This is a genomic window from Paenibacillus sp. Y301, assembly GCF_059445505.1.
Window position 1 is genome coordinate 115,343 of sequence record NZ_JCAIUL010000011.1, and the last position, 49,714, is coordinate 165,056.

Here is a 49,714-nt window from a genome sequence, read left to right on the forward strand (position 1 = left end):
GATACACTACTTGTTGACTTGAATATCCTCAGTTCGGCGTATTACACAGCCATTGGGCCTGAGGCAACAAGTGCTCTTTTTCTAGCTGATGGACTACATGCGACACGTGCGGGAGCGAAGGAACTTGCTAGACTTGTCGTAGAGGACTTAAGAAATCAAGGGGTAGATGGTTTTTAGATAATAATGGTTAGTTGCTAGGATACACATAAATAGACATATTCCAGAAATTTGGAATATGTCTATTTCGTTATTTTAAATGGAATGATTGTAAGGTGATAAGGTTGGTTATTCAAGTCAATGATACTCAGCTAGTTCATCTCCTAAGTAAATGCAGTTGATTCCTTAAACCTAAATGAAAGCGAATACTCTCCATGGTTTCCATATCGTTGGACTCTATCACGCTAGCAATACTATTTTTTTTCTCCTGATCTGGACTACGAAGAAAACATGTCATCCACATCGATCCTTGTAATTCATTCATCATGATGTATTCCTCCTCTACTCATGTAATAAGTTCATACTAGAATATAATAAAAATGTTAATAGAATATGACTCTTTCATTAAATTTTGATAAAAAAGAGTGGAAATATATTCTACTAACGGAATGTTTAAAGGTTAGTTTAAAAAAGTAGAATAATTCACTACAAATTATGCAAAAATTAACCTTTTAATTTACAAATATATTAACTTCTAGAAATAAATTCATGATAGACTGAAATTGAAATACTAGTCTTTTAACACATGGGAGGAATAAAATGAGAAAGTTTACTAGTTTTCAAGCTAAGCTAGCGAAGTCGGCAATTGTGTTGTCTATGGCACTATCGTTTCATGTGGGTTTAAGTGGTGGTATGACAACTGTATTGGCGGAGGGTCCAGCAGATCCGGCACCGTTCATCCAAGCTAAAGTTGTTAATGACAATGCAGGGAAGAAGGTACTCTTCGATAATTCTCATGCGCAGACAGCCGGTGCAGCAGACTGGGTTATCGATGGAGCTTTCTCAGATTTCGGAAATGCACTCGCAAATGATGGTTATTATGTGAAAGAACTTCGCAAGTCAACTCCTATTACCTATGCTGATTTGAAAGACTATGATGTATTCGTTATTGCTGAAGCAAATGTTCCCTTCAAACAAAGTGAGCAAGTAGCTATGGAACAATATGTACGAGAAGGTAACAGTATCTTCTTTATCGGAGATCATTATAATGCAGATCGTAACAAGAATCGTTGGGATGGATCTGAGGCGATGAATGGCTATCGTCGCGGAGCCTGGAACGATCCTGCTTCAGGAATGAGTACAGAAGAACGTAACTCTGCGGCTATGCAGGATGTCGTGAGTTCTGACTGGTTAGGATCGAAGTTCGGTATTCGATTCCGATATAATGCCTTAGGGGATATCACTGCGAATCAAATCGTAGCACCAGACCAAGCTTTCGGTATTACTTCGGGTGTATCCACAGTTGCAATGCACGCAGGATCCACACTCGCGATTATTGATCCAACGAAATCAAAAGGTATTGTATATCTTCCTACTACTAACCTATCTTGGGGTAACGCTGTAGATCAAGGGGTATATAAGGGTGGTGGAGTAGCTGAAGGTCCATATGTAGCTGTATCCAAATTGGGTGCAGGAAAGGCAGGCTTTATTGGTGATTCATCGCCAGTTGAAGATGCAACTCCTAAGTATTTACGTGAAGAAACAGGTGCGAAGAAAACAACCTATGATGGATTTAAAGAACAAGATGACGGCACATTGCTAGTTAACATGGTTAACTGGTTGTCTGAAAAAGAAGATTATACAAGTCTAAGTGAAGTAAGCAACTTACAACTTGATCAGCCAACACCGTTATTAGCAATGGAGACTCCTGAGACTTCAACAGAACCTCAAGCGGAACCATGGGCTGCTCCTTCAGCTGGGTACAAATGGTTCGACAGTGCGACATATAAAGCAGGTTCATATGGAGGTCCTACAGCTAGTGCAGCTGCAACATATAGTTTCGTACATCAAGCACAGCTTCCTAATGCTCAAGACTTCCAAATACGTGTCGTCGTTGATAACTTACCAGCAAACACAACCGTATCAGGATTTAGTACGGGGATTTATTTAACGGGTGGAACACAGGTTGCTAAGATTCAGAACGAAGATGGAACTTGGCCTGCCTCTTACGCTTATAGCTCGACATATAGCTTAACATCGAATAGTAGTGGACGAGCCTATAAAGATCTCACGGTACGTATTAAGCCAAGTACGTTGGGAGCGGCAAGTCTTAGATTGAGACAGAATGGTACCAATCTCATCACTTCCGCAGTTCAAATAGCGGATGTACCTGCAGAAGAGCTTCCTGAAGAAGGCAATCCAATTCCAAGCCAAATTACCGTATCCGAAGCACGCGGTAAAGCGCAGGGAACGGTTGTAACTCTAGAAGGGGTTGTAACAACGGAGCCAGGATCGTTTGGAGGCCAAGCATTTTATCTTCAAGATGATACTGCGGGCATATATGTATTTCAGACATTAAGTGGATTTCATAAAGGCGATATAGTCAAAATAACAGCACCCCTTACATTGTATAACACAGAGATTGAGCTTACGGATCCCGTTGCTATTGTAAAAACTGGAACAGCTTCACTCCCCGTTCCTGTAGTATCCGTAAGTGTGAATGATGTCAATCAAGGCCAAGTGATTCAACTCCAAGATGTGACGATTAGAAACATAATATCTGCAACACCTGCGGGTTCTTTTGAATTCGATGCGGTCAATGGTTCTACAAGTAACCATGTAAGAGTAGATGTACGTACGGGTTTAACATTAGCAGATTTCCCTTATCAAGAAGGAGATGTTGTTGATGTAACAGGAATTTCAGCAATCTTCAAGGGTGTATTTCAATTGAAACCTAGAGGGATTAGTGATTTCACTAGTGTGATTGTACCGACTTTACCCGTCACCACTGCTTCGTTCTCTTCATCACCTAATGAGAATGGATGGTTTAATCACGATGTGATCCTATTGTTAGCAGCAACGGGAAACACGACGGATGTGATTACAACGAAATATAGCATAGATGGCGAGCCAGAAGTCGTATATGCAGGACCTGTAACGATTCAAACGGAAGGAATTCATACCATCCAATATTATTCGTTAACAAGTTCTGGTCAAGTAGAATCTACTCAATCGGTGGAAGTAAAAGTTGATAGAACCGCACCTTCCGTCGTGCTAACACAATCAGGTCAATCGATAGCGGATGTGAAATTAGAGGACGTTCTGAAATTTGAACTTACGAGTACAGATTCACTGTCAGGCGTATCCACACAAAAGCTATTGGTAGATGGACAAGAGATTAGTAGTGGCGCTTCAGTGAATGCGTCAGATCTTGGCTTAGGTGTTCATACGATTCAATACACTGTAATCGATCTAGCTGGTAATCAAGCTGAGAACAGCATTCTTTTTACCGTTCGCAATCCATTAGCTATTGGAGCGCCAGGAAAGCCTGTATTATCCGATAATAGTGGACATTTGAATGGGCTTAAGGGTGGTAGTTATACCCTATCTATGAATATGTGGTGGGGAAATAATGGTACGATTCTAAAATTATACGAGAACGGGATTCTGCTCGATACACAGATCTTAAGTGATGCTTCTCCTACAGCACAGAATACAAAGACAAGTATATCTGGTAAAGCTAATGGCACTTATACGTATACAGCTGAGCTGATTAATGTATTTGGAACGACCACAAGTGATCCGTTGATCGTTACGGTATCTGCAGCATCACCGGCTAAATCTGTGTTATCACATGATAACTGGGATGGCGATGGAACATACAAAGTGAGCATGAATATGTGGTGGGGAACGAATGGCTCGGAATATCGATTGTATGAGAATGACGTATTAATTGATACTCAGAGTCTCGTAGAGAACACATCAAGTGCCCAAAGTGCTACGACAGACATTACGAATAAAGCACCAGGTAAATATGAATACCGTAGTGAATTGATGAACGCTGCGGGAGTAACTTCAAGTGAAACGATCACGATTAATGTTGTGAAATAAAGTTATATTATAATAGTCATCTCTTAAAAAGGAACCCGTCAACACACGTGAGTAACGTGATGGACAGGTTCCTTTATTTAATCTAGATGTAACTTTAGGAAAAATCCCAAAGTTACATCCAAGGATATCTTCATGTGATAAGGCTGTTGCTCATTATTAATTCTTACATGTCCATAAAGATGAAAGATGCCTGAGGTCGTTAAATTAGGTGTTGAATAACCTAGATCGTCACATGTAATTGATAGAAGTTCGAACGCAACATGATCAAAAATAGTATGAAGGCAAGCGGTGAGTTGATCCACTTTGTTCTCTATAGGTAATTTTGTATTATTATGAACCAATACTTTCAAAACCATTGACCCCCCTGCTACCTGTCTAGTAGGTGTGCATTTCTTGCTTACCTAATTTCTTTTAGAAGACTTATATTCGCTTTCTACAGTGTACTGTCCTGCACATCAGTATGTAGACAATTTAACATTAGAAACTTATTTAGCTACAATAGAAATAGTGTTAGAACTACAGGACACTATGAAGGGAGCCATAATGTAATGAATTGGATCGCCCAACAATCGTATTATAAAATCCACAGGCAAGTTACCCACACTAAACAAACAACGATCGTGGATGATCGTTCGATGTATTTATATGAACATAAAGTCATGACGCAGTATCGTGAGTTTCCGATAAAGGATGTATTAGATATGTCTTTTCGAAAAATGGGAGTTGAAGGAGGATTTCTCTATCTTCATACCTTGCAAGGCGTGTATTCTTATACAGTTAGAACGGACCCCAGTGAATTTATTGATAATTTTAAAGAGTTGAAATAAGCACTCTTTTCCATGTCTATATAAAACCTTAGGATCTATGTATAATTAATGAATACATAGTGAGACAAATAAAATAAGTGAGTTGGATAACGATGGACATTGAGAAGCAACGTTTGAGTATAGAAGCGGCGAGACTTTATTATCAATCAGATTATAGTCAGCAACAGATTGCTACCTTATTGGGGGTATCCCGACCGACGGTTTCTAGATTACTACAGCATGCTAAAGATGAAGGGTATGTTAGAATCGATATTATTGACCCCCGAGAAGACATCGATATCTTAGCGAGTGAACTAAAGAAGCGATATCATTTAGACACTGTGCAGTTATGTTATTCACCACTCAATGATTATGAAGAAATCAAGAAACATATTAGCAAAAAGGCGGCTGATTTTCTTCATGAGTCTGTACAAGATGGGGATATCATCGGCGTTACGTGGGGGACAACCATGCATGCTGTAGCTCTAAATCTACAATCGAAACCACTAAAGGGCGTAGAAGTAGTCCAATTAAAAGGTGGCGTAAGTCATTCACAAGTGAATACTTATGCAGCTGAAATTGTGAATCTATTCGCAGAGGCATTCCAGACTATGGCTCGCTATTTACCCTTACCTGTTATTTTCGATAGTGTTGAAGTAAAACAAATGGTAGAAGAAGATCGACATATCGGGCGGATTATTGAATTAGGTAGACAAGCGAATATTGCTGCTTTTACAGTGGGTACGGTACAAGAAGATGCGCTTCTATTCCGTCTAGGTTATTTTAATGAAGAAGAGAAGGAATTACTTGCTCTTCATGGGGCAGGGGATATCTGTTCTCGATTCTTTGATAAAGACGGGGAAATATGTAGTGAAGGAATCAATAATCGTACGGTAGGTATTGATCTTTCCGAACTTAGAAAAAAAGAAAAGTCTATTCTTATTGCAGGTGGACAACGTAAAATCAAAGCGATTCAAGCTGCGCTTGCAGGTAAGTATGCGAATATATTAATTACGGATCAATTTACAGCCCAAGCGTTGTTAAAATAAATAAAATAGAGCAAATAGATTGCATATTTTGCTATAAAATAGAAAGTTGAAATAAGCCTTTAATACCAATATTTATATTGGATTTGAAGGTTTTTTAGTTATTTTGGGTAATATATTCTATAACTTATGCAGGGTGGAAAACAAGAAAAAAATCCCATGAACATAATTTCATGATAGTGTTTACATTTGTTCATATAGGTGATATTCTAAACATGTAATTATGGATCCGTATAAAAGAAGGGTGATGTCAAAATGGATAATTTATCAAAAATGATCGATCATACGCTTTTACGTGCAGACGCAACAAAAAATGAGATTACTAAATTAACTGAAGAAGCGAAAAAATATGAATTTGCATCCGTTTGTGTAAATCCAACATGGGTAGCTTATGCTGCTGAACAGTTGGCAAATACGAACGTGAAAGTATGTACAGTAATTGGATTCCCTCTTGGGGCTAATACTAGTGCAACGAAAGCTTTTGAAGCAAAGAATGCGATCGAGAATGGCGCGACTGAAGTGGATATGGTCATTAACATTGGCGCTTTGAAAGATGGCGACCATCAGCTTGTTGAACAAGATATTAAAGCAGTTGTTGATGCAGCAGCTGGGAAAGCACTTGTAAAAGTAATCATCGAAACTTGTATCCTAACAGATGAAGAAAAGAAGGTTGCTTGTGAACTGGCTGTTAAAGCGGGTACTGATTTCGTTAAAACTTCAACAGGATTCTCTACCGGAGGAGCAACAGCTGAGGATGTAGCACTTATGCGTAAAACAGTTGGTGCAAATATCGGCGTGAAAGCATCTGGAGCTATTCGCAGTCTTGAAGATATGCAAAAAATGATCGCGGCAGGTGCAACTAGAATCGGTGCAAGTTCTGGTGTGAAAATAATGGAAGGCGAGCAATCAACTTCGTCTTACTAATATTCTTGCTAATATTATGGTGTAAATTCCGTGCTGCTCATCATAGAGCAGCACTAACGGGGGAATAATAATGAAAGAACAGTTGATTCAAGAGGCAATAGAAGCTCGAAAGTATGCTCATATTCCTTATTCACACTTTGCAGTTGGCGCTGCATTATTAACAGGAAATAAAAAGATTTACACTGGAAGTAATATTGAGAATGCTTCTTTTGGACTTACCAATTGTGCAGAACGCACAGCTATATTTAAAGCGGTGTCAGAAGGAGAACGTGTTATTGAAGCGATTGCAGTCGTAGCGGATACCGAAGGGCCTGTCTCACCTTGTGGTGCTTGTCGTCAAGTGTTAGCTGAATTTTGTGATGAGAATACCAAAATATATTTAACTAATCTTCACGGGAACACAGAAGAATGGACCATGTCACAGCTTTTACCTGGAGCGTTTCAATCTTCTGATATGAAATAAAAGTAACCTGACAAGTAACCCACTTTTTATGAATGAGATGTAAGCGTTTCATACTGAATCGATCAACTTAGAATCCAAATGACTATTAGGAGAACGATCATGAGATATTTAATTACTATACTGGGCATACTAATTGTTTTTGGGCTCACATACATCGCAAGCAATGACAAAAGAAAGATCCGCTACCGGCCTTTGATCACCATGGTCATCCTACAGATCATTCTAGCCGCAATATTATTAAATACAGTTGTCGGAAATGTTGTCATTAAAGCTATTTCAAGTGTATTTGAAAAATTAATGGAATATGCATCTGAAGGTGTTAACTTTGTCTTTGGTGGTGTACTAAACGAAGGACAATTCACATTCTTTCTATCCGTATTATTACCGATCGTATTTATTTCTGCGCTAATTGGTATCTTGCAGTACATTAAGGTCTTACCATTCGTTATTAAATACATTGGTCTTATTCTAAGTAAAGTGAATGGCATGGGTAAATTGGAATCGTACAATGCGGTTGCATCTGCTGTTCTAGGACAATCCGAAGTATTTATATCTGTCAAAAAACAGATCAATTTATTACCAAAACACCGTCTCTATACATTATGTGGGTCGGCTATGTCGACCGTATCTATGTCAATTGTCGGATCATATATGTTAGTTCTAGAACCTAGATATGTCGTGACGGCGCTTGTTCTTAACTTGTTTGGTGGATTCATCATTACTTCCATAATAAACCCTTATGAAGTTACCAAAGAAGAAGATATTCTAGAAGTACAAGAAGAAGTGAAACAGTCATTCTTCGAGATGCTTGGGGAATATATCATGGATGGCTTTAAAGTTGCCGTTGTCGTAGCTGCGATGTTAATTGGTTTCGTGGCAATCATTGCAATGATTAACGGACTCTTTAGTGGTATATTTGGAGTGTCATTCCAACAAATACTCGGTTACGTATTTGCACCTTTTGCTTTTATTATGGGTGTTCCATGGAAAGAAGCAGTGGATGCAGGAAGTATTATGGCTACGAAAATGGTATCCAACGAATTCGTTGCCATGACTGAACTTAGTAAGTACACTGATCTTTCTTCACGGACAGTTGGTATTATCTCAATATTCCTTGTCTCATTTGCTAATTTCTCGTCGATCGGTATTATTGCTGGTGCAGTTAAAGGTTTAAGCGAAAAGCAAGGGAACGTTGTAGCACGTTTTGGCCTGAAACTGCTATATGGTGCAACCTTAGTTAGTATTCTTTCTGCAATTGTGGCTGGTATATTTATTTAAATACAATAAAAAATACGCACTATAGGAAAGGTAGGAATTAATGATGAAATCATTCAAACGAATTCACGTGATTGTCATGGACTCCGTTGGAATTGGCGAAGCGCCTGATGCAGCTCAATTCGATGATTATGATGTGAATACTTTAGGTCATATTGCCCGTGAATGCGGAGGTCTGGATATGCCATTTATGGCTAAGCTGGGGTTATCCAATATTGAGGAGATCAAGGGCGTTCCAGTAGCTGAGAAACCGCTGGCTTATTATACAAAGATGCAAGAAGCATCGAGCGGTAAAGATACAATGACAGGTCATTGGGAAATGATGGGCCTACGTATTGATACACCTTTCCGAGTATTTGAGGATGGTTTCCCTGATGAATTAATTTCACGAATTGAAGAGAAAACGGGTCGCAAAGTCATTGGAAACAAACCAGCTAGTGGAACAGAGATCATTGAAGAGCTTGGCGAAGAACATGTGAAAACAGGAGCATTAATTGTATATACTTCTGCTGATTCCGTACTCCAAATCGCTGCACATGAAGATGTTGTACCTTTGAAGGAATTATATGAGATTTGTGAATTTTGTAGAGAAATCACACTAGAAGACCCCTATATGCTAGGTAGAATTATCGCAAGACCCTTTATTGGAGAAATTGGTGAGTTCAAACGAACTTCCAACCGTCATGACTATGCATTGAAACCATTCAATCCTACAGTCATGAATACATTAAAAGATGCCGGTTTGGATGTCATTGCGATTGGGAAGATTTCAGATATTTTCGATGGTGAAGGGGTCACAAAGGCCATTCGTACAGTCTCTAATTCCGATGGTATGGATAAATTCATTGCAAATTTTGATGAATCATTTAAAGGATTCAGTTTCTTGAACTTAGTCGACTTTGATGCGTTGTATGGACATCGCAGAGATCCCAAAGGATATGGAGAAGCATTAGAGGATTACGATACCCGCTTGCCAGAGGTATTCTCCAAGATGACTGATGATGACCTACTCATCATCACCGCAGACCATGGGAATGATCCAACCTATCGTGGAACGGACCATACTCGTGAATATGTACCACTCTTAGTCTATTCTCCGCGGTTTAAAGAACCCGGAAATGAGCTGCCAATACGAGAGACGTTTGCGGATATTGGGGCAACGATTGCCGATAACTTCGAAGTCACCATGCCAGAGCACGGAAAGAGCTTTTTATCCGATTTGAAATAAGTCTTACACTACTACATTAAATACGAACGATGAGGAGAAATGACAATGAGAATGGTTGACCTAATTGCTAAAAAACGTGACGGTAAAGAACTGACTACAGAGGAAATCAATTTTATTATTGAAGGATATACGAATGATGAGATTCCAGATTATCAAGTAAGTGCATTGGCTATGGCTATTTATTTCAAAGATATGACTGTTCGGGAACGCGCTGATTTAACTATGGCTATGGTGAATTCAGGAGATACGATTGACCTGTCAGCTATTGAAGGAATAAAGGTTGATAAGCACTCCACAGGTGGAGTTGGCGATACAACAACTCTTGTGTTAGCACCACTTGTTGCTGCATTGGATATTCCTGTTGCGAAGATGTCGGGCCGTGGATTGGGTCACACCGGAGGTACGATCGATAAATTGGAGGCCATTGCTGGTTTCCATGTGGAGATCGATAAAGAAGAATTCGTGAATCTAGTAAACAAGGACAAAATTGCGGTTATTGGCCAATCAGGAAATCTTACACCGGCGGATAAGAAGTTGTATGCACTACGTGATGTTACAGCAACGGTTGATTCTATTCCACTGATTGCTAGTTCGATTATGAGCAAGAAAATTGCAGCTGGATCAGATGCAATTGTACTCGATGTGAAGACGGGTGCAGGTGCATTTATGAAGACTGTTGACGATGCTAAAGAACTGGCTCATGCAATGGTGAGTATTGGTAATAATGTGGGACGTAAGACGATGGCTGTTATTTCTGATATGAGTCAACCTCTTGGTCTGGCTATAGGGAATGCACTCGAAGTGAAAGAAGCGATTGATACACTTCAAGGAAAAGGTCCAAAAGATTTAGAAGAACTTTGCCTTGCTCTAGGTCGTCAAATGGTATTCCTAGCGGATAAAGCAAGTTCACTTGAAGAAGCTGAAGAAATGCTGAAAGAAGTTATACGTAATGGTAAAGCCTTAAATAAATTCAAAGAATTTATTACGAACCAAGGTGGAGATGCGTCCGTCGTTGACCATCCAGAGAAATTACCACAGGCGAAATACTTAATTGAAGTTCCTGCTAAAGTGGATGGCGTTGTTGCTGAGATCGTAGCCGATGAAATTGGTATTGCTGCTATGTTGTTAGGTGCCGGCCGTGCAACGAAAGAATCAGAAATTGATCTAGCAGTAGGGCTTATGCTTAATAAAAAAGTTGGGGATGCTGTGAAAGCAGGAGAATCACTGGTAACCATTCATGCGAATCGTGAAAATGTGGATGATGTGATGACTAAAATTTACGATAATATTCGTATTGGCGACCATGCAGAGCCACTTGTACTTATCTATGATATTGTAACGGAGTAATTCCGCTACGGTGACGGATTGTCCTTCCGATCGCTGTTACGCTCTGATTTCTTGATTGTATACCGCCTGCAGCGGTAGAAATCAGAGCGTAAAGGCGAACGCTATCGCTTCTTCAGGACAATTCCGTCACCTTCGCTACTTCATGCATTCTCAATCGTTTTCTGCGCAAGTACGATTATGATTTAAAACCTAAGAATATACAAAGCAGGATATCATACGACCAAGTGAATTCAATTCACTTGGTCGTATCTTGTTGTAAGAACGTCATTCTATAGAAGTCTCTGAGTTTGAAGAACGGAATGAAATAGGTATGAACAGCATTCTAGTGTTATAATCACGCATGAGTAGATAAAGAGCTCACTTGGATCGTAGTAATACTATTTTTGATATAGATAGAACTAGAGGGGTGTTAGACTTGAGCGTTATTCGGTTGGAGAATGTAACGAAGAAATATGAAGACACAATGATTTTTAGAGATATTTATTTTCGTGTAAGTAAAGGCGAACGTATAGGTTTAATTGGACGAAATGGTGCTGGAAAGTCAACTGTATTTAAACTCATTATGGGTAAAGAAGAGCCTACTGCCGGTAAGGTGGAATTGGATCCTCAGGTTAAGATTAGTTATTTCTCTCAATTCTCTGAACTATCTGGGCATTTATCTGTTCAACAAGAGTTAGAAGGTTGCTTCGAACAGGTTGCTCTCATAGAGAAGGAGCTAAAGGATATCGGGGAAAAGCTAGGCTATGTATCTGATGATGTTGAGATGAATGGACTATTAGAGCGCCAAGCGGAACTTTTTGAACAAATGGAGCATTTAGATGGATGGAATGTATCTGTCGAGATTGACACTGTTCTTAATAAGTTGGGATTCGATGATAGATCGCGGAATCAGCCTGTGGATGAGTTATCTGGTGGATGGAGAAACCGAGCTGCGCTAGCTAAAATGCTAATTGAGATGCCTGATGTCGTGTTGCTAGATGAGCCTACTAACTTTTTGGATATGGAAGGTATTGTATGGTTAGAGCAATGGCTACACCGCTTTAAGGGTGCGATGATATTAGTATCACATGATCGGCAATTTATCGACAGAGTCGTAACACGGACAATTGAAATCGAGAACTATCATTTTCAAGAATATGAAGGGAACTATACCGATTACATACGGAAGAAGAAGATGCGTAAGAAAGTGTTGGATCGTCAGTTCGAATGGGAAGAGGAACTTCTCGTTATGGAATCCGAAGTCATCGATAGTCGCTCGCAGAAGAAAACGTCAAAAGATCGACTCTCACGTAAGTTAGCTGATATAAAGAAACGGGTTGATCCACATCCGGTGAACGTACTGATCACCGATATTTATGAAAATTTGCGGTTCCCAGACAAGTTATGTGAAGTGAAGGCAATCGGGCAGACGTATGACGGTCGAACCATATTTGAGAACATCCATTTTGATATTCAGAAAGAAGATCGTCTGGTTATTGTGGGACCCAATGGTAGCGGGAAATCTACTCTCATTAAAGTGCTCACTGGACAGGAACAACCGAAAACGGGCGAGGTCATCTGGGAGAGAGGCGTTAGTTACGCTTATTTTAACCGGATGTGGGATGAACTAGATCTTAAGGATACGGTTAGTCATGCGGTAAACATCTCTGGGCTTGGCTTAAATGCGACTCGGAAAAAAGTGAATAAATTTCTATCTATGCTCCAATTCTCGGAGAATGATCTCAGTAAAGTGATAGGGAATCTTTCAGGTGGGCAGCAGGCTAGAGTGGCGTTAGCGAAATGCTTACTCTCAGGAGCAGCAGTCATTATATTGGACGAGCCTACGAATCACCTTGATCTAACAAGTATTCAGGTCATGGAACAGGCACTGATTCACTTTCCAGGTGCCGTAGTTACCGTGAGTCACGATCGATTCTTTATTGATAAAATAGGGACAAAGATGCTTACGTTCGATCCTATTTTGGGAATAAGTGAGCAGAACTTATAAAAGAGGCTTTTGGAGGAGGATTACCCCAATGAAACCCTTCGGATGGGGATTAAAGATCGCTGTAGGTGCTATGGTAATTGGTTTATTCCTATCTTCAGCTAACCTAGAGCAGACGATAAGCGCTGAGTCCCAGACCCAGGCAGTTACGCAGGAAAAGGTCACTAAGAAAAATAGCCTACCTAAAGGGTTTGTATATCTAGATGAGATGATTCCTTCTGCGCACTATGATATCAGATATTATGGGGATTATAATTTTGTAGGAAAACGAATTGATGGCTATAAGGCTCCGCTTGCGATTATGTCGCTAAAAGGGGCTACGGCATTAAAAAAAGTAAGCGATGAGTTGAACAAAAAGGGATATCTCCTCATCATATACGATGCATATCGACCTCAAAAAGGGGTAGATCACTTTATCAGATGGTCAAAAGATGTAAAGGATATCAAGATGAAGAAGGAATTCTATCCGTTGCTGGATAAGCGTAACTTATTCAAGCTTGGGTTCATATCGACTAAATCAGGACATACAAGAGGCAGTACCGTTGATCTGTCTCTTGTCCACAAATCTACGGGGGAAGTTGTAGACATGGGCAGTGACTTTGATTTCTTTGGAGAAGTTTCTAATCATGGAACGAAGCTTATAACCAAACAGCAGACAGGGAATCGAAATCTGCTTAAGAATACGATGGTGAAGTATGGATTTAAACCTTATAGCAAGGAATGGTGGCATTACAGCCTAGTTAATGAACCATATCCGAAACAATATTTCAATTTCAATGTGGAGTAAAGTAGGGGTGTGAAACATGAGAAAGCTATTGGTTGCAGATGATGACCCGAATATTCGTATGTTATTGAAACATGTATTAACAAGAAAAGGGTATCTAGTGATTGAAGCGAATGATGGGGAAGATGCCATTCATAAATTAAAGGATGTTACCGTTGATTTGGCGATTGTGGATGTCATGATGCCGAATATGGATGGTCTAGATTTATGCCAATATATTCGTGAAACCTATGATATACCTATCATATTACTGACAGCACGTCAGCAGCTCAGTGATAAGGAACAAGGATATTTAAGAGGCACCGATGATTATGTCACGAAACCTTTTGAGCCAGAAGAATTATTATTTCGTATTCATGCCTTATTCCGGCGTTATTCCATTGCTTCTGATGAGAAGATACGATTAAACCGTCTAATCATAGACCGTAAGAATTATGAAGTCACGGATGGGCAACAAACACTACTATTGCCTGTAAAAGAATTCGAGTTACTGGCACAGTTAGCTCAATATCCTGGACGGTTGTTCTCTCGTAGTGAATTGATCGAACTGGTATGGGGAATCGACTATGAAGGAGACGAACGGACAGTGGACGTGCACATTAAGCGGCTCCGTGAGAGGTTCTCAGATTATCAAGATGATTTCTTGATTCGAACCGTTAGAGGAATAGGGTATAAGGTGGAGGTAATGACCTAATGAAATCACTATATATACGCATATGCCTTATTTTTTGTTCTGTCATTATCGTAAGTAGTGTATTAGGCTTTCTAATGTCTAATATGTACTATCATATCAAGCTGAAGCCTGTTAATGATTCGAAACTGACTGAAATGGCGCTTCAACTCCAACAATTTAACGAACTACATCCGGAATCGGTAGATGACTATTTACAAAGCGTAGCTACTCTGGGTTATAAGATTTATTTAAGTAACGGTGAAGGGGACGGGCGATTTTTTGGACATCCATTTCGTGAATTGGATCTAGAAAAGGGACAATTACAAAAGGTATTGGACGGGGAAGTGTATCATGGTGTCGCTAATTTCCCCAATAAAGCGTTCGTGACAGGTTTCTTTGATAATCAATTACGAAATAGTATAGGTGTTCCACTTCAAATAAAAGATCAATCTTACGCGTTATTCTTGCGTCCAGATGCTGAAGTGCAATTTGGCGAACTGCGTGTTTTTTTCGCGATGATTATCGGGTTAATTCTTCTGTTCTGCCTAGGTTTTGTGATGATTACTGCACTACATATCGTCAGACCGATAACAAGACTGACGGACGCCACCAAGAAGATTGTTAAAGGAAGATATGATATTAAGCTGAACACGTGGCGCCGTGACGAAATTGGGCAACTGGCTTCTAATTTCATGACTATGAGTAAAGAATTGGAACGGACGAACCGATCTAGACAGGAATTCGTTGCCAATGTATCCCATGAGATTGAATCGCCGCTGACCTCCATTCAAGGATTTGCAAATTCACTTAAAGAGCCATCATTAACGGAACATCAGCGGGATCATTACCTATCCATAATTGAAGAAGAATGTCGCCGCCTATCCTTACTAAGTAAGCAATTGCTTACGTTATCTTCGCTTGATTATGATGACAATGCTTTAATAGTGAAACCGTTCGATCTGCGCACTCAATTACGCCAAGTGATTCAAATCATGGAGTGGAAATTGACGGAGAAACAAATAGCACTCCGTCTAAACCTACCGGATATCACGATTCATGGGGATGTAAACTTGCTACATCAGGTATGGATGAATCTGATCTCGAATGCCATTAAATATACTTCTGAAGGCGGGACGGTTAATATATCTGCAAATATTGAGGGTGGATTCTGTATGATTACTGTATCTGATACGGGCCAAGGTATTTTAGAGGATGAATTGCCCATGATATTTGATAGATTCTATAAGGTTGATCGAGCACGTACTCGCGAGACGCTTAGTAACGGCCTTGGGTTGTCGATTGCTCAGAAGATTGTTCATTCACATAAAGGCTCCATAGAAGTCACAAGTAAACTAGGTGAAGGAACGACATTCACGATTCTGTTACCTTATTTGTAATTTGTTATTCATACTCCGTTCACACTCACCTTCTAAACTGAGTCTATACAGATTAGAAGGGGTGATTATATGTACTTATCATTAAGAGAGCTTCGCCATTCAAAAGCCCGATATGCATTGATTATGGTTATTATGTTATTGGTGTCTTTCCTTGTCTTGTTTGTAACTGGCTTAGCGAAAGGGTTGGCCTATGCTAACACATCTGCAATTGAGAATATGTCAGCTAATCATTATGTTGTTCAAGGGGATGCTGATCATAAATTTAGACGCTCTCAGTTGACCGAATCGAATCTACAAGATGTTCGTTCGATTGTAGGGAAGGATCATGCTACGCCATTAAGTATTCAGATGAGCACAGTTACAGCGATCGACCACGATGCAAAGGTTGATGCCACATTTTTTGCTGTCGATATGACGAGTCAACTTGCTCCATCCGTCGTTGAAGGGACTGCCATTACCAATGAAACCCAAGGTAGTGTGATCGTCGATCGAAAACTTGAAGAATCGGGGATTAAGATCGGAAGTACCATCTCCGATCAGCAGACAGGCATGACTTGGACCGTTGCAGGTTATGTTGAGGATAACTCCTATAGTCACACACCCGTAATATATATGAACAATCAGGAATGGATGGAAATGAACCATCAGGTAGGATCAGCAGTTGAGAACACAGTATTTAACGTGATTGCACTTCATGTCTCTGAAGATCAAGCAACGCTATTACAGAGTAAGCTTGATAATATGGATGTAATTACACAAAAAGAAGCCATCTCTAGTATTCCTGGTTATGCGGAGGAACAGGGATCATTACTCATGATGACGGTGTTCCTATTCTTAATTTCTGGGGTTGTTCTTGCTGTTTTCTTCTATGTCATCACGATTCAAAAGACAAGTCAATTTGGGATTCTGAAAGCGATGGGTACGAAAACATCGTACCTTGCACGTAGTGTTGTTGGGCAAGTATTGATTCTATCTGTGGGAAGTCTAGTTATAAGTCTTGTACTCACCGTTGGTATGTCCATGGTCCTTCCAGAGTCTATGCCGTTCCGTTTAAACACATCTACAATGACCTTAACGAGTTGCTTATTTGTAGGGATGTCTGTGATCGGATCACTTATTTCCGTAATCAAGGTAGCAAAAGTTGATGCGTTAGAAGCGATTGGGAGGGTTGGAGCATGACAGCTAAATTGATCATGACAAATGTAACGAAGTCCTACGGTGATGGTGATTCAACGCTATCCGTTCTGAACAGATTGAATTTACAGGTGAACGAAGGGGAATTCTTAGCTATTCTTGGTCCATCCGGTTCTGGTAAAAGCACATTCCTATCAACCGCTGGAGCACTTCTAACACCGACGAGTGGAGAAGTCATCATTAATGGAGAATCACTTGCTGATAAAGATACAGCACAACTGGCTGATTTCCGCTTGCATAATATCGGGTTCATGTTTCAGAATGCGCAGTTAATTCCTTATATTAAAGTGGAAGAACAATTACTATATGTGGCTAAAATTGCGAAATTAAGTTCAAGTGAAGCTAAGCAACGCTCATCCTATTTACTGAAGCGACTAGGCATCTGGGAACGACGTAATCATTACCCAGAGAAGTTATCGGGCGGTGAGAAGCAACGTGTAGCCATTGCGAGAGCTTGGATGAATAATCCTGCTATATTATTTGCAGACGAGCCCACAGCTAGCCTAGACTTCAAACGCGGCAAGGAAGTCGTTCAAATGTTAGCTGAAGAAGTGAAGAACGAAGGTAAAGCGGCAGTTATGGTTACACATGATGAGCGGATGCTAGAGTGGTGTGATCGTGTACTTTATTTGCAGGATGGTATTCTAGTAAAGAAATAAAGAATAGTATATTGGAGTACAACCATATAGAATAATTATAAGAAGATTATATATATGGAGGTATTTCTTATGAAAAATACTGTATTATTAGTAGTTGATGTTCAAACGGCACTTGTAGAGGAACATCCGTATAATGAAAACACCGTGGTTGCTAACATAAAAAATATAATCTCTACTTGCAGAGTACAAGGTATCGAAGTGGTTTATGTTCGTCATGATGGCGGTGTGGGTGATGAATTGGAACGAAACACGGTAGGGTGGAGTATTTATGAAGATATTTCACCTATGGATAACGAAAAAGTGTTTGATAAGCAATATAATAGTGCGTTTAGAAATACCGGATTAAAAGAATATCTAGAACGTAAAGATATTCAAAACATCATCCTTGTAGGCATGCAGACGGAGTATTGTATTGATGCTACTTGCAAGGTTGCTTTTGAATACGGCTACCATGTTATTATCCCGGAAGATACTACGACTACCTATGATAATCCAGTATTATCTGGTAAAGCATTGTCTGATTACTATACACAACAAATTTGGAATCATCGTTATGCAAAAGTGGTATCCATCGAGCAATTAAATGAAGATTTATTGGTGTGATTACATTTAAGGATAGAGGAGATGACTAATTGATTACCCTAACGATTGAACAGCGTATAGCTCAGATGGAGAAGGAAGAACAAGAACTCCAATTCACGTCATTTACTAATGAAACGGCATTACAACTAGGACTCGTAATCGTGGAGGAAGCAAGACAAACTGCGAAACGTATAACCGTAGACATTACGCGGGATGGGCAACGATTATTTCTGCATGCTATGGAAGGAACCGTTGCTGAGAATGAAGATTGGATACGGAGAAAGAATAATGTAGTGAACCACTTTGGTTCCAGTTCATGGCATGTGGCGCTCCGATTACAAAACGAAGGAACGACGTTAGAAGAACATTATGGTTTGCCTTTTGTAGATTATGTGGGCGCTGGTGGAGGGTTCCCTCTTGTTATTCAGGATGAAGGTCGGATAGGTACGATTACGGTCTCAGGACTACCTGATCAAGAAGATCACGATCTATTGATCTCCGCATTACGTCGATATTTATCTCTTTAGATGAGTATGGATTACTTGGTTAAGGATTATTATGATCGAAATATGGACCTCTTGCCGATGAATGGCTACCATGTTACGATGGATAAGTATGGTTAATCATAAATTATAAGAAGCAGAGGTGACTTGTTCAATGAATGATGGATTAGCGAAAGCTCTTAATACACAGATGAATTTTGAATTTTATTCAGCACATGTCTATCTCGCAATGGCAGCATATTGCTCAGGTGAAAGTCTAGATGGATTTGCGAATTTCTTCACGGTACAAGCAGAGGAAGAACGATTCCATGCGATGAAAATTTATAAGTTCCTTAACGATCGTAGACAACGTGCAACTCTTGAAGCATTACCAGAACCAAAGAATGAGTATACTTCCATGCTTGACGTGTTTGAACACGGTTATGCACACGAACAACAGAACACGAAGAAATTCTATGCCCTTGCTGATTTAGCTACAGATGAGCGCGAGCATGCTACAATCTACTTCCTGAAATGGTTCATTGATGAACAGGTCGAAGAAGAGTCCTTATTCGATAGCATCATTCAGAAGTTGAAACGTATTGAAAAAGATAGCAACGCATTCTATATGTTAGATGCAGAATTTGCATCCCGTTCATTTACTCCGCCTGCGGAATAGTGGATCGGCTGGGATATTCCCATTAACCAATCAGATGAGTAGATAGAGGGGAAATGCCTCCTTTTTCTTACTCATCTTTTTTACGTGTAACAGGTAGTAAAGGATGTTTGAAATTCTAAAATCACATAAATTTAGCAATATCCAAGAAAAATCCTTGTTTGAAAGCCGATCTTCGTATAAAATTCTGATAGTGTGTCTACAGATATGAATATGACGTGGAATATATCTAGGATAAAAGGGGAATATCATTGTGACAGAGGAACTGGCGCAGAATGCGGTTGTTACCATAACTGGGATTCCAGCAAACTTGCTGGTGGTGGATCCTCAGAGTTATGAGGACTGTTATGTTTTGAAATCGAATCTATCAGGAAAAATATACCACGTTGAATCCGTTGAAAAAGTGAATGGATATACACCAGAAGAATTGAACGATATGAAGGTCATTGGAGAGCACAATGGGCTTTGTGTATATGAAATGATCCCGTGGTGGAATGAGCTTGTATAATATGAGATATAGAGATGGAGTGTTTGTATGAGTAAAGGAACGGTATGGAATAAAGGGAAACACAATGGCGGACCAGACCGAATTAAAAAAAATGCTACGGATAAAAATCAAAAATCTGTCGAAGCTGTCACACCTGAAAAGATAGACTTCAATAATCCGATTAACCATGTGAAACCGATGAAACGTGATAATAATGCGGTCGTTAGACCAGCACGCGTTGTTCATAAAGATCCAAAGAGTAATAAATAGGGATAACAAACAAGAATAGGACATGGAGTGATGTGTGGAGAATTCCACGGATTGCTCCATGTTCTTTTTCATATTCTGTTACTTACTACATTAGTTAGTTCTAGAACTCTTGAGGATACTCACACCCCATTCCTTTTCTAGGTTGGATTAGATTGACTAATCGCAGAAATGGTTACATATAAATTATGTGCAGCTTGTGTTATAGAGCCTGTTTTGGCGATTTCTACTAAATACTCAGAGATTTGATACTCTTTTTGTCAAGACGGATGTAATGAATGAGATCGATATTATGCATAAGGTTGATGAAACCGTTCAGCAGTATGGTAAACTCGACATCCTTTTTGCTAACGCTGGAATCGCCAATGATGGACCGGCGGATCAGTTGTTATCTGAACATTGGAAAAGAACAATTGATATTAACTTAACCGGTGTGTTCCTTAGTGACAAATATGCCATTAAGCAAATGATGGCTCAAGGTACTGGGGGAGCTAATGTGAACTGTGGTTCCATCCATAGTCATGTGGGAAAAGCGGGCGTTACAGCATATGCTTCAGCAAAAGGCGGCCTTAAATTGTTAACCCAATCCCTAAGCACAAAACCAATGACAAGTTTATCTAATCATGGTTTTTTTCTAAATTAAGCGTCTGACTGGTTTTGTCTGCAAGTATAGTTTTTATCTGAAAGGTAAATCCTATGCTATTGATATACTTGAAACAGGTATATAGATGTTGGCAATTACGTGCCTTAATTCAACGGTTTACACCACTTTTTTATAAAATCATAATAGGAACGGAGAATAATGAAATGGATAATAATATGGAACCTCAAATACCTCAACCTAAGACATATGGTCCATTAGGTAATCTTCCGCTGTTGAACGTAGAACAGCCTATTCAGTCGTTACTTAAACTCTCATATGAATTCGGTCCTATTTTTAGAAATGTTCTACCTGGTGGGAAAAGTAATGTCTATATTTCAAGCGAGGAATTAGTAGCGGAGGTATGTGATGAGTCTCGTTTTGATAAACGGGTATGGACTCCTTTAAAGAATGTCCGAGCTTTTACAGGGGATGGATTGTTCACAAGTGAGACAGATGAACCTAATTGGCACAAGGCTCATAATATTCTGATTCCAAGCTTTAGTCAGAGAGCTATGCAGGGTTACCACAATATGATGGTGGATATTGCGGTGCAACTTGTACAGAAATGGCTGCGCCTAAATCCTGACGAGAACATTAATGTACCAGAAGATATGACCCGTCTAACACTAGATACCATTGGTTTGTGTGGGTTTAATTATCGGTTCAATAGCTTCTATCGAGATCAACCCCATCCATTTATCGTTAGTATGGTGCGGGCGTTGGATGAGGCAATGGCTCAAATTCCGCGATTAGAGATTCAGGATAAGTTGAAGATCATGACGAAACGTCAATACAAAAAAGATATCGATACGCTGAATTCTTTAGTAGATAAGATTATTGCGGAACGAAAAGCTAGCGGAGAACAAGAAGCAGAAGACTTACTATCACGGATGTTAACTAGTAAAGATCCTGACACGGGTGAAGGATTAGATGACGAGAATATTCGCTATCAGATGATTACGTTCTTGATTGCCGGCCACGAGACAACCAGTGGTTTGCTTTCATTTGCAATATATTATCTCTTGAAGAATCCGGATAAGTTGCAAAAAGCGTATGAAGAAGTAGATCGTATTCTAGTAGATCCAACGCCAACCTACAAACAGGTCGTTGATCTGAAATATATACGGATGATTCTAAATGAAGCATTACGTCTATGGCCAACGGCTCCAGCGTTCTCTCTTTATGCTAAGGAAGATACGTTGCTGGGTGGTAAATGGCCAATGAAGAAAGGGGATAGTGTGAACGTCCTTATCCCTAAACTTCATCGTGATACCAAAGCTTGGGGCGATGATGTAGAAGAGTTCCGTCCTGAACGATTTGAGGATCAGAGTAAAGTGCCAATCAATGCCTATAAACCGTTTGGTAACGGGCAACGGGCATGTATCGGACAACAGTTCGCTTTACATGAGGCTGTTCTAGTGCTTGGGATGGTACTTAAACATTTTGAACTCATCGATTATTCGAACTATGAGCTCAAGATCAAGGAAACATTAACGCTGAAACCGGATGACTTTACAATCCATGTTCGTAAACGTGAACAAGCCGCAGTGGTAGATCCATCTTTAAGTATGGCAACAGCTCAAGCTACTGGAGCAGCAACTGAACATAAAACCGATGAGGGATCACAACGCCCTTCCATCATTGGCGTGAATGATAAACCTTTATTAGTCTTATATGGTTCTAATCTAGGTACAGCAGAAAGTATCGCACGTGAATTAGCAGATATCGCTCGATTACATGGCGTGCAATGTGAAGTAGCAACACTGAATTCGCGTATCGGTAAGTTACCAACAGAGGGTGCTGTATTGATTGTCGTTGCTTCGTATAATGGTAAACCTTCTAGCAATGCACGTGAATTCGTGCAGTGGTTGGAACAGACCGAGAATGGTTCACTTCAAGGCGTGAATTATGCTGTGTTTGGATGTGGGGATCGCACTTGGGCTAGTACGTATCAGGATGTGCCTAGATTTATAGATGATCAAATGTCTCTCAAAGGGGCTAATAGGCTCTCTAAACGTGGAGAAGGAGATGCTAACGGAGACTTCGAGATGCACTTAGAACAATGGCGAGAACAGATGTGGGTAGATTTGATGGAAGCTTTTGATCTGACATTTGATCATAAGATGGAGAAAGAGCGTACTTCACTTAATGTTCAGTTCGTCAGTGGTATCGCAGGTGCTCCACTAGCTCAATCATACGACGCTGTTCATGCGACGGTGTTAGATAACCATGAGCTTCAGTCAGAAGATAGCGAACGTCATACACGACATATTGAGGTGAAAATCCCTGAAGGAGTTAGCTATCGAGAAGGAGATCACCTTGGTGTATTACCAAGTAATCGAAGTGTCAACGTCAATCGAATTCTGAAACGTTTCGGATTGAACAAAAGTGATCAAATCATCTTAACGGCAAGTGGACGAAGTGCGGCCCATCTACCATTGGATCGACCTGTTAGTCTTTACGAACTGTTAAGTCATAGTGTGGAAGTACAGGAGCCAGCTTCCAGAGCACAACTACGTGAGCTTGCGTCCTACACAACTTGTCCTCCACATAAGCGTGAGTTAGAAGCGATGACAGAAGAAGTGGCTTATAAGGAACAAATACTGATGAAACGAATCACCATGTTAGATCTTGTTGAGAAGTACGAAGCATGTGAGATTCCATTTGAGCGTTTCTTAGAACTATTGCCACCGCTTAAACCTAGATACTATTCTATTTCGAGCTCACCTATAGTTAACCCGGACATCGCAACAATAACAGTAGGTGTTGTAAAAGATTCGGCATGGAGCGGTAAAGGTGAATACTATGGCGTAGCATCAAATTACTTGGCAGAACGCCAAGTAGGGGAAGAGATTATTATGTTCGTCCGAACACCAGAATCCGGATTCTCACTGCCAGAAGACCCTGCAACACCTATTATAATGGTTGGACCTGGAACGGGAGTTGCCCCATTCCGTGGCTTCTTGCAGACGCGTAGAGCCTTAATGCAAGAAAGGAAGAAATTAGGATCCGCACACCTGTATTTCGGATGTAGGAATAACTGTGACTATATCTACCGCGACGAACTCGAGCAATTTGAGAAAGAAGGCGTGGTGACACTTCATACAGCTTTCTCTCGTACGGAAGGAACTCCTAAAACGTATGTGCAAGACTTAATCAAACAGAATACGACCGAATTGATCGATATTCTGAACCATGGCGGCATGATATATGTATGCGGGGACGGCAGTGAAATGGCTCCGGATGTTGAGCATGCACTACAAGATGCGTATCAATTAGAGAACGGTAAAACAGAAGAAGAATCCAAAGCGTGGTTAGATGAGTTACAAAAAGAGGGTCGATACGCCAAAGATGTATGGTCCCGCGTTTAATAAATAGCGGAATGTAAGAAGAAAAATTAATCATTCCGTGATTGTGATTAAACGTTATTCAGAAAAGAGGGTGTCCCAAAAGTCATGAAAATGGCTTAGGGAACCCTCTTTTTTACGTAAAAAGAAATATTAAATTAAAGTAATGACCACCATAACCCATCCCACCAGAAAAGCAACGCCACCTAGAGGAGTGATCGCACCCAATTTACGTATACCGCTTAAACTTAAGGCATAAAGACTTCCAGAGAATAAGATAACTCCCGCGAAGAGAAACCATCCTGCCATCACGATCAGAGATGAGTTGGATGATTGCGCTGCAAGTAGTCCTAGTAGTAAGAGTCCAAGTGCATGAGCGATGTGATATTGAATACCTGTTTCGTACACTTTCATCATATCCGGGGTTAGTTTCTTCTTTAATGCATGTGCTCCAAATGCTCCTAACGCAACAGCGAGAAACATCAATATACTTCCGAGTAGTAATAAGGTGTTCAACTGTATTCCTCCTATACAAATTGCTATCCACCAGAGTGTATCATTTATAGAGTTGAATAGACTAGCATTAATCGATATTATTTACTCAAGAGTTCAAATAGAAAATTAGCTTAAAGGAGAATGTAATCACAGATGAAACGAGTAATACGAATGATCGTGCAGGTTGGTTTAATCCTTATCATCTTTTTAGGCTTAAATGCTTATCTTGGATGGAATAGCTATGTATTCTTGTCCCATTATATCGCTTCATTGTCCATCGTTTGGTTTTCTATCGTATTCTGTATTATCGTGATCTCGTATTTACTAGGTCGATGGTGGATCAATAATCCCGTAGGTCGCCTACTTAAAGTAGTTGGTTCTTACTATTTTGCCCTAATGGAATTTATGATTATTTTATTTCCGGTTGCAGATATTGCGGCATGGTTATTAAGAAGTGCAGGATATTCTAATCATGTTGTTATTCCTGTTGTTGGATGGACGACCATTGTGGTGTTAGGTATTCTCATGCTCTGGGGAACGTTTAATGCTTGGACGCCCATTCTTCGGACCTATCCTATACCGATTTCGAAAAAAGCGGGTGGACATCGCAAACTAACTATTGCCGTAGCATCCGATATTCATTTGGGGAATATTGTAGGAAACCGCCATCTCAAACGTCTCATCACAGGAATAAATGAAATGAAACCTGACCTGATTCTGTTACCAGGTGATGTTATTGATGACTCCATTGAGCCATTTATTCGCAATAATATGGTGGAAAGTCTGAAACAGTTACAGGCTACTTATGGGGTGTATGCGGTATTGGGTAACCATGAGTATTATGGTGGGCATATTGAACAATATGTCAACGAGATGAAATTAGCAGGAATTCAGGTTCTTCAAGATGAAGTCATTACGATCGATAACGGTTCGATAACGATTGCTGGTCGGAAAGATAAAACAGCTGAGAGCATGGATCCAGCAGGAAGATTAAGTATACAAGAGTTACTTCAGGATTCAGACCCATCGAAACCGATCATTGTGATGGATCATCAACCCTATGGATTTCAAATCGCGGCTGAAGCGGGAACGGATATTCTATTGTGCGGCCATACGCATCGTGGACAATTTGCCCCCAATCACTGGTTGACTCGTCGACTATTTGAGTTAGACTGGGGTTATATGCTTAAGCAGAGTATGCATGTCGTCGTATCCTCAGGATTCGGCACATGGGGACCTCCAATTCGGCTTGCCAGCCGATCTGAGATCATTCGATTAGATGTTGAATTAACGGCAATGACGGATATCTGATGGCATTGGTCGAGATTCCATTTGTTTAGACAATGAAAAAGATTCAAGCTGTAAGCTGCCTCCGGAACTTTAGATGAGGCAGCTTATTAGATGTATATCTTGTTTATTTGGTGATGTAGCTATAGTATATAAGCATGTGCTTATATACTGGTGGATAAAAGGTAAATAAGAATGATCAAAAGAATGGATAGGAGGGAGTACTATGGAGGAACTTTCGAATATTGTAGACAGCTTGAAGCTATTAGGTGATAAAACACGCCTTACGATGTTATCTCTTCTGAAAGAACGGGAATGGTGTGTCTGTGAGTTCGTTGACATTTTTGAAATTTCCCAACCTGCGATAAGCCAACACTTAAGAAAACTTAAGGAGTTAGGGATCGTGAAGGAGAGTAAACGAGGACAATGGGTACACTATTCATTGAATATTGAGGATAAGCCCTATATCCAAGCCGTTCTTGATCAATTACCACATTCAAAGATCATACTATCTCAATTGAACAAGGCGCAGATTGTCGTTGTTTGCGAGTAAGATAATGAACTACAGCAGTTGCAATGATTCATACAACAATGGAGGTTAGGTTAGTGGGTTCTGTAATTCTATCAATTATTATCTTTGTAATCACTTTAATTTTTGTCATTTGGCAACCTAGAAATTTATCGATTGGTTGGTCCGCATGCGGGGGCGCTATTCTAGCATTGCTTGTTGGGGCGGTAAGTCTTGATGATGTTGTGGATGTCACATCTATTGTCTGGAATGCTACTTTAGCTTTTGTGGCTATCATTCTCATTTCTTTAATTCTGGACAAAATAGGATTCTTCGAATGGGCAGCCCTACATATGGCCCGAGCAGCTCGGGGAAATGGGATTCGGATGTTCGTATTGGTTACGATCCTTGGAGCAATCGTTGCTGCATTCTTCGCGAATGATGGTGCAGCCTTAATATTAACTCCGATTGTATTGGCGATGGTACGAGCTCTGCATTTTGATGAGAAAAAAGTATTTCCGTTTATTATAGCTAGTGGTTTTATCGCGGACACAACCTCGCTACCTCTTGTGGTAAGCAACTTAGTTAATATTGTATCCGCAGATTTCTTTGGTATAACATTTATGGAATATGCTGGACATATGATCGTACCGACACTTTTCTCCTTAGTAGCTAGTATCTTGGTGCTCTACTTCTTCTTCCGAAAAAGTATTCCGAGAACCTTTGATGCAACGCAGTTAAGAAACCCATCCGATGCTATCAAGGATAAGAAAATGTTCAAACTTTCGTGGATTGTTCTAGCTTTACTCCTAATAGGTTACTTTGCAAGTGGTCTATTGCATATCCCCGTTTCTGTCATTGCAGGAGTCATTGCGATACTCTTCTTGCTCATGGCTAGCAAAAGTCCATATGTAGTGACGAAAGAAGTTGTTAATGGTGCACCATGGGCGATTGTATTCTTCTCGATCGGGATGTATGTCGTCGTATATGGCTTGAAAAATGCAGGGCTGACTGACTTATTATCCGAAGTCATTCAAGTAGCAGCAGATCAAGGACTATTCGTTGCCACGATGTCTATGGGTTTCATTGCAGCATTCATCTCATCGATCATGAACAACATGCCTACGGTGATGATTGATGCCTTAGCTATAGATGCTACGAGTACAACAGGTGTGATCAAAGAAGCATTGATCTATGCGAACGTTATTGGTTCCGACCTAGGTCCGAAGATTACACCGATTGGTTCGTTAGCAACACTATTGTGGCTCCATGTTCTTACATCGAAAGGTGTGAAAATCTCATGGGGAACGTATTTTAAAACAGGCATGATATTGACGATTCCAACGTTGTTCTTCACATTATTAGGCCTTTATCTGTGGTTAATAATCATCTGATTGATAAGTTATGTAGGTAGCCGAGAAATTCGTGAAGAAATGAAAGAACCACGCCCAAGAAGTCGTGGTTCTTTCTTTCATAATATACGTTATATAAAAATCGGGTAACTGGATTAAAGTAAGAATAATAGTGCAAGGAATCCTAAAGATAGAGCCAATCCAGCTCCATATCCGTAGCCATAACCAGGATAAAAAGCAGATACGGATACTGGTTTAGTTCTGCCTTTAGATATAGATTTTGTTTTGGAAATGGACTTCATTTTGGATTTCATTGGTGCGCTACATACGTATGCACTTTGATTACAATTTCCATTAAGAATTAAATGACCATCTCTTACATCTGTAATGGTTCCATAATAATAAGTTCCATCACACAACATAGCACACACTTGTTTGCCCATGTGAGGTCGTATTCCTTCTTCAGTCATTGGATTAATGATATACATAATGATGCTCCTCCCTTTATAAACAGAATGGTTTAACGATGTACTCAGGTATAAATTACTTAATCAATCAACATATTATATGGTCAAAGTTACGAATATCTTGGACAAAAGTACTAAGGTATATGAACTATCTTTGTGTGGATTGTTGAAAAGGTAGACTAAAGCACTGGCTACTAACTAAATCTAGGTGTGAAAAATGTACGAGGAAGTTAACACATTATATGAAAATATGAGAACGCATTTGAAAGAATCTCATATATTAGAATATACCTTCCGGAGGGTAATATAGTAAAAGGAGTGATTCAATTGCCTATTCAATTCTTAGATTCACGTACTTCAGAGTTCAGTAATACAAATACAGGTGTTGGCGTACTTCCAACAACACCAACGATACTGTTGGGGGATATCGGCTTACAAGTCGTAGCGGTTATCGGTACACCCAATCAAACAGACGTCCGTGTACTCTTATGGGGAACACTTGGGGTTAATACCGTTGCAGCAAATGAAGTAACGATCACGATTGAGCGAGGTGGTACTGGCGTAAGTGGTTCAGGTACTGTGATCTACATGGCTACGGAAGATTTGTTAACGGGAAATAACCTTATTAACGTTCATGCTGCAGATTTTCAACCGGCAGTGCCTGTAACGGGGGAAATTCGTTATTCTATGTACGCTATCAATTCTGGTACAGGGCCGGCAATTACAATAACAGGGCCAGTAGCTTTTGGTGGACACGCTTCAGCAGGAACAACGCCTTAAATAAGGTAGAATAAGAAATAGCTTTATATAATCTACACCATAAATACCTTCAGGGAACCCTGAAGGTATTTATGGTGTAGTTCGTTTACAGATGAAAGAGAATGAAGCATGACCTCAATGAAGATGTTGTAGGTGGAGATTGATCAATCATGGGTCATTATTAATTCTTTGAATGTTTCTCAGTAGAAGGCGTTTCTTCAAACACCTCTGCGGCTTCCTCAGCGGAGAATTCAGGTTCGAATTTACCGACAAGAGGTAATTTATTTAATTTCGTTGTTTGAACTTCTGCTTTTGTAGGTTCGTTATTCTTTGAGTTGCTCATATAGACACCTCCTTTTCAATTGGGGAAGAACAACCATTAGTTTCCCTGAAAGGTGTAAGGATTATACAAGATCACCCTGTTAGTCTTTATAGGATTCAGCGATCGCATTTGCAGCAACAATGGCATTATACACATCATCCGGTATAACCGGGAAAGGCATATTAATCATCGTGTCATTCTCTGCGCATGACAATTCAGCGACTTGACGCCACTCCGATTCCACAAATTTATCGACACCAAGGTCTTTTAAAGTGAGAGGGAGTTGGACGTCTTTAATGAGTTGAATCACAGTCTCTAATTCTTCCTTAGGAGCATTCTCCAACAAAGTATCATAACATAAGCGAGTTAAGCCAAGTCCCGTAGTAGAAGGTTTCATAAGAACGAGATTATCTCCATTAGATTGGTAACATGCTCGTGCTTCAAAATAAGTTGCTAGAGCATCGCCGATCCCAGCTGCAAAAAAGCGAGATGGAGCAGCCGCTAAGATTTCGATGTCCGCTAGGACAATATCAGGATTCTTAGGTAAGAAGAGATATTCATCAAATGAACCATCTTTTTTATATATAACAGCTAGAGCTGTACATGGGGCATCGGTCGAAGCGATGGTAGGGAAGATAACGACGGGTAACTTTTCATAATAAGCGGTAGCTTTGGCTGTATCTAATGTTTTACCACCACCGATCCCAACGATGATATTAGCACCTAGTTTGCGAACGGATTCACGGTGTCTTTCAATTTCTTCTTTTGTACATTCATAATTAAATTTCTCGAAAGTTACTTTTCCACCGGCAGTTTCAATAGACGAACCCGCTTCCTTTTTGGCACGGTCTAGAATGAATTCATCACAAATAATATAAACGTTATCTCCATAATTTTTGATGTAGTCATTCAATTTGGAAAGTAGGTTACGTCCGGAAAGGAATTTGCTGGGTGAAGTAATTGATTTGACGAATTCGGTCATGGTAAATGCCTCCAATAGTTTAATTAGTCTTTCATTTTCGACATGAGTCGTCTACCTTATAGTATTTACCTAATTATTGATGGAGTATGCTGGTTGGTGACATTGGTGATAGATAATAAGTGATTAGAGTTAGCGTGACAGCGCAGCGCTAAATTAATCGTATCTTTAAACAGAATTCATTTTATGTAGTCACGTTTTCTTTTATTGGAAAAAGGTAATCCTAAATAGGAAAACCCAACCAGATAAAGGAGGACGAATAGGTTATGAAGAAAAATATAGTGTATATCTCGCTTGGAGTGCTAAGTATGGTACTATTAGTCGCTGCTTTCGTGATTCCAGCGGCATTCGCAGATTCCAAAGAGATGCAGGTTAAGACAAATATTATTAATTCTAAAGGTGAAAAGATAGGAACAGCGGTCATTACACAAAAGTCTGAGGGCATTCAGGTGCACCTTGAAGCGAAGAATCTTCCGCCAGGCGTACATGGCATCCATTTTCATGAAATGGGAAAATGTGAGGCACCCGATTTTAAATCAGCGGGAGCGCATTTAAATCCTGATCTTAAAGAGCATGGTTTTAACAATCCAAAAGGCTTCCATGCTGGAGATTTGTTGAATATCGAAGTCAAAGAGGATGGAACCGTAACAGCGGATTTGGAGAGCAAAACGGTAACCTTAACTAAGGGTGCATCCAACTCTCTATTGAAACCAGGTGGAACATCGATAATCATTCATGAGAAAGCGGATGATTATGTAACAGACCCATCAGGTAATTCCGGGGATCGGATCGCTTGTGGAGCCATTCAAGAATAATATGAAATAGGTAGAAACAATCCTGAGGACACCTCCTCAGGATTGTTTTTTTTGCATCCATCGTTCGTTCATTTATCCCAAATGATATGACCCTCATCCAGAACAATCTCATTAAACCCTGCCATATTTCGAGCTTGGTAACCGATAGGTTGGGAACTACCGATCATAATGATATTTTGAGTATCTGTTTGACCTTCTGCTGGAAGGGCAAATACTTTGGTATAGCTATATTCCTCACTAAGCGTTGAATGGATAGCATTGATGAGGTTATCATGACCCGATCTACCAATGAGATTCATAATGATAGAGCCATGGGAATGGAGTCTGTCTGTTGTCACACCTAAGAATTCCTTGGATACGAGTTGGCTTGGTGTGCCCTTATCCGTGAATGCATCGACAATAATCACATCATAATGATCTGTTTCTTCCGCTTCAAGAAGTTGCCGTCCATCACCGATCATCACATTATCTTTGCTATACCCGAAATATCGTCTACTAAGCTCAACCACGTTCATATCAAGCTCAGCTACTTTAAATTGTTTGTCTGAAAAGTAGTTAACTATCGTTCCGATGCCATGACCAATGAGAAATATATCCCTAGACGAGGGATCATTGAACTCCATAAGATGGATAATTGCTCTAGGGTACTCAAATATCACGCGTTCTGGATGATTGAGATCCATGGCACCTTGAATGGCTTCATTAGAGAATTGAAGTACGCGGAAATTCCCTTTCTCACCATATAATTCAGTCGTATCACAGACCTCTATTTCATGATTATCGGTTATTACCTTTTCTAGTAATTGCAAGTCATCGACCTCCTTTAAGATAGTACGGTGGTAAGATTATTGAATATAGTCATAAAGTTAACGATAGATCAACAAGTGATGCCATGCAAGTCTCAAAGGTTGATATTTATTTCAAGCTTCTTTTTTACGACAAGACGCTTAGCAACATCATGGTTTTCAGCGTAATACATATCGTTATCTTGCTCTTATATTCCCAAAAGCGTACATACGTTTATGAAAGTGGTTATAATGTTCTCAATAGGGAGGGTAACTGTTATGGTGAAATGGATCGAAAAGGTGTCTAAGGAACAATGGGAAGCGATTCTATCGAATGATACGTCTTATGATGGTCAATTTTATTATGCTGTGAAGACCACAGGTGTCTTTTGTCGACCGTCCTGTAAATCCAGACCTCCCAAATTAGAAAACATCCAAATATTTCAAACAGCAGATCAAGCATTAGCAGAGCAATTTCGTCCATGTAAAAGATGTAAACCTACAGGTCAACGATTGCCTGATGATGAATGGGTAACGATTGTCACAGATTATATAGACCGTAATTACATGGAGAATCTAACACTAGAACGTCTTGCAGAGATATGTCATGGGAGTCCATACCATTTACATCGAACGTTTAAACGGTTGAAAGAGATAACCCCCGTGGAATACATTCAATTAACTAGAGTCTCGAAGGCTAAGGCGTATTTACTGGAGACAGACAAGTCTATAGCAGATGTGGGACAACTTATTGGAATTCGCAACACATCATATTTCATAACGTTATTTAGAAAAATGACCGGCTTCACTCCTTTGTATTATCGGCAAACTCATTCAAGTGAAAACCATGTGGAGGTACATCGCTGTGATAAAGAAATCTAATGTCATGATTTATTGGACGCTACTTACGTATAAGGAATGGAATATATATATTGCCGCAACCACAACCGGGTTATGTTATGTGGGTTCGCAAAATAAACCTTTTGAAGAGTTGGCCGATTGGGTTCATCGGAAGTTTCCTAGTGCTGAATTACTTCATGATGATGATGATGAGATATTACAAGGTTATAAGAACGAACTGATCGAATATTTAGAAGGCACAAGACGAAACTTCACAGTGCCCTTTGATATGAAAGGAACACCATTCCAGCTTGCAGTATGGAACGCACTCTGTATGATCCCCTGTGGACAGACTCAATCGTATTCAGATATCGCCCATGTCGTTCAAAAGCCAGCCGCTGTTCGTGCCGTCGGTACTGCCATTGGAGCGAATCCAATCCTAATCACTGTACCTTGCCATCGGGTCATTGGGAAGAATGGAACACTTACCGGATACCGTGGTGGGTTAGATATGAAAACCAAGTTACTACTTCTTGAACAACGTATGACAGAACACTGCCAAATAGGAGATGTTGAGTTAACAGATGAGAACAGAATATCTCTATAAAAATCCTAAAACACTTCTCAATAAAGGAACAGGATTTCTTTCTGGATATACCCATTCTTTGAACCCATATACAGGGTGTACCTTTGGTTGCTCCTACTGTTATGTACGTCAAATGCCGGTATCTACTTTCCGTGAAGGGAAGTGGGGGCATTGGGTAGATATTAAACAAGGTGCAGCAGATATTTTCCGTAAAGAGCTTAAGCGTGCCAAATCCAAAGGTGATGTTTCAATATTCATGTCATCGAGTACAGATCCTTACCAACCGATCGAGCACTCTGAAAAGGTGACACGTTCCTTGCTAGAGGTTATGGTTGAAGATCCACCTGAGTTTCTATTTGTGCAAACTCGGAGTCCGCTTGTCCGACGAGATATCGATTTATTATTGCTTCTTAAAGATCATGTTCGAGTAAGTATGACGATCGAAACGGACCGAGAGGATATCCGCAAATATTTCACACCCCATGCACCCCCGATCCAGGCTAGAATTGAAACACTTCGATTGTTAAAAGAAGCAGGTGTACCAACACAAGCAACGATTGCTCCTATGCTACCGAGTACTGAGAATTTCGCAAACTTACTAAGACCCATAGTCGATCGAATCTGTATCGATGATTATTTCATGGGAGATGGTAGCGGGGGTAAACGAAATCGGAGTTTAAAGATAGATTCCTTATATAAAGAATTAGGCATAGAAGAATGGTACGATCCTTCGGTGTATAAGATGGTGTACGATTGTTTCAAGCATGTTTTTTCTGAAGAACAGATATTCATAAGTCAAAAGGGGTTCGAACCCTAATCACCAAAGAAATGAAGGTTAGTATCTATGAGTAAAACCAATGCAATGAGAATTCTAGATAAGAATAAAGTATCCTATGAAATGGTTGAATATAACAACGAAGATGGGCAAATTCATGGTGCAGCGTTGGCAGCACTAATCCATAAACCAGCAGAAATGGTGTTTAAAACGTTACCTATGAAGGAATTGCAACAATGGACCGGATATGTACGCGGAGGTTGTTCTCCTGTAGGTATGAAGAAACGATTTCCGACGTTTATCAATCAAAGTGCATCTCAACTAGACAAGGTGTTAGTCAGTGCTGGGAGAATCGGATTACAGATGGAACTGAATCCACATCAGCTAAAAGAAGTCGTTGCTGCAGAGTTTGTCGATTTAATAAGTTAGAATCACACGTAAAAGATACCGCCCAGGGGGGATCTCATTGCAAAAGGTAATAACGAAAACCTTTGACTATGGGTTAGAAGAAATGGATTACTTAAAAAGTGTAGATGCAAATCTGGGAGCAGCGATGACTAGGTTGGGTAAGATCGAACGCGCCATCATTCCTGATCTATTCACTGCGCTCATTTATGCGATTGTGGCTCAACTTATTTCTGCGAAGGCGGTTCACACAATATGGAACAGAATGCAGGAACAGTTAGGTGAAATATCTCCAAGTAATATCGCTTTGCAGTCCGCTGATGATATTCAAGCATGTGGAATGACCATGAGAAAAGCCATCTCCATACAACAAATTGCTCATGCAATTGCAACGGGAGCCTTACATTTAGAAGACCTACATGATCTATCTGATGCTGAGGTTATTCAGAAACTGATGACCTTAAAGGGTGTAGGTAAATGGACAGCAGAAATGATACTCATTAACTCGATGGAACGACGTAACGTGGTCAGTTGGGGAGATGTGGCCATTCGGCGAGGAATGATGAAGTTATATGGTCTTAACAGCATTTCAAAAGAAGAATTCGAACAATACTGCCATAGATATTCCCCTTATGGTTCAATTGCTTCCATATATTTATGGAACATTTCTTTTGAATAGGATGAGAAATTTTGCTTTAAGGAGGACAACAAATGGACATGACCATTAGAGAACAGCTACTCGAGTTAGCTGAGCAAGAATATCAGAAATTCAGTTCCGCGCTTATTCCGAATATTCATAATGTTATGGGTGTGCGTCTACCAGAGCTACGTAAACTAGCTAAAAGAATAGCTTCAGGAGATTGGCGTAATTATCTAGAACATGCAGAAAGTGATTACTTTGAGGAAGTCATGTTGCAAGGAATGGTCATCGGTTATGTAAAAGCAGATATCGAAGAGATATTGAGGTATGTTACTGCATTCGTACCTAAAATTGATAATTGGTCGGTATGTGATAGTTTCTGTGTAGGTCTCAAATTCACCAAGACAAATAAGAAGGAAGTATGGGATTATCTGCAGCCTTTGTTAACCTCAGATAAAGAATATGAAATCCGATTCGGTGTCGTTATGTTGTTAAATTTCTATATCGAAGAACACTATATAGATCAAGTACTACTAGGGTTAGATAATATCCAACACGACGGGTATTATGTGAAAATGGCTGTCGCATGGGCAATATCCATGTGTTACGTGAAGCAACCTATCCCAACCATGATTTATTTAAAAAATAACTCTCTCGATGATTTCACGTTCAATAAGGCCTTGCAAAAGATTATAGAATCATACCGTGTTGATCAAGATTCTAAAAACATCATTCGTAGTATGAAACGGAAATAACACCGATTGCTAATATGTGTTCCTCCAAAGAGACATTCAATAGTGGATGTCTCTTTTTCTTTTGCGTAGTCCGCATATCGCTAGATTAGACGATTCACGTCTTTACAACCACTTCATAGCCCAATTCTCCACAGCATTGAGCGCTCTTCCTAATTCCGTTCCTTTTCTTGTTAGAGAATATTCGACTCTAATGGGATGTTCCATAAGGACATTTCGATTAATAATCCCTACCTCTTCTAATTTCTTGATGCGTTCATTAAGCATTCGTTTACTTAAATCTGGAATAAATGAATGAATTTCGCTAAACCGTTTTGGTTCCTCCATCAACGTATGAATAATTAGAGTAACCCACTTTTTCTCAAGAATTTGGTAGGCACGTTCGATTTGTTCAGATAGGATTTTGGGATGTATTTCATCACTCATTGTTATTCTCACCTTTCTTTCGTTGGTTATTAATTATACACCGTTTACATTTTATAAGATGACATTTTATTAAGGTAAATAAATCTTTTATTATCAAAGTATAACAAAGAAAGCGCTGTTAAATATAGTTTTTTTGCAAGTTCACATGTTAGACAATTTTATGTTGACTAAAGTAATTTAGAGGTTTAATATTGGGAATGTTAAATTAACAACTAACTTAAAGTAATTATATATCATAAACGCTATATGGTTGCAATTCGAATGAATTAACTAGGAGGAATATATTTGGACACCATGTCATTTGTCTTGTTTGGAGCGACAGGGGATTTAGCGAAAAGAAAAATATACCCTGCATTATATAATTTATTTATTGAAAAAAAGATGCCAGATTCTTTCTCTGTTATTGGTTTAGGAAGAAAAGAAATTCCTGACGATGTGTTTCAAGGACTTGTTGAGAAATCATTAAATACATTCTCTAGAAACGCACCGGACAACCCCGATACCATGAAAGCTTTCCTTCGTGCGTTCCGTTACAGTCAATTAAATGTAAACAATATAGAAGATTATCAAAAACTACATCAATTAGTCGTTCAACGAGAACAAGAGTTAAATCTTACTGAGAATCGTATGTTCTACTTATCGGTTTCACCAGAATTATTTGAAGTCATTGCCATGAATATTAAAGATAGTGGGCTGGGTACAACAAAAGGATGGAAACGCCTGATCATTGAGAAACCATTTGGTCGCGATTTGAAATCAGCTCAAGAGTTGAATGCAAATCTCAGTAAATCATTTGAAGAAGATGAGATTTTCCGTATTGACCATTTCCTTGGGAAACCTATGGTACAGAACCTTGAGGTTATTACATCTTCGAACCCAATTCTTGAAGCCTTATGGTCGAATCATTATATTGCTAACGTTCAAATTACGGCAAATGAAGTTGTTGGCGTTGAAGAGAGAGCAGGGTATTACGACCAATCTGGTGCATTACGGGATATGTTCCAGAATCACATGCTACAAATATTAATGATGATTGCCATGCAATTACCTAAACAGGGGGATGCTAACAAGGTCCGACTTAAAAAGAAAGCCGTGATGGAGTCACTTCGTCCTTTACAACTAGAGAATGTTGTTGATAACGTCGTTCGCGGTCAATATGTAGCGGGTGAATCTCAAGGAACATCTGTTGATGGATACATCGATGAACCTGGTGTGGCTGTTAACTCTTCTACAGAAACATTTGTTGCAGCTCGTTTGTGGATCGATGACTTCTTCTGGAAGGGTGTTCCTTTCTACATCCGCACAGGAAAAAGAATGAAGGAAAAGTCAACAAGGATTGTTATTGAGTTTAAAGAACCATTAACAAATAAAACCTTAGATGATCAAGAAAATACGGCTAACTTGCTTGTAATTGAAATTGGCCCAGATGAAGGCATGTTTATTCAACTAAACAAGAAAAACAGTCATGGTGAATTAGAACCAGTACGCATGGATTGTTATTCGAATAAAAAAAATGCACCTGAAGCATATGAGAAGTTAATTCACGATGCGATGAATGGAGATTCAACATTCTTTGCCCATTGGGATGAAGTGGAAATGTCATGGAAATGGGTAGAACCTATCCTTAATGCATATGAGGATAATCTAATTCCTCTACAGACTTACCCTGCAGGTTCTTATGGACCTCAAGGTTCAGATGAACTGCTAGCCGTTGAAGGATTTAAATGGTTGGGGGACTCAGCAACTGAGAGTAGTACTACGGTGAAAGAAGAATATGCTTTTTCAGCTAGCCATAAATAAATAATAACAACTTGGAGGACACTAACATGAAGGTTGGATTAATTGGTTTAGGAAAAATGGGTATGAACTTGGGACAGAATCTTATCGAGCACGGACATGATGTTGTTGCTTTCGATTTGAATGCAAAAGCCGTAGAAGAAATGACAACTTATGGTGCACAGAGCGCTACAAATATGCAAGAACTTGTTCAAGCCATGGAAACACCAAGAATTGTATGGATTATGGTGCCACATCATGTTGTTGACTCCGTAATCAGCGAGATTTCACCTTTTATGTCTAAAGGAGATATTATTATTGAGGCTGGGAATTCTCATTATAAAGAATCGATCCGTCGTCATGACGCGCTCAAAGAAATCGGTATAAGCTTCATGGATGTTGGTACATCAGGCGGTATGGAAGGTGCACGTCATGGTGCTTGTTATATGATTGGTGGGGATCCAGAAGCTTGGGCTATTGTTGAACCATTATTCCGTGATACTTCAGTAGAGAACGGTTATCTGTATGCAGGCAAAGCAGGTAGCGGACACTATTTGAAAATGGTTCACAACGGTATCGAATACGGCATGATGGCTTCCATTGGTGAAGGATTCGAAGTTCTTGAGAAAAGTGACTTCGACTTCGACTATGAGAAAGTGGCCCGTGTATGGAACAATGGTTCCGTTATTCGTTCTTGGTTAATCGAATTGATGGAGCATGCCTTCTCGAAGGATGCGAAGTTGGAAGATATTAAAGGGGTTATGAATTCTTCTGGTGAAGGAAGATGGACGGTTGAAGAAGCCTTCGATCTACAGACTGCTACTCCAGTCATCGCGATGTCCTTGTTAATGCGTTACCGTTCGCAAGAAAATGACACATTTACAGGTAAAGTTGTGGCAGCACTTCGCAACGAATTCGGTGGACATGCTGTAGAGAAGAAATAAGTAACTTAAATATGTATCAAGTATTTCATAATAAATTCAATAATGATCAAACGTTAAACCCGGTAATCACATAGATTACCGGGTTTTTCTGAAGATTAAGTTAAATTATCATAATGATTTGATTTAATTTAACTAGTCTTATTGAATTTTATTTTTTATCAGTTGATCCAACAGGAAGCCGATAAGATACCAGAACGCTAATGTAGTCAAGTAAACAACAACGTGATAACTAAAGGAGCTGCGCTAACAGCGCAACTCCTTTTCTTTTCGCTTCGCTTATTTATTCTTAACATCGGTATTGATCTTAAAAATACCATCTGAGGTAGAATAATTTGCTATTTCTAATAACTGCTGGGCCATGTAATCAGGAGAGTGTTTAAACCCGCCATGAATCCATTCTGTCATGATCCCAAAGATAGCATGAGCTTGATAACTTGCAAGAATTTCACCATTTAATGTAGGAGAAAACTGTGAACTGGAAAAGTCATATAAAAATAGCTTTTTTAACTCACTACAAATTCTATTTTGTAAATAATATAATTGATTCGTTTTTAATATAAGAGTGTAAAAATCGGAATGATGATGGACGTGTTCAAAAATTTTGATGGCAGAAGAAGTAAGATATTTAATCTCAAAAATTTCAATGTCTCGGTAAGGATCACGATAGGATGCAACTAGATCAGCCATAACATCATTAATGATCTCATCCATAAGATCTTCTTTATATTGATAATGTTTATAAAATGTCCCCCGATTAAGGTTTGCACGATTCACAATATCGGTAATGGTAATTCCTCTGAAATCATTCTCTTGAATTAGGGAAAGGAGTGATTCTTTTAACGCTGACTTTGATTTGTGAATTCTTCTATCATGGCCAGTAGTGTGGCTACTCATAATATTCTCCTTTCTATCGTATGAATAGTAAACAGATATGCATTAAATGTTGATAAATCAACAAAAACCCTTCATTTGATGGTTGTATAAATTTAATATACTTCATTATACTATAAATAGATTTAAAATAATGAACATCTGTTGGATAATGCTAAAACAGTATCTAAATTTGAACACATTGGAGGATGAATTATGAAAATCAATGACAAAGTGGCAGTAGTAACTGGAGCAGCATCTGGTATGGGAAAGGCGATTGCTATCCTTTTCGCTAAGGAAGGTGCTAAGGTAGTCGTATCTGATTTGAACTTAGATGGAGCAAACACCACCGTTGAGGAAATCAAGGCAAATGGAGGAACAGCATTTGCTATTAAGACGAATGTTGCTGTAGAAGCAGATATTCAGGCTCTAATTGATACAACTGTGAGTACATATGGCACCGTGGATATCTTAATAAATAATGCGGGGATTATGGATAATTTTGAACCTGCGGGAGATGTTGAAGATGATAAGTGGGAACGCATTTTTGCGATTAACACAACGAGTGTTATGCGTTCAACACGTAAAGTAATGCCTATCTTCTTAGAAAAAGGAAACGGTGTGATCATCAATATCGCTTCTGCTGGTGGACTATTTGGCGCACGTGCAGGAGCTTCTTACACGGCTTCTAAACATGCTGTTGTTGGTTTAACTAAAAACACAGCCTTTATGTATGCGGAAAAAGGTATTCGCTGTAATGCAATCGCTCCTGGTGGCGTTGGTACTAATATCCATCTTGCCATGACGAATATTAATGAATTGGGCGCTTCACGTCAACAGCTTGGGATGGCTATTAATCCACGTATCGGTACATCAGAAGAGATCGCTACCGTTGCATTGTTCTTAGCTTCTGATGACTCTAGTTTCGTGAATGGTCAGGTTATCGCAGCAGATTCCGGTTGGAGCGCATACTAAGTCCCTGTTCGTTAGAAGCGAATGAGGAATAGTTAAATTAAGAATCCCCTATAAGATACTCTACGAACACTTCATGTTTACATGAAAGTGAGAGTGACCTAAAGGGGATTTTTGTCATGATTTATTTATGATTCGGAAGGCGCAGGATCACGGTCGTTCCTTCACCTAATTGACTACTCAGCTCAATGCCATACTTTTCACCGAAATAAAATTGAATACGATCATGGACATTTTTGACTCCAATATGCTCCTCATCAAGTGTGTCAGAGGGTTGAGAAAGGCGGTGACGTAACTGCTTAAGCTTGTCTTCATCCATCCCCGTTCCGTTATCCTTCACAATAATCAGCATATCTTCTCCTGATTTCATTGATGATACCTCAAGAAGCCCAGGTCCAATTTGACATTCCAATCCATGTACGATGGCATTCTCAACGATCGGTTGAAGGGAGAAGTGCATCATTTGTAATGCTTCACTATTGGCTTCTAGATGTTCTATATATTGAATTTTATCCCCGAACCGTATTTGTTGAATCTTCACATACAGACGAATATGCTCAAGTTCTTCTTGGAGAGTGACGGTTTCTTTCCCGTTTTGGATATGAATTCGAAATAGTCTTCCAACAATCCCAACCATCTCACCTATCTCGCGTTGTCCATTAATGACCGCCTTCATTTGAATGGATTCAAGTACATTTGCAAGGAAATGGGGATTGATCTGGCTCTTAAGTGCTCTGTATTGGGCTACTTTTTGTTGAGCTTTAGCCATGGAGGATCTCTCAATATAGTTCTGTAAATCTTCAACCATTTTGCGTATTCCCTTGTACAGCACACCGAACTCATCGCGACGGTTACTACTTAGATCGACATCGAAATTCCCCATACCCACCATTTTAACTTTTCTACTTAGGATGATAATGGGTTTAGTTACACGCTCGGATAGGATATACATGAACAACAGAGCCGTAGCAAGTGACAAGAGAGCTAAGGTTAGAATGATTTTACCAAGGAAGCTAGCTTGTTTCGTCATCTCATTTTCATCGATATATTGGATAACCTTCCACTCTGAATAGGGTGAGGTGACGAAGTTAATATATGAATCCATCCCTGCGAAATCAGCGTAAAAGCTTCCCGTATCTTGGTTCATAAAAGTCCGGAGCGTCTGACCCTCCATCTCGATTGGCTGACTTGGAGGAGCTTGTACGACATCTGAATTATAAACATTACCACCCTGATCATCCAAAATAATAAAATTACGTTTACTATCCTCGGAAAGTTTTAAAATTTCTCGTAACGAATCGAGACGGATATCGATCAGCATGACACCTATGGGTTGTTTACTCCCTTTTTTATTAATTACTCTTGCGATGGAAATGACGGGTTGTTTCGAATTCGTGCGATAGAAGGGGAGATGGCTACCAAAGAGGACCACACCACCCATTTTCTCTTGTGTCCGCAAATACCATTCTTCCGTAGTGTAATCCTTCACATCATAATCGGCTCGATTAAAATTGGCTGAGTAGAATACGCGAGAACCTGCATAGATCTGAACACTGTCGACATTCTTGATTGTCATTTCTATTGCGCTTATGAATCGTTCAATGGTATTTCCATATTGGATACTTTGATCATTACTGTTGCTAGAATGATTGGTCCAATGTTCAAGTGCTGCTTGAAGCTCACTATCAAGCTGGGCATTCAGAGTTCCTTTTTCGATGCTTTGAAGGTATTGATCAATATTAAATGATAGATTGTTAAGAATAAGATTAGAATTGCTTTGATATTCGTTTTTGACAGCTTGATTTGAAAATATATAGATAATAGCAGAGATGACTAATAGCGGAACGGTAATGGTTAAGATCATAAGCACAAAAATTTGATGATTTACATGCCTCATACGCATAGGATTCGTGGGTCGACCCGTGTTCTTCAATGGATCACCACCCCGATTGTTTTCTATAATCTGAAGGCGTCATACTCGTGATGCTTCTGAATGTCTTCACAAAATGCTTATAGCTTTTATATCCGCACATGGCACATACATCGGTAATTAAGTATTTCGGATTCTTCAAGCACTCCTGTGCATATTCAATCCGGATTTCAGTTACAAATCTCATGTAGTTCTTATCTAGCTTTCTTTTGAACAAACGACTTAAATAGGATGGATTATAGAAGAAGCGGTCAGCCACCATTTGGAGTGTGACATCTTGATCAATATGTTCTCTAATGAAAGATTCGATATGTTCAAAGATAATGACATCTTGTTGCTGGTTATGCGTTAATCCTTCGGTATACACAACCCCTAAATGAATCATCCATCTCCCTAGCCATTCAAACAGAGATTCAAGCGTTGCGAAGTCATCGACAAAGGTTAGATTTAAAAGCTTATCACTGTACACTCCTTCGATGTGAATACTATTTTTATGGGAAAAACGTATGATTACACTTATGATTTCCTGTAGGAATGCGAGCCATATTTCTGGTGAAACATGAGGAGCTTTGTTCACAATATCTTGAGCTAGACGCTGCATCAGTTGATGGGTCTCTGTTGCATTCCCATTCTCGATACAATTAATAATTCGTTTCTTATCATTCTCTTCTAGTTGTATAATAGTTGCTTTTGCTGAAATGGAAGGTTCGTCAAATGGGGAAGCCAGAAATAGGTTAAGGTTGGATTGATAGAAGCGTTGATACAATGCTTTATCTGTATAGTGCAATAACTTATAGATTTGTGTTACATCACTTGTTGACGGACCAACCACTACAAAGAATGATGTGTTATATTCTGAACCTAGTAATTTAAGCATGTGATCTAATTGTTGCTGTACTTGATTTCCTATAAAAAAGAAGGGGTTATCGTTATTTTGTGTTTCTTCTAAAATAACGAGGCCATACAGTTTCGATCTAGATATGTAAGTAAATATATGTCTTGGAGTATGCGTAGGGAAAATGGATTCGGCTGTTTCATGTATGATCCTCTCGGTATGCTGTTTGATCCATTTCATCGATTGCGGATGTGCATCTAAATGTGGTAAACATGCCAGTACAAAAGGTTGACATAGGAAGTCATCACTATTGAAGCCACAAAGTTCACGGATCATCTTCCTATCGATTGTGGTATCCTCTTCTTCGAGCAGAAGTTTTACTAGCTGACTTCCTTTTAGTTTCCAATTTTCTTGTATATCCTGTTCCAATTTAGAACGAGTCTGAAGCTCGGTGCGTGTAATCTTGAGCCTGTTCATGCACGCTTGGATGGTTGCTAAACTTTCCTCATATTCTAAAGGTTTGAGCAAGAAATCATGTATACCTCCTAGTCGAATAGCCTTCTGGGCGTATTCAAAATCATTAAACCCCGTCAAGATGATAAACAAGGTATCAGGAAGGACCTTTCGAATTTCTTCAATCATCTGAAGACCATCCATTTCAGGCATGCGAATATCCGTGATGACTAGATCGGGTTGCTCACGGAGAGCAGTTGCTAGACCCTCTTTTCCATTATCAGCTTCCACGATGGTATGAACTTCTAGATCCTGCCATGCGAAGTAATGTTTCAGACCCGTTCTAATTAATGGTTCATCCTCTACAATCATAAGTTTGTACATGAAATTCCCTCCGAAAGGCTTAAACCTATAGTGGATTTTGAGAAACTATACATGATGTGTAATATTCAAGGTAGATAGTAGGTCGAACATTGATGTCAATTGCTAGAAAAAACTATTGTTCTTCAATATTATGTTACATATTATAACATTACTTTGTAGAATGAGAGAAGGAACATGTAAGAATACGACTATGAAAGTCAAAGAAGAGGGATTCTTCTAAATTTACAATTGAATTATGATTAGTGCAAGGAATGAAAGCGTATTTTATTCCAATATACCATAGGGGGTAATACATTGAGAGCTATGAAAAAAGGGTTAATCAGTATGTTCGGTGTCGCATTACTAGGAACACAGTTAGCTGCATGTGGGAACACGAATAATGCTAACTCACCTAGTACTAACTCGGTTAAGCAAGAAACAACACCAACGGAGACCGCTGCCAAGCCAGTAGAAATTACATGGTGGAACTTCCCAACTTTTCAAGCTTTAGATGGTGAAGTTGGGAAGTACGAGAAAGAAATTATTACAGCATTTAATGAGAAATTTCCTGATATTAAAGTAAATCTTGAAATGATCACTTTTGAAGGTGGCCCTGAAAAACTAAATGTTGCGATTGCATCCAATACAGCGCCCGATGTCATCTACGATGCACCAGGACGAATTATTGACTGGGGGAAGAAAGATCTACTTGCTCCAATCAATGATATGGTGACTGACGAAGTGAAGAACGACATCTCAGAAGCCTTCTGGAAACAATCGGGCGTAGGCGACAAGATCTATATGTATCCTATTAATACGGCACCATTTATGATGGCGGTTAACAAAACAGTCTTTGAGAAGATCGGTGCTCTTGATTTACTCCCACTTAATAAAGAAGACAGAACCTGGACGTTTGATGAATACGTAAAGGCGTTAGAAGCTGTGAAAGAAAAGGCGCCTGATGTGATTCCAACGGGTTTCTTCGCAAAAAGCCAAGCTGGAGACCAAGGAACGCGAGCTTACCTTGCTAACCTAGGCGTATCTAGATTCTTGAATGAGGATAACTCGGCCGTAGCCATTAATACAGATAATGCAGCTAAAGCGCTGGATTGGATTGTTCAAGCTACAAAAGATAAACTCAGCGTTACCGGTGCGGCATCCTTAGCTGCTGCAGACGTGAATGACTTGTTCCTACAAGGAAAACTAGCCTTTACACTAAACTATTCTGCAGTACTCAAAGCTCAGAATGTATCTAAAAAAATGGTTGAATTTGAAGATGTTCTACTTCCATTCCCAACGATGGATGGTTCGGAACCGAAACTTGAGCCATATCTTGGTGGAATGGCCATATTCAATAATGGAAATGACGACAAAATCGCAGCATCTAAGAAATTGATCGATTTCATAGCTAATGATCCTGTGTATGGTAAGAAGAACTTGATTCAAACCGGTGGACTATCTGTTCGTAATTCGATTACAGGTCTTTATGATGATCCTGAGTACACTTACGCTGAATATGCACGTAAATTCACGACAGATGCACCAACGATTGCGGATGGATATGCTGAAATTCGTACCTTCTGGTTCCCTGAATTGCAACGTGCTTTGACAGGTGGCGCAACAGGTAAAGAAGCTTTAGACAGCTTCGCTGAGAAAGCAAATGAAGCGATCACAAAGGCAAAAGCATCAGCTAAGTAAAAAGGGATGAGCATTCAGAGATTAGAGTGCGGTAAGCACTCTAATCTCTTCAAATCATCGAAGAAACGGGGAGATGGGTGTGGGGGAAGCGATTCGCAAAAAGAAAGGTTATGTAATACGAGACTGGTTCATGAGTTATCTTTTCTTACTACCTGCGTTTGGGTTTTTCCTTCTATTTGTTGCTTATCCAATGATAAAAGGGATTTATATTAGCTTCTTTGATTACTCCTTAAGAGACTTTAATTTTATTGGGTTAGATAATTATATCTCGTTGGTTCAAGACGATAATTTCATGAAGTCCATGGGGAATACGTTATTGCTTGTTGTTATCACGGTACCTATCGTTATTATTTTTTCTCTATTCATCTCTATGAATATTTACAAGAAAAAGGAATTTGCAAGATCATTTTTCCGAGGTGTGTTCTACTTACCAGCTGTATCCTCGGTCGTAAGTATTACTGTTGTGTGGGGTTGGATCTATCATCCTAACTATGGAATACTCAATTATTTGACCAGTTTGATTGGAATGGAGCCTGTATCCTGGCTAGGGGATACCAAGACTGCTTTACTTGCGATTATCGCCGTATTAATAACCACTTCCGTAGGTCAACCTATCATTCTGTATGTCGCATCTATTGGTAACATACCTACATCTTACATCGAAGCAGCGGAGCTTGACCGCGCAACACCATGGCAAATTTTCCGAAAAATATTATGGCCGATGCTCATGCCAACGAATTTATATATTATCGTGATCACGACGATCAATACCTTCCAGTGTTTTGCTCTCATTCAACTTCTGACTTCAGGTGGCCCCGTATATAGTACATCGACCGTTATGTATAGCGTATATGAGCAAGCGTTCATGCTAGGACATTTCGGTTATGCATCTGCGATGGGTGTTCTACTCGCCATTGTTATTGGTATTATCTCGATCATTCAATTTAAATACTTTGGCAGCGATGTTGAGTACTAAGGGGGGACCATCATGAATTCTATGAATACAGTAAAAATGAAAGCACCTAGGTTACAACCAACGAGAAAAAGTGCATGGGACAGAAAAATAACGATTCCGAAAGTCGTTGCAGCCATCCTGTTAGTACTATCAACGCTATTCTTTATCTTTCCTTTTTATTGGGTAGTATCGGGATCGTTTAAGCTACAGACCGTTGCTACAACCATTCCACCAGAATGGTTTCCGTTAAAGCCAACATTTGCGAACTGGTCTGAATTATTTAAAAATCCAGTGGAACGGTGGATGCTCAACAGCTTCATCATTGCATTTACAGAAATGCTTGCGATATGTATCGTTTCGTCATTAGCTGGATATGTGCTTGCCAAGAAATCATTCCCTGGACGAGTCATCATCTTCACCATGTTTGTGGCAGCGATGGCTTTACCTAAGCAAGTGATCCTCGTGCCGCTCTTTACGATGTTAGCTGATTTCGGTTGGGTCAATACATATAAAGGGCTTATATTACCTGCGATTGGATGGCCGTTCGGTGTATTCCTGATGAAACAGTTCGCACAGACCATTCCTAGTGAACTGATCGAAGCCGCCAAAATCGATGGTAGTTCTGAAATGCGACTATTCACAACGATCATATTGCCATTATTGAAACCGGCCTTAGGAGCGTTAGCTATCTTTACTTTCATTACTTCTTGGAATGATTATTTCAGTCAACTCATCATGACACGCTCGACATCAATGATGACGCTTCCACTTGGAGTAGCAACACTCAGAGGTGAATTCACGACCAATTATGGTCTCCTGATGGCAGGTGCTGCTTTAGCATCGATACCGATGATTGCGATCTTCTTGCTCTTCCAAAAAGCATTTACACAGGGGATCACTATGGGGGCAGTGAAAGGTTGATGTACAGATCAAGGAAACTTTCTTAACAAATGAATCATAATAATACGAAATAATAGGGGGCTGTCCCATATGTCATGACAATGACTAGGGGCGCCCAATTTGTTTTTTTTAGGAGAAGGTGGGGTGTTCTGAGAGGAAGCTCCACGACCGGACCGTTTCTCCAATCGCTGTGGTCTCCAAATTTCTGGATTGGAACCTTCAGCGGTTGAAATTCGGAGACCAAGTGTTGAAAGAAAATAAAGTAGTATTAGACTAAGGACGCTTTATTAAGCTAACGGACAGCATAGTTCAATGACGATGAGACGGGATTTTAGAAAAAAGTGCGCCATAAAGGTTGCCTCTACTTCCTCATCGCAACATAACTACTTGTTCTTTCGTTTGAACAGTAAACGTTGTTATTTAAACTGGGGGTTCTAAATTTGAAGAAATTTCTACTGCCTTTCGTAATGACCCTCGTTCTCATGGGCTTAGTAGGTTGTTCTGGCGCTCAGCCAAATGGTGATGATTTAGTAGTTGGAAAAGAGCCAATCGACAAGGTACTTGAGGAAGAGCAACCGCCTAAGGCTGAAATTCAAATTGGTGAACAAATGTATGAGACAAAACTCGGCACATATTGTTGGGACTCAAAAAATCAAACCAGATGTGTGGATTCAATTGGTCCAGTTGAGCTTTTAAAAGGTGAAAATCCAGTTATTGTACAGCCTGGTGAATTTATTACATTTGTGATGAACTATGAGCCGCAACCGAACAAACACCATGTCATGCAAATCTATGAAGACAAATCTGAAGAAGCTGAAGTGAAAGAAAATAGTTTTCATGCACCTACACAAAAAGGGACATATTTCTATTCATACGGGGTATGGTGGATGGATGAACATGTAGAGAACCTATCTCACGGTGATGCTTTTTATTATTTCGTCCTAAAAGTTGTTTAGATGGATTCAACTAACGGGACACTATAGTTCAAAACAAACAAGGCTACCGGAAATGGTAGCCTTGTTTGTTTTATGAATCCTGTTTCTAAGTATTGAGACAGCCGGATATCTCGCCACTATGAAGGTGAAGTTCAATAAACAAACATTTCATCGAGGTAAACACCAAATAATGCAAGAGATGGAGGCGTAATATAATGGGTGTTGCTATGAATACATAAATTCCTGTTTAAGCTTGTTAAATCATCCGTATATTCGACGCGGATTAGCATTTGGTTCTTAAATCGTCACCTATCGTCTTTCGTAACAGATTGATTGATCGCCAAACCGTGAACCTTCCGTCATTCATTTTAACCATACAATCATGACGGCTTTGTTGAGCTAAACATTCCTGTAAGGCCTAAGATTTGGCCTTTGTCAAAAAAGGAGCGCCTCGGTATGATGGGTTTGTCGACGGGTTAATAACCCAACACCATCAAGGAGGCGCTCTAAATATGAAGTTTAAACAATCAGACGGACAAAATCAACGCATTGAACGAATTTCCACATCTCACCTTGTTG

General features: G+C 39.6%; 51 protein-coding genes and 1 pseudogene (1 of these 52 only partly in view). 40 read left to right on the plus strand and 12 right to left on the minus strand.

Annotated elements, in window-relative coordinates; genetic code table 11:
- On the plus strand, positions 1-177 hold the final stretch of the coding sequence (locus AC1D69_RS18470; RefSeq protein WP_495457669.1) for a rhamnogalacturonan acetylesterase. 960 nt of this gene lie to the left of the window's left edge; 177 of the gene's 1,137 nt are visible here — the last part of the coding sequence; its start codon lies beyond the left edge, outside the window; its stop codon occupies positions 175-177.
- Positions 178-313: 136 nt separating this feature from the next.
- Here the strand turns inward: AC1D69_RS18470 and AC1D69_RS18475 are convergent, their stop codons facing one another.
- The gene (locus AC1D69_RS18475) at positions 314-484 is read right to left on the minus strand and encodes a hypothetical protein (protein WP_495457617.1); all 171 of its coding nucleotides are present in this window, start codon (positions 482-484) and stop codon (positions 314-316) included.
- Between the two features lie 329 nt (positions 485-813).
- Between AC1D69_RS18475 and AC1D69_RS18480 the strand changes: the two genes are divergently transcribed.
- Positions 814-4,047: a chitinase N-terminal domain-containing protein gene (locus AC1D69_RS18480; protein ID WP_495457670.1), complete on the plus strand. Its 3,234-nt coding sequence runs from the start codon at positions 814-816 to the stop codon at positions 4,045-4,047.
- Between the two features lie 77 nt (positions 4,048-4,124).
- Here the strand turns inward: AC1D69_RS18480 and AC1D69_RS18485 are convergent, their stop codons facing one another.
- The gene (locus tag AC1D69_RS18485) at positions 4,125-4,397 is read right to left on the minus strand and encodes a hypothetical protein (protein WP_495457618.1); all 273 of its coding nucleotides are present in this window, start codon (positions 4,395-4,397) and stop codon (positions 4,125-4,127) included.
- A gap of 198 nt (positions 4,398-4,595) precedes the next feature.
- On the opposite strand from AC1D69_RS18485, the gene AC1D69_RS18490 reads away from it, so the two are divergent.
- The 18 genes from AC1D69_RS18490 to AC1D69_RS18575 all read left to right on the plus strand — a co-directional run bounded on the left by AC1D69_RS18490 (position 4,596) and on the right by AC1D69_RS18575 (position 20,324).
- On the plus strand, positions 4,596-4,874 hold the full coding sequence (locus tag AC1D69_RS18490) for a hypothetical protein (RefSeq protein WP_495457619.1): 279 nt from the start codon (positions 4,596-4,598) through the stop codon (positions 4,872-4,874).
- A 92-nt stretch (positions 4,875-4,966) separates the two neighbouring features.
- The gene (gene deoR / locus AC1D69_RS18495) at positions 4,967-5,902 is read left to right on the plus strand and encodes a DNA-binding transcriptional repressor DeoR (RefSeq protein ID WP_495457620.1); all 936 of its coding nucleotides are present in this window, start codon (positions 4,967-4,969) and stop codon (positions 5,900-5,902) included.
- Between the two features lie 252 nt (positions 5,903-6,154).
- The gene (deoC, locus tag AC1D69_RS18500) at positions 6,155-6,823 is read left to right on the plus strand and encodes a deoxyribose-phosphate aldolase (RefSeq protein WP_495457621.1); all 669 of its coding nucleotides are present in this window, start codon (positions 6,155-6,157) and stop codon (positions 6,821-6,823) included.
- A 70-nt stretch (positions 6,824-6,893) separates the two neighbouring features.
- On the plus strand, positions 6,894-7,286 hold the full coding sequence (locus tag AC1D69_RS18505; protein WP_495457622.1) for a cytidine deaminase: 393 nt from the start codon (positions 6,894-6,896) through the stop codon (positions 7,284-7,286).
- 99 nt (positions 7,287-7,385) lie between these two features.
- Positions 7,386-8,564 carry a NupC/NupG family nucleoside CNT transporter gene (locus tag AC1D69_RS18510; protein ID WP_495457623.1) on the plus strand — a complete coding sequence of 393 codons (1,179 nt, stop codon included), beginning with the start codon at positions 7,386-7,388 and terminating at the stop codon, positions 8,562-8,564.
- A gap of 43 nt (positions 8,565-8,607) precedes the next feature.
- Positions 8,608-9,789 (plus strand): phosphopentomutase, encoded by a 1,182-nt coding sequence (gene deoB, locus AC1D69_RS18515; protein WP_495457671.1) that lies wholly within the window; start codon positions 8,608-8,610, stop codon positions 9,787-9,789.
- Positions 9,790-9,834: 45 nt separating this feature from the next.
- Positions 9,835-11,136, plus strand: a complete 1,302-nt coding sequence (locus AC1D69_RS18520; protein ID WP_495457624.1) for a pyrimidine-nucleoside phosphorylase — start codon at positions 9,835-9,837, stop codon at positions 11,134-11,136.
- A gap of 415 nt (positions 11,137-11,551) precedes the next feature.
- Positions 11,552-13,123 (plus strand): ABC-F family ATP-binding cassette domain-containing protein, encoded by a 1,572-nt coding sequence (locus AC1D69_RS18525; protein ID WP_495457625.1) that lies wholly within the window; start codon positions 11,552-11,554, stop codon positions 13,121-13,123.
- A gap of 28 nt (positions 13,124-13,151) precedes the next feature.
- Complete coding sequence (locus AC1D69_RS18530; RefSeq protein ID WP_495457626.1) at positions 13,152-13,907, plus strand: M15 family metallopeptidase; 756 nt, start codon at positions 13,152-13,154, stop codon at positions 13,905-13,907.
- 16 nt (positions 13,908-13,923) lie between these two features.
- On the plus strand, positions 13,924-14,598 hold the full coding sequence (locus tag AC1D69_RS18535) for a response regulator transcription factor (RefSeq protein WP_495457627.1): 675 nt from the start codon (positions 13,924-13,926) through the stop codon (positions 14,596-14,598).
- Complete coding sequence (locus AC1D69_RS18540; RefSeq protein ID WP_495457628.1) at positions 14,598-15,974, plus strand: sensor histidine kinase; 1,377 nt, start codon at positions 14,598-14,600, stop codon at positions 15,972-15,974. Before AC1D69_RS18535 ends, AC1D69_RS18540 begins: the two co-directional genes overlap by 1 nt.
- 69 nt (positions 15,975-16,043) lie before the next feature.
- Positions 16,044-17,153: an ABC transporter permease gene (locus tag AC1D69_RS18545; protein WP_495457629.1), complete on the plus strand. Its 1,110-nt coding sequence runs from the start codon at positions 16,044-16,046 to the stop codon at positions 17,151-17,153.
- Positions 17,150-17,827 carry an ABC transporter ATP-binding protein gene (locus AC1D69_RS18550; protein ID WP_495457630.1) on the plus strand — a complete coding sequence of 226 codons (678 nt, stop codon included), beginning with the start codon at positions 17,150-17,152 and terminating at the stop codon, positions 17,825-17,827. The genes AC1D69_RS18545 and AC1D69_RS18550 overlap by 4 nt, the downstream gene beginning before the upstream one ends.
- A gap of 69 nt (positions 17,828-17,896) precedes the next feature.
- A complete protein-coding gene (locus AC1D69_RS18555) occupies positions 17,897-18,430 on the plus strand; it encodes a cysteine hydrolase family protein (protein WP_495457631.1) in 534 nt (177 codons plus the stop codon).
- Between the two features lie 29 nt (positions 18,431-18,459).
- Positions 18,460-18,936: a heme-degrading domain-containing protein gene (locus AC1D69_RS18560; RefSeq protein ID WP_495457632.1), complete on the plus strand. Its 477-nt coding sequence runs from the start codon at positions 18,460-18,462 to the stop codon at positions 18,934-18,936.
- 130 nt (positions 18,937-19,066) lie between these two features.
- Entirely contained in the window at positions 19,067-19,570 is a 504-nt protein-coding gene (locus AC1D69_RS18565) for a ferritin (RefSeq protein ID WP_495457633.1), read from the plus strand.
- 250 nt (positions 19,571-19,820) lie between these two features.
- The gene (locus AC1D69_RS18570; RefSeq protein WP_495457634.1) at positions 19,821-20,075 is read left to right on the plus strand and encodes a hypothetical protein; all 255 of its coding nucleotides are present in this window, start codon (positions 19,821-19,823) and stop codon (positions 20,073-20,075) included.
- 27 nt (positions 20,076-20,102) lie between these two features.
- Entirely contained in the window at positions 20,103-20,324 is a 222-nt protein-coding gene (locus AC1D69_RS18575) for a hypothetical protein (protein ID WP_495457635.1), read from the plus strand.
- A gap of 137 nt (positions 20,325-20,461) precedes the next feature.
- Here AC1D69_RS18575 and AC1D69_RS18580 read toward each other — a convergent pair whose 3' ends face one another.
- A complete protein-coding gene (locus AC1D69_RS18580; protein ID WP_495457672.1) occupies positions 20,462-20,566 on the minus strand; it encodes a helix-turn-helix domain-containing protein in 105 nt (34 codons plus the stop codon).
- Here AC1D69_RS18580 and AC1D69_RS18585 point away from each other — a divergent pair.
- A pseudogene (locus AC1D69_RS18585) lies at positions 20,551-20,919 on the plus strand (SDR family NAD(P)-dependent oxidoreductase); the annotation flags it as partial. The gene AC1D69_RS18580 and the pseudogene AC1D69_RS18585 overlap by 16 nt on opposite strands.
- A 209-nt stretch (positions 20,920-21,128) precedes the next feature.
- Positions 21,129-24,335, plus strand: coding sequence for a bifunctional cytochrome P450/NADPH--P450 reductase (locus AC1D69_RS18590; protein WP_495457636.1), 3,207 nt, complete (start codon positions 21,129-21,131; stop codon positions 24,333-24,335).
- Positions 24,336-24,464: 129 nt separating this feature from the next.
- Here AC1D69_RS18590 and AC1D69_RS18595 read toward each other — a convergent pair whose 3' ends face one another.
- Positions 24,465-24,827: a DUF423 domain-containing protein gene (locus AC1D69_RS18595; RefSeq protein WP_495457637.1), complete on the minus strand. Its 363-nt coding sequence runs from the start codon at positions 24,825-24,827 to the stop codon at positions 24,465-24,467.
- A gap of 132 nt (positions 24,828-24,959) precedes the next feature.
- On the opposite strand from AC1D69_RS18595, the gene AC1D69_RS18600 reads away from it, so the two are divergent.
- The 3 genes from AC1D69_RS18600 (at position 24,960) to AC1D69_RS18610 (ending at position 27,995) form a co-directional block, all read left to right on the plus strand.
- On the plus strand, positions 24,960-26,117 hold the full coding sequence (locus AC1D69_RS18600; protein ID WP_495457638.1) for a metallophosphoesterase: 1,158 nt from the start codon (positions 24,960-24,962) through the stop codon (positions 26,115-26,117).
- A 202-nt stretch (positions 26,118-26,319) separates the two neighbouring features.
- Positions 26,320-26,646 carry an ArsR/SmtB family transcription factor gene (locus tag AC1D69_RS18605; protein ID WP_495457639.1) on the plus strand — a complete coding sequence of 109 codons (327 nt, stop codon included), beginning with the start codon at positions 26,320-26,322 and terminating at the stop codon, positions 26,644-26,646.
- A 38-nt stretch (positions 26,647-26,684) separates the two neighbouring features.
- Positions 26,685-27,995 (plus strand): arsenic transporter, encoded by a 1,311-nt coding sequence (locus AC1D69_RS18610; RefSeq protein ID WP_495457640.1) that lies wholly within the window; start codon positions 26,685-26,687, stop codon positions 27,993-27,995.
- 113 nt (positions 27,996-28,108) lie between these two features.
- Here AC1D69_RS18610 and AC1D69_RS18615 read toward each other — a convergent pair whose 3' ends face one another.
- The gene (locus AC1D69_RS18615; protein WP_495457641.1) at positions 28,109-28,441 is read right to left on the minus strand and encodes a hypothetical protein; all 333 of its coding nucleotides are present in this window, start codon (positions 28,439-28,441) and stop codon (positions 28,109-28,111) included.
- 306 nt (positions 28,442-28,747) lie between these two features.
- Here AC1D69_RS18615 and AC1D69_RS18620 point away from each other — a divergent pair, with 306 nt between their 5' ends.
- Positions 28,748-29,200, plus strand: a complete 453-nt coding sequence (locus AC1D69_RS18620; RefSeq protein ID WP_495457642.1) for a hypothetical protein — start codon at positions 28,748-28,750, stop codon at positions 29,198-29,200.
- A 160-nt stretch (positions 29,201-29,360) separates the two neighbouring features.
- On the opposite strand, the gene AC1D69_RS18625 is transcribed toward AC1D69_RS18620, so the two are convergent.
- The gene (locus AC1D69_RS18625) at positions 29,361-29,522 is read right to left on the minus strand and encodes a hypothetical protein (RefSeq protein ID WP_495457643.1); all 162 of its coding nucleotides are present in this window, start codon (positions 29,520-29,522) and stop codon (positions 29,361-29,363) included.
- A 79-nt stretch (positions 29,523-29,601) separates the two neighbouring features.
- On the minus strand, positions 29,602-30,483 hold the full coding sequence (locus AC1D69_RS18630) for an iron-containing alcohol dehydrogenase (protein ID WP_495457644.1): 882 nt from the start codon (positions 30,481-30,483) through the stop codon (positions 29,602-29,604).
- Between the two features lie 263 nt (positions 30,484-30,746).
- On the opposite strand from AC1D69_RS18630, the gene AC1D69_RS18635 reads away from it, so the two are divergent.
- Positions 30,747-31,295 (plus strand): superoxide dismutase family protein, encoded by a 549-nt coding sequence (locus AC1D69_RS18635; RefSeq protein WP_495457645.1) that lies wholly within the window; start codon positions 30,747-30,749, stop codon positions 31,293-31,295.
- Between the two features lie 68 nt (positions 31,296-31,363).
- On the opposite strand, the gene AC1D69_RS18640 is transcribed toward AC1D69_RS18635, so the two are convergent.
- On the minus strand, positions 31,364-32,104 hold the full coding sequence (locus AC1D69_RS18640) for a spermidine synthase (protein WP_495457646.1): 741 nt from the start codon (positions 32,102-32,104) through the stop codon (positions 31,364-31,366).
- Between the two features lie 255 nt (positions 32,105-32,359).
- Here AC1D69_RS18640 and AC1D69_RS18645 point away from each other — a divergent pair, with 255 nt between their 5' ends.
- The 6 genes from AC1D69_RS18645 to AC1D69_RS18670 are packed head-to-tail and all read left to right on the plus strand — an operon-like array spanning position 32,360 to position 36,081.
- The gene (locus AC1D69_RS18645; RefSeq protein WP_495457647.1) at positions 32,360-32,962 is read left to right on the plus strand and encodes a bifunctional transcriptional activator/DNA repair enzyme AdaA; all 603 of its coding nucleotides are present in this window, start codon (positions 32,360-32,362) and stop codon (positions 32,960-32,962) included.
- Complete coding sequence (locus tag AC1D69_RS18650; RefSeq protein WP_495457648.1) at positions 32,946-33,527, plus strand: methylated-DNA--[protein]-cysteine S-methyltransferase; 582 nt, start codon at positions 32,946-32,948, stop codon at positions 33,525-33,527. The genes AC1D69_RS18645 and AC1D69_RS18650 overlap by 17 nt, the downstream gene beginning before the upstream one ends.
- Complete coding sequence (locus AC1D69_RS18655; protein WP_495457649.1) at positions 33,505-34,323, plus strand: SPL family radical SAM protein; 819 nt, start codon at positions 33,505-33,507, stop codon at positions 34,321-34,323. The genes AC1D69_RS18650 and AC1D69_RS18655 overlap by 23 nt, the downstream gene beginning before the upstream one ends.
- Positions 34,324-34,350: 27 nt before the next feature.
- Complete coding sequence (locus tag AC1D69_RS18660; RefSeq protein ID WP_495457650.1) at positions 34,351-34,710, plus strand: YbaK/EbsC family protein; 360 nt, start codon at positions 34,351-34,353, stop codon at positions 34,708-34,710.
- A gap of 37 nt (positions 34,711-34,747) precedes the next feature.
- Entirely contained in the window at positions 34,748-35,365 is a 618-nt protein-coding gene (locus AC1D69_RS18665) for a DNA-3-methyladenine glycosylase family protein (RefSeq protein ID WP_495457651.1), read from the plus strand.
- 32 nt (positions 35,366-35,397) lie between these two features.
- Positions 35,398-36,081, plus strand: a complete 684-nt coding sequence (locus AC1D69_RS18670; RefSeq protein WP_495457652.1) for a DNA alkylation repair protein — start codon at positions 35,398-35,400, stop codon at positions 36,079-36,081.
- Positions 36,082-36,183: 102 nt separating this feature from the next.
- On the opposite strand, the gene AC1D69_RS18675 is transcribed toward AC1D69_RS18670, so the two are convergent.
- Entirely contained in the window at positions 36,184-36,504 is a 321-nt protein-coding gene (locus AC1D69_RS18675) for a winged helix-turn-helix transcriptional regulator (protein WP_495457653.1), read from the minus strand.
- Between the two features lie 285 nt (positions 36,505-36,789).
- Here AC1D69_RS18675 and zwf point away from each other — a divergent pair, with 285 nt between their 5' ends.
- Together zwf and gnd are read left to right on the plus strand one after the other, a co-directional pair.
- A complete protein-coding gene (gene zwf / locus AC1D69_RS18680; RefSeq protein ID WP_495457654.1) occupies positions 36,790-38,304 on the plus strand; it encodes a glucose-6-phosphate dehydrogenase in 1,515 nt (504 codons plus the stop codon).
- Positions 38,305-38,330: 26 nt separating this feature from the next.
- Positions 38,331-39,224: a phosphogluconate dehydrogenase (NAD(+)-dependent, decarboxylating) gene (gnd, locus tag AC1D69_RS18685; RefSeq protein ID WP_495457655.1), complete on the plus strand. Its 894-nt coding sequence runs from the start codon at positions 38,331-38,333 to the stop codon at positions 39,222-39,224.
- Between the two features lie 276 nt (positions 39,225-39,500).
- Here gnd and AC1D69_RS18690 read toward each other — a convergent pair whose 3' ends face one another.
- A complete protein-coding gene (locus tag AC1D69_RS18690) occupies positions 39,501-40,118 on the minus strand; it encodes a TetR/AcrR family transcriptional regulator (RefSeq protein ID WP_495457656.1) in 618 nt (205 codons plus the stop codon).
- A 192-nt stretch (positions 40,119-40,310) separates the two neighbouring features.
- Here AC1D69_RS18690 and AC1D69_RS18695 point away from each other — a divergent pair, with 192 nt between their 5' ends.
- A complete protein-coding gene (locus AC1D69_RS18695; RefSeq protein WP_495457657.1) occupies positions 40,311-41,069 on the plus strand; it encodes an SDR family oxidoreductase in 759 nt (252 codons plus the stop codon).
- A gap of 121 nt (positions 41,070-41,190) precedes the next feature.
- On the opposite strand, the gene AC1D69_RS18700 is transcribed toward AC1D69_RS18695, so the two are convergent.
- Both AC1D69_RS18700 and AC1D69_RS18705 read right to left on the minus strand, forming a co-directional pair.
- Positions 41,191-42,999, minus strand: coding sequence for a cache domain-containing sensor histidine kinase (locus tag AC1D69_RS18700; RefSeq protein WP_495457658.1), 1,809 nt, complete (start codon positions 42,997-42,999; stop codon positions 41,191-41,193).
- A 4-nt stretch (positions 43,000-43,003) separates the two neighbouring features.
- On the minus strand, positions 43,004-44,668 hold the full coding sequence (locus AC1D69_RS18705; RefSeq protein WP_495457659.1) for a response regulator transcription factor: 1,665 nt from the start codon (positions 44,666-44,668) through the stop codon (positions 43,004-43,006).
- Positions 44,669-44,971: 303 nt separating this feature from the next.
- On the opposite strand from AC1D69_RS18705, the gene AC1D69_RS18710 reads away from it, so the two are divergent.
- The 4 genes from AC1D69_RS18710 to AC1D69_RS18725 all read left to right on the plus strand — a co-directional run bounded on the left by AC1D69_RS18710 (position 44,972) and on the right by AC1D69_RS18725 (position 49,156).
- A complete protein-coding gene (locus AC1D69_RS18710) occupies positions 44,972-46,345 on the plus strand; it encodes an ABC transporter substrate-binding protein (protein WP_495457673.1) in 1,374 nt (457 codons plus the stop codon).
- Between the two features lie 79 nt (positions 46,346-46,424).
- The gene (locus AC1D69_RS18715) at positions 46,425-47,321 is read left to right on the plus strand and encodes a carbohydrate ABC transporter permease (RefSeq protein WP_495457660.1); all 897 of its coding nucleotides are present in this window, start codon (positions 46,425-46,427) and stop codon (positions 47,319-47,321) included.
- Between the two features lie 12 nt (positions 47,322-47,333).
- A complete protein-coding gene (locus AC1D69_RS18720) occupies positions 47,334-48,221 on the plus strand; it encodes a carbohydrate ABC transporter permease (RefSeq protein ID WP_495457661.1) in 888 nt (295 codons plus the stop codon).
- A gap of 419 nt (positions 48,222-48,640) precedes the next feature.
- Positions 48,641-49,156, plus strand: a complete 516-nt coding sequence (locus AC1D69_RS18725; protein WP_495457662.1) for a hypothetical protein — start codon at positions 48,641-48,643, stop codon at positions 49,154-49,156.
- Positions 49,157-49,714: the final 558 nt, after the last annotated feature.

Bases quoted from the DNA above. Each gene is read 5' to 3' on its own strand.
- AC1D69_RS18475 (WP_495457617.1), bottom strand. From the start codon at position 484: ATGATGAATGAATTACAAGGATCGATGTGGATGACATGTTTTCTTCGT.
- AC1D69_RS18480 (WP_495457670.1), top strand. From the start codon at position 814: ATGGCACTATCGTTTCATGTGGGTTTAAGTGGTGGTATGACAACTGTA.
- AC1D69_RS18490 (WP_495457619.1), top strand. From the start codon at position 4,596: ATGAATTGGATCGCCCAACAATCGTATTATAAAATCCACAGGCAAGTT.
- deoR (WP_495457620.1), top strand. From the start codon at position 4,967: ATGGACATTGAGAAGCAACGTTTGAGTATAGAAGCGGCGAGACTTTAT.
- deoC (WP_495457621.1), top strand. From the start codon at position 6,155: ATGGATAATTTATCAAAAATGATCGATCATACGCTTTTACGTGCAGAC.
- AC1D69_RS18505 (WP_495457622.1), top strand. From the start codon at position 6,894: ATGAAAGAACAGTTGATTCAAGAGGCAATAGAAGCTCGAAAGTATGCT.
- AC1D69_RS18510 (WP_495457623.1), top strand. From the start codon at position 7,386: ATGAGATATTTAATTACTATACTGGGCATACTAATTGTTTTTGGGCTC.
- deoB (WP_495457671.1), top strand. From the start codon at position 8,608: ATGAAATCATTCAAACGAATTCACGTGATTGTCATGGACTCCGTTGGA.
- AC1D69_RS18520 (WP_495457624.1), top strand. From the start codon at position 9,835: ATGAGAATGGTTGACCTAATTGCTAAAAAACGTGACGGTAAAGAACTG.
- AC1D69_RS18530 (WP_495457626.1), top strand. From the start codon at position 13,152: ATGAAACCCTTCGGATGGGGATTAAAGATCGCTGTAGGTGCTATGGTA.
- AC1D69_RS18535 (WP_495457627.1), top strand. From the start codon at position 13,924: ATGAGAAAGCTATTGGTTGCAGATGATGACCCGAATATTCGTATGTTA.
- AC1D69_RS18540 (WP_495457628.1), top strand. From the start codon at position 14,598: ATGAAATCACTATATATACGCATATGCCTTATTTTTTGTTCTGTCATT.
- AC1D69_RS18545 (WP_495457629.1), top strand. From the start codon at position 16,044: ATGTACTTATCATTAAGAGAGCTTCGCCATTCAAAAGCCCGATATGCA.
- AC1D69_RS18550 (WP_495457630.1), top strand. From the start codon at position 17,150: ATGACAGCTAAATTGATCATGACAAATGTAACGAAGTCCTACGGTGAT.
- AC1D69_RS18555 (WP_495457631.1), top strand. From the start codon at position 17,897: ATGAAAAATACTGTATTATTAGTAGTTGATGTTCAAACGGCACTTGTA.
- AC1D69_RS18565 (WP_495457633.1), top strand. From the start codon at position 19,067: ATGAATGATGGATTAGCGAAAGCTCTTAATACACAGATGAATTTTGAA.
- AC1D69_RS18575 (WP_495457635.1), top strand. From the start codon at position 20,103: ATGAGTAAAGGAACGGTATGGAATAAAGGGAAACACAATGGCGGACCA.
- AC1D69_RS18590 (WP_495457636.1), top strand. From the start codon at position 21,129: ATGGATAATAATATGGAACCTCAAATACCTCAACCTAAGACATATGGT.
- AC1D69_RS18600 (WP_495457638.1), top strand. From the start codon at position 24,960: ATGAAACGAGTAATACGAATGATCGTGCAGGTTGGTTTAATCCTTATC.
- AC1D69_RS18605 (WP_495457639.1), top strand. From the start codon at position 26,320: ATGGAGGAACTTTCGAATATTGTAGACAGCTTGAAGCTATTAGGTGAT.
- AC1D69_RS18610 (WP_495457640.1), top strand. From the start codon at position 26,685: ATGGAGGTTAGGTTAGTGGGTTCTGTAATTCTATCAATTATTATCTTT.
- AC1D69_RS18615 (WP_495457641.1), bottom strand. From the start codon at position 28,441: ATGTATATCATTAATCCAATGACTGAAGAAGGAATACGACCTCACATG.
- AC1D69_RS18625 (WP_495457643.1), bottom strand. From the start codon at position 29,522: ATGAGCAACTCAAAGAATAACGAACCTACAAAAGCAGAAGTTCAAACA.
- AC1D69_RS18630 (WP_495457644.1), bottom strand. From the start codon at position 30,483: ATGACCGAATTCGTCAAATCAATTACTTCACCCAGCAAATTCCTTTCC.
- AC1D69_RS18635 (WP_495457645.1), top strand. From the start codon at position 30,747: ATGAAGAAAAATATAGTGTATATCTCGCTTGGAGTGCTAAGTATGGTA.
- AC1D69_RS18645 (WP_495457647.1), top strand. From the start codon at position 32,360: ATGGTGAAATGGATCGAAAAGGTGTCTAAGGAACAATGGGAAGCGATT.
- AC1D69_RS18655 (WP_495457649.1), top strand. From the start codon at position 33,505: ATGAGAACAGAATATCTCTATAAAAATCCTAAAACACTTCTCAATAAA.
- AC1D69_RS18660 (WP_495457650.1), top strand. From the start codon at position 34,351: ATGAGTAAAACCAATGCAATGAGAATTCTAGATAAGAATAAAGTATCC.
- AC1D69_RS18670 (WP_495457652.1), top strand. From the start codon at position 35,398: ATGGACATGACCATTAGAGAACAGCTACTCGAGTTAGCTGAGCAAGAA.
- AC1D69_RS18675 (WP_495457653.1), bottom strand. From the start codon at position 36,504: ATGAGTGATGAAATACATCCCAAAATCCTATCTGAACAAATCGAACGT.
- gnd (WP_495457655.1), top strand. From the start codon at position 38,331: ATGAAGGTTGGATTAATTGGTTTAGGAAAAATGGGTATGAACTTGGGA.
- AC1D69_RS18690 (WP_495457656.1), bottom strand. From the start codon at position 40,118: ATGAGTAGCCACACTACTGGCCATGATAGAAGAATTCACAAATCAAAG.
- AC1D69_RS18695 (WP_495457657.1), top strand. From the start codon at position 40,311: ATGAAAATCAATGACAAAGTGGCAGTAGTAACTGGAGCAGCATCTGGT.
- AC1D69_RS18705 (WP_495457659.1), bottom strand. From the start codon at position 44,668: ATGTACAAACTTATGATTGTAGAGGATGAACCATTAATTAGAACGGGT.
- AC1D69_RS18710 (WP_495457673.1), top strand. From the start codon at position 44,972: ATGAAAAAAGGGTTAATCAGTATGTTCGGTGTCGCATTACTAGGAACA.
- AC1D69_RS18720 (WP_495457661.1), top strand. From the start codon at position 47,334: ATGAATTCTATGAATACAGTAAAAATGAAAGCACCTAGGTTACAACCA.